This window comes from Algoriphagus winogradskyi, from assembly GCF_900182815.1.
GTDB lineage: Bacteria > Bacteroidota > Bacteroidia > Cytophagales > Cyclobacteriaceae > Algoriphagus > Algoriphagus winogradskyi.
The window spans coordinates 1-57,671 of the sequence record NZ_FXUA01000012.1; the positions used below are offsets into that span (position 1 = coordinate 1).

Annotated in this window: 36 protein-coding genes and 1 other RNA gene; 22 read left to right on the forward strand and 15 right to left on the reverse strand. The window is 40.0% G+C overall.

The genetic code is table 11. The annotated features are described in order from the left end of the window. From QOL76_RS20660 to QOL76_RS20670, 3 genes are all read right to left on the reverse strand, one after another. Positions 1 to 7,595: Ig-like domain-containing protein (locus tag QOL76_RS20660; protein WP_430383841.1), on the reverse strand; the 7,595-nt coding region annotated here is incomplete at its 3' end. A 502-nt stretch (positions 7,596 to 8,097) separates the two neighbouring features. Next, entirely contained in the window at positions 8,098 to 10,209 is a 2,112-nt protein-coding gene (locus tag QOL76_RS20665; RefSeq protein ID WP_283414863.1) for a T9SS type A sorting domain-containing protein, read from the reverse strand. A 480-nt stretch (positions 10,210 to 10,689) separates the two neighbouring features. Continuing rightward, positions 10,690 to 13,029: a sensor histidine kinase gene (locus QOL76_RS20670; protein ID WP_283414864.1), complete on the reverse strand. Its 2,340-nt coding sequence runs from the start codon at positions 13,027 to 13,029 to the stop codon at positions 10,690 to 10,692. Positions 13,030 to 13,116: 87 nt separating this feature from the next. On the opposite strand from QOL76_RS20670, the gene QOL76_RS20675 reads away from it, so the two are divergent. Both QOL76_RS20675 and QOL76_RS20680 read left to right on the forward strand, forming a co-directional pair. Then, positions 13,117 to 13,857, forward strand: coding sequence for a LytR/AlgR family response regulator transcription factor (locus QOL76_RS20675; protein WP_283414865.1), 741 nt, complete (start codon positions 13,117 to 13,119; stop codon positions 13,855 to 13,857). Between the two features lie 466 nt (positions 13,858 to 14,323). Next, on the forward strand, positions 14,324 to 14,668 hold the full coding sequence (locus tag QOL76_RS20680) for a LytR/AlgR family response regulator transcription factor (protein WP_283414866.1): 345 nt from the start codon (positions 14,324 to 14,326) through the stop codon (positions 14,666 to 14,668). 102 nt (positions 14,669 to 14,770) lie between these two features. Here QOL76_RS20680 and QOL76_RS20685 read toward each other — a convergent pair whose 3' ends face one another. Continuing rightward, positions 14,771 to 15,541, reverse strand: coding sequence for a cupin domain-containing protein (locus tag QOL76_RS20685; RefSeq protein WP_283414867.1), 771 nt, complete (start codon positions 15,539 to 15,541; stop codon positions 14,771 to 14,773). A gap of 207 nt (positions 15,542 to 15,748) precedes the next feature. On the opposite strand from QOL76_RS20685, the gene QOL76_RS20690 reads away from it, so the two are divergent. Beyond that, positions 15,749 to 16,327: a YceI family protein gene (locus QOL76_RS20690; RefSeq protein WP_283414868.1), complete on the forward strand. Its 579-nt coding sequence runs from the start codon at positions 15,749 to 15,751 to the stop codon at positions 16,325 to 16,327. A gap of 222 nt (positions 16,328 to 16,549) precedes the next feature. Here QOL76_RS20690 and QOL76_RS20695 read toward each other — a convergent pair whose 3' ends face one another. Both QOL76_RS20695 and QOL76_RS20700 read right to left on the reverse strand, forming a co-directional pair. After that, positions 16,550 to 19,231, reverse strand: a complete 2,682-nt coding sequence (locus tag QOL76_RS20695) for a TonB-dependent receptor (protein ID WP_283414869.1) — start codon at positions 19,229 to 19,231, stop codon at positions 16,550 to 16,552. A 20-nt stretch (positions 19,232 to 19,251) separates the two neighbouring features. Next, positions 19,252 to 20,082 (reverse strand): GLPGLI family protein, encoded by an 831-nt coding sequence (locus QOL76_RS20700; protein WP_283414870.1) that lies wholly within the window; start codon positions 20,080 to 20,082, stop codon positions 19,252 to 19,254. Positions 20,083 to 20,196: 114 nt separating this feature from the next. Here QOL76_RS20700 and QOL76_RS20705 point away from each other — a divergent pair, with 114 nt between their 5' ends. The 6 genes from QOL76_RS20705 (at position 20,197) to QOL76_RS20730 (ending at position 28,609) form a co-directional block, all read left to right on the forward strand. Further along, positions 20,197 to 21,717, forward strand: a complete 1,521-nt coding sequence (locus QOL76_RS20705; RefSeq protein WP_283414871.1) for a sensor histidine kinase — start codon at positions 20,197 to 20,199, stop codon at positions 21,715 to 21,717. Beyond that, complete coding sequence (locus tag QOL76_RS20710) at positions 21,687 to 22,394, forward strand: response regulator transcription factor (protein WP_283414872.1); 708 nt, start codon at positions 21,687 to 21,689, stop codon at positions 22,392 to 22,394. Before QOL76_RS20705 ends, QOL76_RS20710 begins: the two co-directional genes overlap by 31 nt. Positions 22,395 to 22,771: 377 nt before the next feature. Further along, complete coding sequence (locus QOL76_RS20715) at positions 22,772 to 24,562, forward strand: serine hydrolase (protein WP_283414873.1); 1,791 nt, start codon at positions 22,772 to 22,774, stop codon at positions 24,560 to 24,562. A gap of 7 nt (positions 24,563 to 24,569) precedes the next feature. Further along, entirely contained in the window at positions 24,570 to 25,496 is a 927-nt protein-coding gene (locus QOL76_RS20720) for an FAD-dependent oxidoreductase (RefSeq protein WP_283414874.1), read from the forward strand. Positions 25,497 to 25,640: 144 nt separating this feature from the next. Next, positions 25,641 to 27,170: a CocE/NonD family hydrolase gene (locus tag QOL76_RS20725; protein ID WP_283414875.1), complete on the forward strand. Its 1,530-nt coding sequence runs from the start codon at positions 25,641 to 25,643 to the stop codon at positions 27,168 to 27,170. Between the two features lie 140 nt (positions 27,171 to 27,310). Next, positions 27,311 to 28,609 carry a M28 family peptidase gene (locus QOL76_RS20730; protein ID WP_283414876.1) on the forward strand — a complete coding sequence of 433 codons (1,299 nt, stop codon included), beginning with the start codon at positions 27,311 to 27,313 and terminating at the stop codon, positions 28,607 to 28,609. 113 nt (positions 28,610 to 28,722) lie between these two features. Here the strand turns inward: QOL76_RS20730 and QOL76_RS20735 are convergent, their stop codons facing one another. Beyond that, a complete protein-coding gene (locus tag QOL76_RS20735; RefSeq protein ID WP_283414877.1) occupies positions 28,723 to 30,066 on the reverse strand; it encodes a Gfo/Idh/MocA family protein in 1,344 nt (447 codons plus the stop codon). A gap of 476 nt (positions 30,067 to 30,542) precedes the next feature. Between QOL76_RS20735 and QOL76_RS20740 the strand changes: the two genes are divergently transcribed. From QOL76_RS20740 to QOL76_RS20755, 4 genes are all read left to right on the forward strand, one after another. Next, positions 30,543 to 31,715: a PQQ-dependent sugar dehydrogenase gene (locus tag QOL76_RS20740; protein WP_283414878.1), complete on the forward strand. Its 1,173-nt coding sequence runs from the start codon at positions 30,543 to 30,545 to the stop codon at positions 31,713 to 31,715. A 167-nt stretch (positions 31,716 to 31,882) separates the two neighbouring features. Beyond that, positions 31,883 to 32,677, forward strand: a complete 795-nt coding sequence (locus QOL76_RS20745) for a transglutaminase-like domain-containing protein (RefSeq protein WP_283414879.1) — start codon at positions 31,883 to 31,885, stop codon at positions 32,675 to 32,677. 313 nt (positions 32,678 to 32,990) lie between these two features. Then, positions 32,991 to 34,523 carry a TlpA family protein disulfide reductase gene (locus QOL76_RS20750; RefSeq protein WP_283414880.1) on the forward strand — a complete coding sequence of 511 codons (1,533 nt, stop codon included), beginning with the start codon at positions 32,991 to 32,993 and terminating at the stop codon, positions 34,521 to 34,523. A gap of 347 nt (positions 34,524 to 34,870) precedes the next feature. Beyond that, positions 34,871 to 36,409 carry a TlpA family protein disulfide reductase gene (locus QOL76_RS20755; RefSeq protein ID WP_283414881.1) on the forward strand — a complete coding sequence of 513 codons (1,539 nt, stop codon included), beginning with the start codon at positions 34,871 to 34,873 and terminating at the stop codon, positions 36,407 to 36,409. Between the two features lie 328 nt (positions 36,410 to 36,737). Here QOL76_RS20755 and QOL76_RS20760 read toward each other — a convergent pair whose 3' ends face one another. Next, on the reverse strand, positions 36,738 to 37,301 hold the full coding sequence (locus QOL76_RS20760) for a DUF3109 family protein (protein ID WP_283414882.1): 564 nt from the start codon (positions 37,299 to 37,301) through the stop codon (positions 36,738 to 36,740). A gap of 39 nt (positions 37,302 to 37,340) precedes the next feature. After that, on the reverse strand, positions 37,341 to 37,820 hold the full coding sequence (locus tag QOL76_RS20765) for a DUF4442 domain-containing protein (RefSeq protein ID WP_283414883.1): 480 nt from the start codon (positions 37,818 to 37,820) through the stop codon (positions 37,341 to 37,343). A gap of 156 nt (positions 37,821 to 37,976) precedes the next feature. On the opposite strand from QOL76_RS20765, the gene rnpB reads away from it, so the two are divergent. Together rnpB and QOL76_RS20775 are read left to right on the forward strand one after the other, a co-directional pair. Continuing rightward, positions 37,977 to 38,383: RNase P RNA component class A (gene rnpB, locus QOL76_RS20770), an RNA gene on the forward strand. A gap of 189 nt (positions 38,384 to 38,572) precedes the next feature. Further along, complete coding sequence (locus QOL76_RS20775; RefSeq protein WP_283414884.1) at positions 38,573 to 39,730, forward strand: sigma-54-dependent transcriptional regulator; 1,158 nt, start codon at positions 38,573 to 38,575, stop codon at positions 39,728 to 39,730. A 187-nt stretch (positions 39,731 to 39,917) separates the two neighbouring features. On the opposite strand, the gene QOL76_RS20780 is transcribed toward QOL76_RS20775, so the two are convergent. Next, complete coding sequence (locus QOL76_RS20780; protein ID WP_283414885.1) at positions 39,918 to 40,913, reverse strand: acyl-CoA synthetase family protein; 996 nt, start codon at positions 40,911 to 40,913, stop codon at positions 39,918 to 39,920. Between the two features lie 67 nt (positions 40,914 to 40,980). Between QOL76_RS20780 and QOL76_RS20785 the strand changes: the two genes are divergently transcribed. Then, entirely contained in the window at positions 40,981 to 41,652 is a 672-nt protein-coding gene (locus QOL76_RS20785; protein ID WP_283414886.1) for a hypothetical protein, read from the forward strand. A gap of 47 nt (positions 41,653 to 41,699) precedes the next feature. On the opposite strand, the gene QOL76_RS20790 is transcribed toward QOL76_RS20785, so the two are convergent. After that, positions 41,700 to 44,114 (reverse strand): alpha-ketoacid dehydrogenase subunit alpha/beta, encoded by a 2,415-nt coding sequence (locus tag QOL76_RS20790; RefSeq protein ID WP_283414887.1) that lies wholly within the window; start codon positions 44,112 to 44,114, stop codon positions 41,700 to 41,702. A gap of 434 nt (positions 44,115 to 44,548) precedes the next feature. On the opposite strand from QOL76_RS20790, the gene ald reads away from it, so the two are divergent. Beyond that, on the forward strand, positions 44,549 to 45,667 hold the full coding sequence (gene ald, locus QOL76_RS20795; RefSeq protein ID WP_283414888.1) for an alanine dehydrogenase: 1,119 nt from the start codon (positions 44,549 to 44,551) through the stop codon (positions 45,665 to 45,667). Between the two features lie 855 nt (positions 45,668 to 46,522). On the opposite strand, the gene QOL76_RS20800 is transcribed toward ald, so the two are convergent. From QOL76_RS20800 to QOL76_RS20810, 3 genes are all read right to left on the reverse strand, one after another. Further along, the gene (locus tag QOL76_RS20800; RefSeq protein WP_283414889.1) at positions 46,523 to 47,146 is read right to left on the reverse strand and encodes a DUF6992 family protein; all 624 of its coding nucleotides are present in this window, start codon (positions 47,144 to 47,146) and stop codon (positions 46,523 to 46,525) included. Positions 47,147 to 47,368: 222 nt separating this feature from the next. Beyond that, positions 47,369 to 47,995, reverse strand: coding sequence for a LysE family translocator (locus tag QOL76_RS20805; RefSeq protein WP_283414890.1), 627 nt, complete (start codon positions 47,993 to 47,995; stop codon positions 47,369 to 47,371). Beyond that, a complete protein-coding gene (locus QOL76_RS20810; RefSeq protein ID WP_283414891.1) occupies positions 47,992 to 49,542 on the reverse strand; it encodes a GH3 family acyl-acid amido synthetase in 1,551 nt (516 codons plus the stop codon). Before QOL76_RS20810 ends, QOL76_RS20805 begins: the two co-directional genes overlap by 4 nt. A 49-nt stretch (positions 49,543 to 49,591) precedes the next feature. On the opposite strand from QOL76_RS20810, the gene QOL76_RS20815 reads away from it, so the two are divergent. From QOL76_RS20815 to QOL76_RS20835, 5 genes are all read left to right on the forward strand, one after another. Continuing rightward, positions 49,592 to 50,260 carry a YggS family pyridoxal phosphate-dependent enzyme gene (locus tag QOL76_RS20815; RefSeq protein WP_283414892.1) on the forward strand — a complete coding sequence of 223 codons (669 nt, stop codon included), beginning with the start codon at positions 49,592 to 49,594 and terminating at the stop codon, positions 50,258 to 50,260. A 414-nt stretch (positions 50,261 to 50,674) separates the two neighbouring features. Then, entirely contained in the window at positions 50,675 to 50,821 is a 147-nt protein-coding gene (locus QOL76_RS20820; RefSeq protein WP_283414893.1) for a lmo0937 family membrane protein, read from the forward strand. 446 nt (positions 50,822 to 51,267) lie between these two features. Further along, the gene (locus QOL76_RS20825; RefSeq protein WP_283414894.1) at positions 51,268 to 51,684 is read left to right on the forward strand and encodes a hypothetical protein; all 417 of its coding nucleotides are present in this window, start codon (positions 51,268 to 51,270) and stop codon (positions 51,682 to 51,684) included. Between the two features lie 71 nt (positions 51,685 to 51,755). Continuing rightward, positions 51,756 to 52,019 (forward strand): hypothetical protein, encoded by a 264-nt coding sequence (locus tag QOL76_RS20830; protein WP_283414895.1) that lies wholly within the window; start codon positions 51,756 to 51,758, stop codon positions 52,017 to 52,019. 2 nt (positions 52,020 to 52,021) lie between these two features. Next, complete coding sequence (locus QOL76_RS20835) at positions 52,022 to 52,732, forward strand: LytR/AlgR family response regulator transcription factor (protein ID WP_283414896.1); 711 nt, start codon at positions 52,022 to 52,024, stop codon at positions 52,730 to 52,732. An 18-nt stretch (positions 52,733 to 52,750) separates the two neighbouring features. Here the strand turns inward: QOL76_RS20835 and QOL76_RS20840 are convergent, their stop codons facing one another. Continuing rightward, positions 52,751 to 57,082, reverse strand: coding sequence for a PAS domain-containing hybrid sensor histidine kinase/response regulator (locus QOL76_RS20840; protein WP_283414897.1), 4,332 nt, complete (start codon positions 57,080 to 57,082; stop codon positions 52,751 to 52,753). Positions 57,083 to 57,671: the final 589 nt, after the last annotated feature.

Below are 57,671 nucleotides of genomic sequence, written 5' to 3' on the forward strand. Positions count from 1 at the left end.
ACAGTCAGATCCGTGATCTCAGTGGTCAGATCCTGACTGGTGTAGAATCTGAATACAGGATTGGTCACCGTGCTGCTGGTAGCAGATAGCGTGAAGCTATCTCCTTCGCAGATCGTGTCGCCCATTGCCTGAATATCCGTGGCTGTTGCACTTGGATTAACAGTCACCGTAACTTCCGCTGCATCGCCTGGAGCGTTTTCACAGACTCCATCACCTGAAACGGTTACATAATAAGTCGTCGTAGTCGCAGGGCTGACAGTCAGGTCCGTGATCTCAGTGGTCAGATCCTGACTGGTGTAGAATCTGAATACAGGATTGGTAACCGTGCTACTGCTAGCAGATAGCGTGAAGCTATCTCCTTCACAGATCGTGTCGCCCATTGCCTGAATATCCGTGGCTGTTGCACTTGGATTGACAGTCACCGTAACTTCCGCTGCATCGCCTGGAGCGTTTTCACAAACCCCATCACCTGAAACAGTCACATAATAAGTCGTCGTGGTCGCAGGGCTAACAGTCAGATCCGTGATCTCAGTGGTCAGATCCTGACTGGTGTAGAATCTGAATATTGGATTGGTCACCGTGCTGCTGGTAGCAGAAAGCGTGAAGCTATTTCCTTCACAGATCGTGTCGCCCATTGCCTGAATATCCGTGGCTGTTGCGCCTGGATTGACCTTTACTTCTACAGGAATTCTTATAGGATCCTCACATCCACCGCGTACAACAGCAATGAAGTAAGTCTTGTATCCTGCCGGGGTCAATGCCGGAGTGGTATAACTATTTCCGGAAGCCAACAGGGTTCCTGCTGTCTCTGCATCATACCATCTTAAGGTAGTACCTGCTGCAGGTGTTGCTGAAAGTGTGGCAGTTTCTCCAACACATACTTCCTCATTTTCTGTAACAGCAGTTGGACCAGGATAATTGATTTCTGCCTGATAAATCCTCCATCCACTTTCTAAGGCTCCAAGCAATGGTCTATAGTCAATTCTAACCCGATCAAATGATCCACTTGCTACAAATCTCACTTCTCCTTTGCTATTACCTCCAAGCAGAGATAAACTAACCAAATTATTATCAACTACTCCACCATCCCCATTTGCAGCAGCACCATTATAGGATTCAAAAGAAAGTCCACTTAATACACCAAGGTCAAGCAAAGACCCACCTGTTCCCAAAGTAATCACAATTGTATCCCCAGCTGCGCCGGTCTGGTTGAAAATCAGTTCCTGCCAAACTCCTCCCGTAACTGCAACCGGTGCTACAAATCTTGAATATGTATTAATGTCACCATCAACCGCATTACCAGGATTTTCTACGCTACATAGTACACAAATGGCATATGTACCGTTATTCTGCGCATTCGCTACCGTACACTCTCCATCTGTCGTCACTGGATCAACAGTAACTGTTACAGCCGTAGTGTCAATTGACAAACAACCTGTAACTGTATTCCTGGTTCCGGCATAATAAGTATAGACTCCAGCTGAAAGTATTCCAGTATTGTACGAATCTCCTGTTGCTAATTCTGCTCCACCTTCTGCATACCAAACAATTTCCACATCTGCTGGCATAGGATCAATGGAAGCGGTAAGCACAGTTCCAAATCCTTCTGAAATCGTAATATCAGAACTTGTAGATGGCACATCTGGAAGCTCGTTTACGGTGATTGAGGTAGTTGCAGCAGGTGTGCTGAAACAATAACCTTCTGCTACCACCATCACATAATAAGTGGTCGAGGCTGTAGGACTCACTTCATAATCAGCTCCTGCGAAATACGCTCCTGTCAAACTTGCATCCAGATACCATCTGAATTCAGGATTTGGAATACTGATTCCGTTTAGGCTCGCATGCAAAATGGTGGATTCTCCAACACAGATTGCACTTTGATCAGCTGTCAGGGTAATATCACCGGCATCTATCACCATACAATCAGTTGGCATGGAATGCTGAGCTGTCTCTGATGCATTTCCGCCAACTTCATCTGTATAAAATGCCTCTGCATTATTTACGATTGGATCTGAACCTGTTACAGCATCTACTTGAACGGTAAAAGTAAACTCCTGCATGGCGCCAACCGCCAAGGAAGCAATATCAAAAGTCAGAGTTCCAGTACCTGCAGTTCCCCCACCGTTATCAACTACTGTTGTATTTGCCGGGATCTGATCTACAACTGAGATATCAGTAAGTAACTTATTGCCAGTGTTTGTGACTGTCAAAGTATAAGTAATGATATCCCCTACAATAGCCTTCCCATCAGAATCAGCATTATTACTCAAACCAATTTTATCAAAATCAACCGCATGAACAGGCGTAACATCCAACACTGTCCCAGGATCAGCTGCCGTATCCGGTTCGGTAGGACTGCTGTTGTCTAGCGGAGGATAGGATTCAATTGGAGCTGGTAAATCTGCGGAATTGGCAACTGCAATATTGATGATTTCATCTATTCCAGTAAGGTCAGCATCTACTGTTGCAGTGAATGAACCTACAGTGGAAGTAGCTCCTACTGCCAATCCAGGCAATGAGAAGTTAACCTCATTTCCCACTAAAGCACCTCCGGAAACGTACGTAATTCCAGTTGGTAGTGCATCTGAAATTGACAAATCTGTCAAGTCTTGATTTCCGGTATTTCTAATAAATATGGTATAGTTCAAGGTCTCGCTACCGCTTACGGCTGTGACATTGGCATCGCCATCTACTGTAACTGCTTTCCAGAGTTCTGCTGAGAAAATAGCGTCAACCGGAATATCTGTTCCAGTATCTCCACTCTCATCCGGATCGGTTGGGTTTTCATTGTCCAATGCCGGATATGTTTCAACTCCAGGATCTTCCGGAAGGGATTTAACCAGGGCTACATTGGAAACAAATTCTACATCGGTCAGATTTTCATCCACCAATACAGTGAAACTTACTGTGACTGTTTCTCCTGGAGCGATGTCAATCGCATCGAATGAAACAACGCCCCCATTTTCAACACCACCACTTACATAAGTAGTATTAGCAGGAATAGCATCAGTAATCAGGTAATCTGTCATAGGAACAGTCCCTGTATTTCTCACATGGATAGTATACACTATTGTTTCACCACCTGAAACTGAAGTCAATGAAGGATCTCCATCTATGACATAGCTTTCCCAAGCCTGGAAATCAGGAGTTTCACAATCCTGAAGAATATAATACAAGCGAACGTTCGGTACAGCAGTGACTGAAACCAATGATCTTAAGCGAATTGCTACTTCATCAACAGCCACACCTGGGGAAATACGGATTTCTTCATTGGCTCCGTTGTTGAATAAATCAACCAGATTCACATTCCCTAGAACTGCATTTTCCAGAGTCTCATCATAAACCTCTACCCCATCTAAGTATCCAACTACATCGATTCTTCCAAAGACATCTGCATCCAATACACCAGCCCCAACTCCAAGTTTGATTTTAAATGCCCCTCCTGCAGGAATCGTCTGTCTAAACTGTATGTTCTGCTGGATAGAACCGGCTACTCCTAGGGTGCCTAAGCTGATTTCGGAATAATCGTCATTGTTATTATTATCAAGAGCGCGTTCCGCATTGGTAACTCCATAGCTACCAATCGAGCCTGCATCAACCGTAATCCCAGAACCATCAAAAGATGTAGTAAATCCTGTTGCACAAGCTTCCGCACCTGTATCGTAGCAAAGACCATAGATATTGATACTGTTGTCTTCACCGAACAATCCTCCGGCAGTATGATCTTCCACAGTTATGCTATTGTAAGCTGCATTTGGCGTAATAGCCAAATAGTATCTTCCAAGTGCATCCTGAACGATTTTCACCTGATCATTAAATCCGGCAAAACTATTATCACTGCTTGCAGTGAAAAGTGGCGTCCCGCCCGTGTCATTTGCAGAAACTGTGAAGTAATGATCTCCAAGGACAACTGTATTCAACAAATCGCTCAATATTCCGCCTACACTACCACCAAGTAGCGCATCCAGTAAGCTTGCATCAGTATCTATTCTCATGTATGATGTAGTACCTGCCGGTACTACTACACCGTCTCCGTATCCAAGAGTTACATGCCCGGAGTATGCTCCAATTCCGGTTAATAATGCGCCTCCGCTGGAATTGATGGTAGCGAAACTGTTAAAGTTTCCGTCAAAAAGATTGGCAAGATTATCTGCAAAAGACGCATCAATCAATTCCTCTGCACAGACTGGGCTTAAATATGGAGGATCAGCCACATCAGGATCTGGACATCCGTCGGAAATCCGGCTGATTCCATACAATCTGATCGGTGCACTGGTATTTATTGCGGCAATGGACTGAAGCCCAAAACTCACCCGATCATACACCACTCCCGGTTCGATCAAAAGCTCCTGAATTCCGCCTGAATTAAGAAGCCCCAATAGATCCAGGTTATTTATCAAGGCATCCTGAAGTGATTCATTGTAAACTTCATCGTTGCCATTGTAAAGAATCAAACGGTATGAACCTGCAAGATCCAAATTCAAAATTCCCGGTTCGTCAAGTTGCACTCTGATTCGTAGCGCGTCCGTGTTCTGAGATTTTGTTTTGAAATAAATGTTTTGATAGACAGTTGCCCCTATTCCAGCAATTCCAAGATTGATTGTGGAATAATTTGAACTGTTTCCGTCAATGGCATTTTGAGGGTTAAACACGCCTCCTTTTGTGATATCCAATAGATCAACAGCAATACCAGAACCGTCAAAATCAGTAAAAGTAGCTTGTTCACATAGATCAAATTCCGTCTCTCTACACATGCTGAAGACGTGCATGGTAGCCGTGTTATCCAATCCAATTAGTGCAGCTAAGTAGTGGTCAATTCTTACTGATTGATAGGCTTGATCTGCAGTAAAGGCGATGTAGAATCTGCCTGATTCATCCTGAACTACGCGAACATCCTGATTACCAAAACCTGTGGCGCTACTAGCTGTATAAATATCCGTTCCTCCGGCAGTTTTTGGTGTGACGGTGAAGTAGTGATCACCAAGTGCCACTGACCCCAATAGATCCGCCAAATCTGAACCTAAACTTCCACCTAACAAGGCATTCAACTCGTCATTTTCAAATTCTATCCGAACATAGGATGTTTCGCCCGCGGCTACTGGAGCAGCATACCTCAACTCGATATGGCTACTATAGGCCCCTAGTCCCAATGCCGTACCTGTACTTGCAGATAATACCGCATAGGAATCATTGTTCCCATCCACTGCATTGAGTGGGAAATTGGTATTTGCCCAGTCCACTACTTCGGCAGCACAATCTGAAGTGTTAAATGGTGGAATAGTCTCAGGTGGCGCAGTCAGCTCTGGATCTGGACATGCTGCACTGAATCTTTCTATGCTGAAAATTTTCACTGGATTCTGAATCACATTGGCACTCACCACAGATTCGATCCCTACAGCCACTCTATCAAAAGACAACCCTGGGCCAAAAGGAAGATTAATTGTTCCTCCGCTTTGGAGTAATCCCAATAAATCCAATCCTGATATCAAGCCATCCCGAAGACCCTGAGAGTACACTTCTGTATCTCCATCAAAAGCTTTGATAACTATGCTTCCTAAAATTTCTGCGGTCAACAGATTTCCACCTTCCATCGCCAGTTTCACTCTGAAGTGATCTTCAGGAGCTGATGAAGAATGGAAATTCACAAACTGGTAAACGCTGGATCCAAGTCCTGCTGCTCCAATACTTACCTCTGAAGCAGTTGCCGGATCACCGTCAATAGCAAATCCTGCATCAACTACCCCTGCTGCTCCTAATCCAAGAAGATCCAGGCTGATACCTTCCGATTCCGAATACGTAGCAAATGCCTGCTCACATGGCTCAAAACCTGTTGAAGTACACACATGATAAACATTCATGCTCCGCACTTCACCCAGCCCTGCAATTGCACCCAGTGATTCTGTAATTCTTATACTGGTATAAGCACTCTCAGGAGTTACTTCTACATAGTAATGGTTGTTCTTATCCTGAACTATTTTGACTGGTTGATTGAAAAAACCATTGTTACTTGAGCTTTCAAAAACCTGCGATCCGTTATTCTTAACCTCTACCGTGAAGTAGTGACTGCCAAAAAGAACATTGTCTACTACTCCGCCCAGAAGCTCTCCGGCAGTTCCATCAAGTAAGCCTAACAATACTTCCTCGTCAAAATCTATTCTCACATACGAAGAGGTACCTGCAGCCCGGGAATCAAATCCCAACTCTACAAATCCCTCATAATCTCCCACTCCCAATGCAATACCGGAACTGGCGCTGAGGGTAGTATAGGTATCGTTATTTCCATCAACAGTATTGAGTGGGAAATTGGCATTTTCAAAAGCCAATACCGTAGCATCACAGCTGCTATTGCTGAGCATTGGCTCTGTTGCGGTAGGCAAAGGAATCGGATCAGGATCTGGACAGGCAGCCCCGAAACGCTGCACATCATATAATCTGATTGGAGAATTGGAAAGGGCATTTAAGGAAACAACGGAGGTGTATCCTACCGTAACTCTGTCAAAAGCTACTCCTGGACCAAAAGGAAGGGTAACTGTACTTCCACTTTGAAGCAGACCAAGCACATCCAATCCATTGATCAATCCTCCGGATAGCTTTTGGATAAAGACTAAATTAGATCCGTTATAAGCACGTACTTCTATTCCACCAATTAAATCGGCTGTCAAAACACCTGCATTGGCAACACCCAATTTCACCTTAAAATAGTCTTCCGGCGCAGATGGAGTTTTGTAATAAACTGACTGGAACATGGATGCTCCCACACCTAAGGTGCCTATGCTGATTTCGGAATACGAGTTCAGGTCTGAATCAATCGCATTTTCTGCATTATCGACTCCAGCACCCAACAAATCAAGAGAGATTCCTTCTCCATCGAAAGAAGTAAATCTGAACTCGCCACAGGCATCTGCTCCATCCAGATAAAATGCATTATAAACGTCAAGGGTGTATTCAGAGCCTAGACCTGCCAGAGCCGTTGACCTATTGGTCAATCTAATTCTATCATATGCTGCACCTGGCTTAATCGCCAAAAAATAATCACCGGTCTCATCTTGAACTAGCCTTACTCTGTCTGTATTAAAGCCCTGCGTGCTGGTTCTGGATAACACGGCTCCACCTGATGTCCTTGCTTGGATTTCTATTTCTTGATTACCCAATAATACCGACCCCAGGACATCACTTAGCAATTCGCCCAGACTACCTCCCAGAAGCGCCTGTAACAAACTTTCATCTGCTCCTATTCTCACGTAAGACCAAGTTTCGGCTGGGAGAGTGGAAGGGAATTGTAACTCCAAACTTCCTTCATATGCACCTAAACCCGCTAAGAACCCTGGGCTGCCATACAATCTAGCGAACTGATTATCATCACTTAACGCATTATTTTTATCTTGAACTGTAGACTCAAGACAAAACAAACCACAGCTCCGATCATCATCACTGATTTCAGTGGCTATGGTGGGAAATTGCTTTGTTTGAGCGTAGGCCTCTGCCAAAAAACATACAGCAATTAATGAGTATATAAAAAAAGCAACACCATACCTAAGTATGGCGCTTATACCTCTCAATTTCAGACTATTATATTTAAAGAGAGTTTTCATATGTTGTAGTTTTAAAATTTTTCGATTGAAATAATAGATTGGGTTGATTATAAAGGACATTATTGAGCACAATACCCGAAATTGAAAAAGCTGGTTGAAAAAAATTATCAACTGCACTAAAAGAGCATAATAAACGATCCAAACAATTAAAAAATGAACAGCATAAAAACTGTATGTAACTCTTTATTAACCCCTTAATATTAGATGTCATTACATCTAACATCAGGGATAAAGCACTTTTAAAAACTAGGATAATAAAATAACAGTAGCTGTACTTCATAGAGAATATTTAAGCAGTAATAATTTCAACTTTACAAAAATTAGAAATTATATATCGACTCTAAAAGGCATACTGCCATTCTGTTATTTAATTGCAATTTTCTGTTATCAAAAAGACAATAACTCCAAGAAAAAGGAAAAACAACATGGTTCAATAGCTAAACATATAGCATATATTTTCCTTCTATAAGGCACAGCTATCAAATCAGGATTAGATCCGACATTAATTTTTAATTAAATGAATTGCGTGTTTATTACTCGAGTCGATAATGATCAAAAAATATTCACCAGGCGGGTGAGATTCCAAATTACTGATCCGTAGAGTATTTTGCCTACTTACTCTTGCTTTTCCAGCTCTAAGAATTGATCCTTTTCCGGAATACAATTGATAGGAAATCTCTTTACTCTCGCTGTAGCTAGTTCCTATAGTGAATTGATTTTCAAACTGATTAGGATACACCTGATAGGCATTTGAAAGGCCATGGGCATTGTAAACACGGCGCAAGTCAGAAGTGAATTCTATCTCACTATTTTCATTTATCAAAACCAGTCTATAATAGCTTTCTCCTTTTAAAGGGGTTTCATCCAAATACCTATTGGAAACTTCCTCACTCAAGTTTTTCGCCCAGATTTCTCTGAAATCTAGATTTGAACCGGCTCTTTGAATGATTACCTTTTTATTTTCAGGTTGTTTTGAGAATTCCCAAGACAAATCAACCTCACCTATTGATGTTAAATTGGCATCGAAACGCTCAAGAGAAACATTCAAAATTCTTGCGATTGAACTCAGATCCAGTTCCATAGGCTCATCTGAGATGCATCCTTCATTAGGAATCCAATTCAAATAAAATTTGTATGGATCAGTTTCATCTCTAAACTTAAGCCCTGTCATGGTTAGATCTGCACCATCCAATTCGAACAGTACATCATCTATCACAAAGCCATCTGTAATCTGTATAGCCATATCTTCATCCACGTACCATTCGAAAAAACCATCAGTTGGCAGATCTTTAATCGAGGGTTTTAGAGTCATTGGATTTACCCCTTCCAAATAGGTATACTTTCCATCTTCATCAATTCCTAGCTCACCTGAAGGCTCAATACTGTAGTTTGCTGGGGTTGGAACAGGTTTTACCTTGATTTTGAATCGAGATGGCTCACTCTCGCCAGCACAGGATAGTCCATTTGACTTTACTAAAAATTCGTGGTCTCCTGGAGCAAGGTCAATAGGAGTTGTATATGCATCTGCTATTCCTATTGCGGTCTCATCATTATTAGATTCTAATCTATACCAATTCAAATCCCCTCCTGCAGCATTATCGGGGGTCACAGTTACTGTTTGTCCATAGCAGATTTCATAGAATCCTTCCTCAGGAAGTGTATCAATTACCGGTCGAATAGGTTTGACAGTTGCCCCACTGATCTGTAGGCTACCGGTAAGAGCACCCAAATCCACCAATGATGCCATTCGGATACCGACTGCATCTATTGTGCTCGTACCAGCACTAATGGGGAATTGAAAAAATTCATCTGATGCCAATAAACCTAATACATCCAATTCCAAGAGACTAGCCGCAGAGACGGTAGATACCTCTACCCCATTGGAATAAGCGACTAATTCAACGTAATTCAAAAGCCCTAAATCAAGTAAAGACTGACCGGTAGCCATACTTATCAAAACTTCATTGCCAGGTTGTACAGGGGAATTGAAGTAGATTTTCTGCTCCATAGTACCCGCCAAACCCACAACACCCAATGATATCTCTGAAAAGGTAGTTTCCAAATCATCATCAATTGCGAGGCTTAAGGATTCTACCAAAGGATTTAACCCAGCTGCGTCTAGGGTTATTCCACTACCGTCGAAGCTTGTAAAAGTGGGTTGGGGATCACATAAATCTGAATCAAAATAAAATGCATGGTAGACGTCTAATGTGTATTCTGTATTGCCTCCTAGAAGTGAACTGGACTGATTTGTGATCAAAATTCTATCGTAGGCTGTATCAGGCCTAATTGCCAAATAGCTATTTCCAAATTCATCATTTACAAGCCACACAAGGTCGTTATTAAACCCAAGCAAACTTGAATTCTCAGCCATTACTGAGCCTGAAGACGATCTCGCTTCAATTATTATCTCTTGTTCCCCTAATAAAACCACACTTAATACTCCTGAAAGCAAATCTCCAAGACTACCCCCTAGGAGAGACTGTAGTAAGCTTTGATCTGCATCAATTCGGATATAGGTAATAGTATTTGCCGGAACGGTAGAATCAAATTTTAATTGAATTTTTGACTTATAAGATCCCACTCCCAATAATGCTCCTGGACTCGATAACATACGTGCATATAAACCATTATCACTTTGCGCGTTAGTTCGATTTAATATAGTGGGTACGCAACTCGGAAATATTCCACCACATGGAGTAGTTTTATTTCCGATTATAGAAGTTGCCGTGGTTGCATATTCTGTCCTTGCATAAGTTGATCGGCAGACAAGTACCGCAGAGATAATAAGAGCAATAAATACTTTTAAACAGATATTTAACTGACGACCTTCCATTTAGAATAAAATCTTCAAGAAGGAATCTATATACTTTATGCAATTTTTAAAAAAGGCAACTTATTACCTCGACATTCTGGTTAAATAAAAAAATCAGGAGACAAAAAAATATATTTAAAATTCGTTTATCCATGAACTTATTACAAATAAAAATTAAAATAAATAATTTAATAACATATTAAGCATTTTAGATTTCAATAATCCACCGTTTGATAACAACAAAAACCAAAATCTTCTAAAAAGGGATATTCAAATATTCTAAATACCAAAAAGCAGTCTTACAGTAGTACCCTTTCCAGGTTTTGAGTAGATTTTAATCTCACCTTTATGCATCTCTACGAAATTCTTAACTGCGACTAATCCGAAGCCTGTTCCCTCTACTCCATTTACATTTGACCCTCTAAAAAAGGGAGTGAATACATAGGGTAGCTCTTCCTCCAGGATTCCTATCCCAAAATCCTTCACTTCTATTCCATTCATCCTATCCTGTTGAAACAAGCGCACAATCGGTTTCTTTGACACTCCGCCATATTTCAATGCATTATTTACCAAATTGATAAGGCTGGTATGCATCAAAAAATTATCCCATTCCATTCTCACTCCATTTTCAACCTCAGAGATAAAATCTACTTTCCCCAGGTAATCGTGCTTTGCCAAGGCCTCTTGGACAAAAGAAACGAATTCCACCTCTTCCTTTTTCAATGCGGGACTATTATTTACAAATCGCTCATAATCAAGAGAATTAGAGATCAATTTATGAAGATTATCAAGTTCAACCTCTATTTTCCTATGATGAGTTTGAAGCTTAGCAGCACCCGGAATATCAGCCAAATTCTCCAAGTAAATTTTTGATAGCTCCATACTTGAAATTATGGTAGCTAACGGTGTTTTAAATTCATGAGAAACAATATTCATGAAATCAGACACAAAGGAATTGAATTGCCTCTCTTTCCGCAGCGATTCGATTAGCCTCTGTTCAAAATTCATTTGAGAAGAAACATCTCTAATCACTGCGATAATCTTTTGATTATTGTTCTCATTAAGAATATTCAAATTTGATTCTACCCAATATTCACCCTCGTCCTTGAAGTACAACTTCAATCTTGATCTATATCTTCCATCCGAAATTTTAAATTCTGGAGTTAGAGTCTTTTTCAAAAGAACCCTGATTTTCCTGTGCATCTCCTCCTCCCTGGTCCCTTTATCAAAAAATTGTGACACAGAAGGCGAAATAAATTCAAACTCAGATAAATTGTTCAATACAACAATCACATCAGGACTGTGATCTGCTACGGTGGCCAAGATTTGAGCTCCCACCTGAGAATTCTTCTCAAATTTGATTTTATCCTGCTCCGTTTTAAATGCGTCAATTATAACCGAATACGTAGAAATAAATGGCTTCAAATCAGTTATATCCTGATCTGTAAAACCTCCCTTTTTATTCCCAAGTCCAATTAATCCAATTACTTCCTTCCCTTTAAATATTGGAACTCCTAAAAAATTCTCCATGGTTGGGTGACCTGGAATTTTTTTCCCCTTAGTATGAGGATTGGCGGGCGGATTATTTTCCAAAATAATTTTGGATTCAACTATGCAAGCTCCAAAAAGGTTATCAAAATGTCTGAATAAGAAATCGTCTTTTACATATTTATGGTAGAGTTGATAAGCTTCTGGTCCATTTCCTGAAATATCTGTTGCTGCATGGATTTTTAACACCTGTGCTCCCTTCGTGTCTAGGTCTACTTTACCTACAAACCCAAGCTTTGCATCAATTACGCTCAGAATATTACTTAACAACAGGTCATAAGGATTGGCTCCTACCGGCTTTGATAAAAAATGACTCTGTACCTCAACAACTCTAGAAAGGAGTTCATTCGTCCTTTGAAGTTGTTTCTCTGTGGCTTTCTGGACTGAAATACTTTTGAGAGAACAGAATATATAAACTTCATCATCAGGAGAAGTCTTGTATAAAGTCATTTCATACCAAGTTCCTTCCTTTTTTTCCAAGTAGAGATGTGACTCAAAGACAGAAGAAGAAGTCGTCCCATTTTTAATCCAATCAATTATGCATTCATACTGCTCTTTATTCACAAAAAAATCACTGATCACAAATCCCGATGCTAATTCTGAAAAAGGTTGGAGCAATAGAAGTTTTAAGGTGGAATTTACCGCGATGACACGTTTCAAACCAATATCAAATACTATCGCAGGCTTCTCCGTTTTTTCTAAAGACTCCATGATAGTGTCATAGGACAATTCAAAAATATTCTGTCTGTTATGAAAATTAATAACCAAGTGTAAGCTCTGCTTTTCATGATCGACCCAGAACAATTCATTCACATAAAATTTTTCACCGTTCTGCTTGATTGTATAATTAAATATCTGGTCTCCGGCTAATTCTAGGTTTCTTTTCTGTATTTCATTTTCATCAGATTTGGTTATCCGTTCATAATCTTTAAAGTTAAGAACCTGACATACAAACTCTTCCCCAAAATGCAATTTTAAGCGATCACTTATTTTGAGAATACTCCCTGTCTTTAAATCAAAAAGTAAATCTTCATTTTCGAAGACAGTGAGTTGAGATTTGTCTGAAGCCATATTTTTAATTTTTATATATTAGATAAAAAGTATTGAAATACTCCTACTTTTTATTTTTTTAGTAATGAAACAACAAAGGGAGCACAAATGGACCAATTCTATACAAAACCTAAAGTATTGCTAGTTGAGGATAATTTCAACCTTTCTGAAAATATCAAGGAGATATTATCCCTAAGAGGATATGATATTGTGAAAATATTAGATCAGGCAGAAACGGCTCTTTCGATCATTGAGGAGAACTCACCAGATTTAGTATTGGTAGATATAAAACTAAAAGGCAATAAAACGGGCATAGAACTAGCTGAAGAATTAAGACAAACGATAGACCTTCCCATAGTTTTTCTAACCAGCGCTTCAGGTAAAGAAATAGTAAAAAGAGTAAATCATATTCAACCAGATGGTTTTATCACTAAACCATTCACATCCAATTCCCTTGTAACCAGCATTGAATTGGCAATGGAGAGACATAAAGTCAACCTAAAAAAATCTGCCGATCAGCAGAAAAACACCAATACCGACCTATTTATCAGAGAAAATGGCTGGTTAAAAAAAATTCTGATTTCGGATATAAGCTATATCAAAGCGGAAGGAACCTACACTCATATTTTTGTAAAGGAGAAACAATATACTTTGAGAAACACGGTCAAAGACTTAATGAAGAAACTTCCTGAAAATCAGTTTTCTAGGGTTCACAAGTCATATATAGCGAATATGGAAAAAATAGAAGCACTCAGCTCCAATGCTGTCAAAATTGACAATATAGAAATCCCTATTGGTCGCAACTACTACCATACCTTGCTTCAAAATATAAATAAACTTTCCAACTAATTTCGCCTTAGCCTAATCCGATTAATCCACTTAGATCGTAAATCTTCCAAAGAAGAGTTCTTACAATTTTAATGGATCGGCCATGGTTAATAGCTACTTGTATCCTACGGGCAATAATTCTATTGAAAACTCAATTTCATTATTGAAGAATTACTGCAATTCCACTTTTAATACCCCTCTAGGTTTTTTGGGAGAAGAAAGAGCGCATCTCTACAAGGTGTCTCCTTTTCTCAACGGAAAGACAAGCAGGCATTCTTCATTTTTTAAAAGTGAAGATTCACTCTTAGATAACGGATCCCATAGGATCTCAATTCTGGTTTTTACGGCGATAAATGAAGATATTCTTGAGTGTGAACTAGAGAGACTTACCAAAAATCATAAAAAACTAGAACGTTTAAAATTTGAGCCAAAGTCCTATTCCTTGGAGGATATTCATCTAATAAATCAATCTAAACCCAATTCAACTATGGAATCTGATAGCGATGAGTTGTATGAAAAAGAGGTTTTTATCAGAGAGAGCGGATGGCTTAAGCGACTTTTTATCAAGGATATACAATGGATCAAAGTAGAAGGAGTATATACTCATGTCTATAGCAACAGTAAACTCCACACGCTTAGATGTACTTCCAGAGACATTTTCAATAAGCTCCCGAAAAGTCTATTTTTCCAGGTCCACAAAAGTTATTTTGTAAATATTTTCAAAATAGATGCCCTGAAAAGGTATTCCCTGAAAATCGGAAATGATGTGCTTCCTATCGGAAAAACTTTCTACAATAAATTATTAGATAAGCTCCCACATCTAGGAGGTTGACGATTTAACTATTTTGGTTAAGATTCTATGAATTAGATGAAAAGGAAATAAAGCTGCAATATAAATGAAGCTTAACCCTCAAGTTTACTCCACAAAGCAAAATTACTTCCACTTAAACGCAAAGTAAGTCGTCGGCTCATCACTGATGTTTCGAATACCATGAAAAGATTGGGATTCCATGAAATAAAAATCTCCAGCTTTGGCAGTGTATTCTTTTCCATCGATCATTTGGGCTGTTTCACCGGAAATCATAAGGATAATCTCAGTTTCTACATGAGCATGAGGTTCATGACTCGCTACTTTTCTATCCAAGGTAGTGACATGCATTTCAAGTCTTTCGCACATAGCAGTTTCCCTATCAAAATAAGAACGAACACCTCCTACACTTGTAGATTTGTAAGGTAGGGAATCAGCGTTGATCATCAGCGAATTCCCTGAAGCTACTCCCCTATCTACATCCATTTTCTTCTTGGATCTATAACGAATTATGTAATAGGTAAGTGGGGTAGTTCCTACATTTTGAAGGGAATGCATCTGTTTTGGCATCAGCGAGACCACTCCATTAGCTCCAAGAATAGTGCTCTTTCCTTCTATGGTAACCTTCATCGTGCCTTCCTTGACTAGTATTATCTCTTCTATATCCTCGTTTGCGTGAGCTGTACTAGGTTTGGCTCCTACATTTTGGGTGGTTGCATGCATCTCCAGGTAATCTAAATGTGTGGAAACTCCTTCCAATATGGGCCTACCCACTCGGTCACCATTCGGTACAACTTTAAAATCATCCCATTTAAATACTCCAGATTTTATAGGCTGAAGTTGTGCAAAAGCTGATAATGTCATAAGGCAGAGAAGAATAGAGAGTACATATTTCATAAGTATAATTTTAGAAGTCGTCTAGTTAAATATAAGTAATACACTCAAGAAAATGAGACAACCTATTTCCCTAGCCCGCAGATAGTTTGGTTAAGACTACCGGAAAACAGCAAATTCTGCCTTTTGAATAAATTAGTCTTAAACAAGCCGATCACAGAACCTTGCGTGCAGGTGCTACGTGTTATCCCATTCAAACCAAATCCATATATGAAAATCTTTACTTTACTATTCACATTAGCATTTACAGCACTTTCAATAGTCCCGGAAGTAGCGACTGTTGACACTTCAGAAAGCACAATCACTTGGACTGCCAAAAAAGTTACAGGACAGCACCACGGTAAAGTGCCTATTTCTTCTGCCACGCTTGATTACCAAAATGGTAAAATTCTCGGTGGAACTTTCGAAATGGATATGACCAACTTGACAGTTGAAGATATTACTGATGCTGGGTCCAACAAAAGGTTAACTGACCACCTAAAATCTGAAGATTTTTTCTCAGTGGAAAAGCATAATAAATCCAAGTTTGTAATCACAAAAGCAACCACTACTAATGGAAAAGACTACCAGCTCACTGGTGATTTGACAATCAAAAACATGACTAAACCTGTCACTTTTCCTGCTACCGTAGTGGTAAATGGTGGTAAAATCATAGCTACTGGCAAATTGACTTTTGACCGAACGCATTACGACATTAAATATCGTTCAGGATCTTACTTCGAAAACCTAGCCGATAAAATGATCTACGACGATGTAGAGCTAGATGTGAAATTGGTTGCAAGCGAGTAATCACAAAACTACCACAATTCAAAAGGCCGGGAAATCCCGTCCTTTTCTATTTTAGAATAGTGTACGTGTATTAAATCCCCCTAACCGTCTTTGAAAAAAGGGGGAATTAACGAATTGGTACTTCAGCCATTACTCAAAGAAGTCACTTGCTTCATAATTAAACCCTTATAAACCATCTCAAAACCAACATCGGTCATCCAACAACAAACACCCAACAACTGTCTAAATATCCCACTTCACAGTAAACAAGCCATATCTCGGCTGAACTAAATAAGAATAGGTACTGATCAAATTCTCGGTGAAACTATCTCTACGAATGGATCGGGTATCCAGTATATTCCAAACAGTCAGCCTGAACTCCCAAGGACTTGACTTACCCTGATAGCTGAGGAAAGCATTGAAGAAATCAAAGTCACTGGTGGTACCAGAAGCTTTATTCATGTAAGCATTGTAAGTGTAATCCGCATTCAATTTCAGACCATTCCAGATGTCCCAGTCCACTTCAATTTTTGGTGAGTGTGTATTAAAGGTATTCTTGGCATTGGTAGAATTGTAAAAGTTCTGATTCCAAGTATATCCCAAATCCACCTCCACAGTTTTCATAAATGTACTGGTGTACTTGATAAAATATGAGTGTGCAAATTGACTATTTTGGATATAGTTTTGATCAACCAAACTATTGGTAGCATAATTATTCCAGTTTCCTCCCCCAGAGATTTTGAAGGTCTGAAAACGCTTATCAGCCTGAAGACTAGCCGTCAGGGACTCATTCACTGGATCAATATTTTGAATACTCATGATCCTGTTAATCCCTGCAAAATCGGTGGTATTCACCAAATCTTGATGTTTCCTTGTCCAACTCAGGTTTCCGAATAAATTAAGTGAAGAGAAGAAATCAAAGTGGTTATAATTCAAGGATTGGGTGTAAAACAAGCCATTATCCAACTGTCTGTTTCCTTGGAAAATCGAATTGTAATCTGATACCACCAACCCTTGTGCGAGCTTCTCTATATCCATGAAATTCGCTTGGCTACTGAATCGGTAAGTTAGCGAACGATTAGATTTGATGCTCCATTTGGCATACATCCCTGGAAGCAGCAGGAGTTTGTCATTCCGTAACTCATCTTCCATTTGCACATCATTCCATGCGTATCTGTGGAGATAAAGTGAAGGACTTATGACAACTGACTTCCATTTAGTCTTGTAGGTCATTCCTAAATACAAATCCTGAAAATCAAAGCGGGAATCATTCTCAAACTCTCCCAAATCCAATTCATCATCTGTATCTGCCTGCTCCAAACTGCCAACTAGCTCTTGTCTAATAGATGAATACCCTAAACTCCAATTGATATGATTGGTGGGATTTAGGATATGGTAATAATTGAAAGCTCCTTCCAGGGTGCGGGTTTTAATATCCTGTCTTTGTAAAAAGCGGTAAGTTTCTCGATCCATCACTGGCAACATTCCATTGAAAGGCTTTTGATTCGTAGTCAAATCATACAAAGGATTGGTATATTTTTTCTCCCAATTGCCCTCCATAGAGAAAACTCTCTTATCCGAAGGTGAATGAAACCACTCCCCTTTCTGCTGAACTGTGTAAGGCTGACGACTTTGGTAGCTATTGATTTGCTGGCGAATCTGCCCAAAGTCTGAATCCTGAAAACTCTGATTGGCTATGTCCGCTAACTTTCCAAAAACGCTGTATTTGACATACGTTTCCTCTTTTGGAGTAAATGTCACTGCATATTTCATCAGGCCTGACTTATTCTCAACCGTGTTAGCGGAAGTGAGTGTTTCCTCATTATTTCCATCTGTTCGCAAATACGTTCGCTGAGACGAGGACCCCAGTTTATTCTTGGAAGCCGAACCGATCACAAAACCCGAATGCCGCCATCTCTTATTTGGAGTGTAATTCAAATTCACAGCAGCCAAGTCAGTTTTTAATTCCAAAGCATTATTTCGCTGTGCCATTGGTATTCCCAGATCGTCCGAACTCATACTAAGTGATGAACCTGACTTCCCCGCCAATCCAGCCAATCCTCCACTGAACCTAAAGTAATCCTGAAGGGTGAAAGCCAATTCTCCCACGTTATTTGCATCAGCAATCAGATTGAGATTCACTTTTGGAGAATAGTAAAAAGCATTCGCATGGCCCAAATAGCGCTCCTCAGGCCCGAGCCCAGCTGTCAGGTCCCCAAAAACCAAGTTCTTTTTCCCATCCTTTAATTGAATATTTAGCGCCAAAGTCTCGTCATTATCCAACCCACGAACTGGGCCTACTTCATTGAAATTCTTCAGCACTTGAACACGATCAACAGCATTTGCCGGAAGGTTTTTGGTGGCAAGCTTGGTATCTCCATCAAAGAAATTCTTCCCATCCACCATTACTTTATCTACCTTTTTCCCTTGGACCTTCACTTCTCCATTATCATCTACCTCAAATCCCGGAAGCTTTTCCAATACATCCTTCAGTTTCCGCTCCGTCCCCGTAGTAAATGCATCAGTTTTATAAGTCAACGTGTCTCCTTTCATCGTGATGGGCAGTTCAGTCACTACCTCCACTTGATCCAGCATAGTTTCATCCTGACTGAGAATAACCTTTATCTGCTCCTGATCAGACCATTCATTGATCTTCAGTTCAAATTGTTTATACCCTACAAAGGAAACTCGAAGTAAATATTCCGAACCAGGCGGCAGCCCTATCTTAAATCGACCCTCGCCATTAGTAATCGCAAACCCGCCGATCTTCTGCGTACTCTGATTGATAGCTACCACATTTGCGTAGGCAATAGGCTGATTTATACTGTCCAAGACTTGCCCGATCAGGTTTTTATTTTGAGAAAAAGAAGGTAAGGCAATCAGGAGAAAAAATCCTATTGCGAAAAAGCGCTTTGCAAATAACATGGATAGACTTTTGTAAGCGATTAATTCCCGATTTTGATTACCATTTCATTGCCGTTTCCAGGCTTGCCGGAATAGCGTTTCATCATCTCCTGCATCTTTTCTTCAGAAAGCGCCTGATATTCTTTACTACTGATCAGTTGTCCTTTTTTAGGGATTTCTAGTTGCACTTTTTCAGTTGGATTCAAGACTATTCGCTCAGCGATATAAGTCACCCCTCTATTTTGCAATTCAAGAATCAACCCAGGCAAACCCCAAAAATCATCTGGACCATGACTCACGGGAATTTGCATGGTAAACCAGGCAGTCACATTTACTGTGTCTTTTGTTAGCTCCATCTCATCCTGCCCCATGGAAAAAGTCTTACTTTCTACAATCCTCGAGTAAGTAGCTTTTTGGCAGGTATAATCACCAATCTGCTTGCTTTCACCGGTCAATTCCCAATCATAGGTATTCAAGCTGTCTTTAACCAAGAAACCCTTTCCCATCAAATCCTCTTCCTTAATGTAGGTTTGCTCTGCCACATTTTTATAGAGAAGTCTATCCTGATTTCCCGTATTGATCACGATGCTGGCTCCTCCCGAAGATGCGGTGGCTGGGCCTGCACCTAGACTCTCCACCTGCTTCCAGTTGGATTCAGTTTGAGAAAAAGTAAGGATGTATTCACGTTCCATCTGCTTTTTTAATTGCTTCTGAAGATCCGCAATGACATCGGGAGCCATTTTGGTACTATCCATGGAAATATTAAATCTGGAGGAAGTTTTATAATATGCTCTTCCTGTCAAACCTTGGGCATTGGCGGTAAAGATCGAGCCCATCAGGGCAAATGCGAGAAATAGAATTCGTATGTTCATAGCTGTAAATTTGTTGTTACAAACCAATACAAACTGCCTCTGCAACTTAGTTAAGCACTGTTAACGTGTGTTAACATTCGATTTTCTAAATTTCCTAGCCTCTACTTTAGCACTGTGAAAAAGCTACAATTCAAGCGAATAGGTATTTTGATTGCCCTTACTCTAGTAGTGAGCATAGGGGTGCAGATCTATAGAAATGTCACTCAGTTCAGGTTAAACGAAACTCAACTAACTACTGAAATACAACTGAGCTTGGACAATGCACTTGAGGTGTATTTTGCAGATTTGGCTAAAACAGATGTGATTACGCTCACCGAGAACAAGAGCACTACGATCAAACTTCGCAACACCGAAAATGCTGAGTTCGACAGTACAGGGAATGACTTTTTTAAGAAAATTGGGGAAAGCAAAATCCTCATTAAGGCGCTGGAAAAAATAGAAGCTGGAGACACTTCTGCTGTAAGTTGGTTCGGGGAATTTGATACTACCAAAAATCTAACCTTTAAAACACACTTCGACACACTCAATAGCATCGACCCTACTAAAATCCAAAACATAAATATATTCCGAGGTCTGGATGCAGCCGACAGTATCCGAAACCTCAAAATGCTCACAAATCAGATCATTATCTCCATTACTCGGGATTCTCTTGATTTTGAGAAAATAAGTGCACTGGTGAAGGATGAATTAGACCGCAGGGATATCAACATAAATTACGGGTTACTTCAGTACGAAAAAGACACCATAGCAGGTTCTTTCAACTATCCTGCCCTGACCGAAATGCCGTTTTCTACCGTTTCCAAATCCACCTTCTTACCTCGTGGTCAAAAGTTGGAGATGTATTTTGAAAACACCGCTCTAACTGTCCTTAAGCGAGGGATGGTTGATATTATGATGTCAATTATCTTCTTGTTGATTATCTCAGCAGCATTTTACTACCTCTACCAAACCATCAAAAACCAAAAGGAAATCGCTGAAATCAAGGAAGACCTGATAGGAAATATCACGCATGAATTCAAAACCCCTATTGCGACTACACTTTCAGCAATCGAAGGAATCGAGCAGTTCAACCCAGAAAACAATCCTGAAAAGACCAAAAAGTATCTGGGTATATCTAAATCCCAAATGCTCAAATTGAACTTAATGGTGGAGAAACTACTGGAAACTGCCACCTTGGATTCCGATCAATTTATACTTCAAAAAGAGCAGATCGATCCACTTGCAGTGCTAAGGTCCTTGGTTCAGAAATTTCAGACCTTGGAACCAGAAAAAGAGATAGAGTTAGTATTGCCTTCGCATGTCACACCTATTCTCGTTGATCCTTTTCACTTCGAAAATGTACTTTCAAACCTGTTGGATAATGCGCTCAAATACGGGGGAGATGAAGTGAGAATCACATTGGATCAAGGAGCTAGCACTAGAATTAGGATCTGGGATAATGGAGGAAATATAAGTTCAGATCAAAGAGACAAAGTTTTTGAACAATTCTACAGAATCCCTAAAGGAAATCTTCATGACGTGAAAGGATTTGGGATTGGCCTGTATTATGTGAAGAAAATCATTGAAAAACATGAGGGAAAAATCGAATTGGAATCCTCTGAAAGATGCACCTCATTTATTACGATTTGGCCATGAGTAAAGTCAGAATTCTATTAGCTGAAGACGAGATGGCGCTAGGAATGATCATCCAAGAAAGTCTGGAAAGCCGGGATTTCAAAGTCACGCTGTGTGCCGATGGACAGCAAGCTTGGGACAGTTACCAAAACTCCAAACCAGACGTATTGGTACTCGACGTGATGATGCCAAAAAAAGATGGCTTTACCCTTGCCGAGCAAATCAGGAAAACTGATCCTTATACACCAATTATCTTTTTGACTTCAAAATCACAAACCGAAGACGTGTTGAAAGGATTTGGATTAGGTGCAAATGATTATGTGCGCAAACCCTTCAGTATGGAAGAACTGATTGTGAGGATCAAAGCTCAGCTTGACCGCCAGCAATTACGAAAAAATCAATCGGATTGGCTAAGTCTTGGGAAATATGAATTTCATCCAACAAAACAACTTTTAAAGCTAAATGAGGAAGAATGCCACCTCACAGCAAGAGAATCTCAGCTCCTAAAAATTCTTCTGGAAAACGCCAATCAGATCACAGACAGAAGTTTGATTCTTACTCAGATCTGGGGGTCGGACGACTTTTTCAACGCCCGAAGCATGGATGTTTTTATCACTAAGCTTCGGAAAAAACTTCAGCATGACGATCAAATCCAGATCCTAAATGTGCGAGGATTTGGGTATAAATTGGTTTGCTAGCATCCATAACCGTGGTCTGTGTCACATAGACCATTTAAGCTGAATTATATAGGTCTGTGAGACACAAACCTAGGTGAAGTATAGGCGCTTCAAGCTTAACATCTTTTAAAGCTAATTAGTACAATCCACGAGAATTTACCCTCACCATTCTTCGTTATTAACCCGAAGAGAATCTTAACCCTACTAAGATTTTGTGTGGAGGAAAGTCGGAGGCTAAGGCTGCTTGGGATCTTAGGAAAAGGCCCCAAGTAGTCGCCTCTGCACCACGCGAGTAAGAATTGGTTAAGCCCAGTTCTAAAAAAACTCTATTAATACTTAGATTTTAAGGGAAAAAATCTTGAGTTTAAGGTTGTAAAACCACCTTTATTCAAGTAATCATGCGAAGCACACTAATTGCGATACTTTTTTTTATCACGGGTTCACTGACTTATGCGCAGACAAAGCTAAACACCACAACAATTGACACCAAGCTAAAAGCACTTCAGGAAGCTACTCAAACAGTTGGCTTTTCCGTAGCTGTGGTCCAAGGTGATCAGGTGATTTATTCTAAAGGTTTTGGATATCGGGATCTGGAAAACAAGATCGAAGCGGATGAAAACACGCTTTATGCTATTGGCTCCTCATCCAAAGCATTTACCGTTGCGCTTTTAGGAATAATGGAGGAAGAAAAAGGATTGAAATTCACCGACAGTCCTAAGAAATATTTGCCAGAACTGGAATTCTACAACGAAGAATTAAATAACCAAGTCACTATTTTGGACATGATCAGCCACCGAACTGGTCTACCTCGGCATGATCTTTCATGGTATTTATTTCCAACCGCAGACAAAGACAGTCTTTTGGCTAGAGTAAAATATCAGGAACCATTCACTGGAATTCGCAAGCAATGGTACTATAACAACTTCATGTATTTGGCACAAGGCCTAATCACGGAAAAGCTAACTGGCAAAAGCTGGGAAGACAATATCAGAGAGCGATTTTTCAAGCCACTTAACATGACTAGATCCAATGTGAGCATAAGCGAAATGGTGGCTCAACCTAATATCTCCAAAGGCTACAGTTTGGAAGACTTCACTACAAACAAAGCCATGCCTTACTACGATATAGCAGCCATCAGCCCAGCCGGAAGTATCAATAGTAGTGTTAAAGAGATGTCGAATTGGTTGAAGATTTGGCTAAACAAAGGCAAACTAGGTGACACTCAAGTGCTCCCAGAGGCCTATGTAGCGAAAGCCGTTAATCCCCTGATGCTAGTCGGTGGTGGGATTGCCGATAAGAAATTCCCAGATCAGCACCTGAACAGTTACGGCTATGCCTGGTTCAATTCTTCTTACAAAGGTCACTATAGGCTTGAACACGGAGGAAACATCGATGGCTTTTCTGCCAATGTGGCATTTTTCCCAACTGACAGCTTAGGCATCGTAGTCCTGACTAATCAAAATGGATCTGCTTTGCCAGGGCTAGTACGAGATGCTCTTGCTGATGAAATTTTAGGATTGGAAAAAACTGACTGGGTAAGCTATTACTCGGAAAAAATAAATAAGATCAAAGAACAACAGGAGAAAGCAAAAGCAGAGAAAAAGTCCAGCACTGTACCCAATACCGCTCCATCTCATACCCTGGTTGAATACACAGGAAAATACAATCATCCAGGGTATGGCACTTTTACTATTGAATACAAAAATGATTCACTTTGGGCTCAGTTTGTTCGAGAAAGAGTTTATCTAAATCATCTTCACTACGATATTTTCGAGGCATTGACGGTCAAAGACAATAAGGTAGATACGACTTCAGGTGGAGGCCTCAATTTCAATTTTCGAACCAGCGATCTGGGAGATATTGAAGCTGCCAGTTTGAAATTAGAGCCGACACTGGATCCCCTGACTTTCAAGCGTACACCAGCAGAAGCAAATGTATCCACTGAAACGCTGGAGTCTTATGTGGGAACCTATGCGTTGGGAGGAACTGACTTGAAAGTTTTTATGAAGAAGGATAAGTTGACCTTATTCGTGCCTGGGCAACCAGAATATACACTCACTCCCACCGGAGAAAATGAATTTATGGTAAAGGGCTTGACAGGATATAAAGTTAGGTTTGAAAAAAAGGATAACACATCACAAATGCTGCTAATCCAACCCAACGGAACTTTCCCTGCCATCAAAAAATAAGCTATTAATGAAATCAGTCACTGTGGTTGGCTCTGGAATAGTGGGTTTAACCTCTGCTATTTCACTTCAGGAAGCAGGTTTTCAGGTTCGGCTTGTCGCCAAAGAGCGATTTGATATAACTCTTTCCAGCAAAGTCGGTGCAATCTGGTTTCCTTTTGAAATCCATCCCAAAGAAAAGACAAACCATTGGGCGACTTTAGCCTATGAGCGCTATAAAAGTGAAATCCAGGAAGGAAATGGAGTAGCTTTTATTCCTTTTCTCACAGCTTACACACCAGAAAGTAATATTGACTGGACAAGGCAACTTCCAGCCGGGAAAGTCCGAAAAGCAAGACCTGAGGAATTACCAAAAGGAATGCAGATGGCATTTATTTCTGAAGTCCCTTTGGCAGAACCCCAACTTTATTTGCCACATCTTTTCGAGCGTTTCATTGCCAATGGAGGTTCTTTTGAAAATCGGGAAGTTACTTCGTTGGAGGAAATGGCTGATCTGGATGCCTTGGTGATCAACTGCACGGGTTTGGGAGCAAAATCACTCTGCAATGATACAGATCTGCATCCCATGCGAGGACAAATCCTTCGATGTAAGAAGATGAATGTTCCTTCCTTTGCCAATCCCACCAAAAGAGGCGCACTCAGCTATATCATTAATAGATCTGAGGATTCTGTAATTGGCGGAACAGATTATGAGAATGATTGGAATGAGTCAATCGATCCTGCAGATACCGATTTGATCTTACATAGACTAACAGAATCAGGTATTTCCCAGAGTCCGGAGATATTAGAAGTTATTGTAGGCTTACGCCCAAGAAGAAGTGCTGTTCGCTTTGAGTTTGACACCAACTACCCTAATGTATTTCACAATTATGGTCATGGTGGTGCTGGCTTTACTGTAGCTTGGGGATGTGCACTTGAGCTTGCCGGGATTCTTTAAGGGAGCAAATAATCTCACTTCTCTGGATTACTTTTCCTAGCTATTCTACATCGCTATACCTTCCCTTCACATAAGCCATAGAAATTCAAATTTGTATATTATAGCCAACTTTGAATCCTAAGATGTAATTCTAATAACTTCTCCATGAAATGGAACACAGTCATTCTTTTACTAATTTTTAAAGGCTCTCTCAGTTTCGGGCAAACTTCATTGGATGAAATTGATTTGGAAAATGGAGCCTTTAGGGTGGGATTCCGGCACTATATTACCGCTGACAGCACTCGAACTTACCAGAGAATTTACGATTGGAACAACAGAAGTATCCCTAGGCCGATCCCTGTAAGCATTTGGTATCCTTCCACAGATCATCCTACCGAAACCGAAGCGTTGACAGTTTTAGATTACATGCAAGTTCTAAAGGAAGAAGAGGAATGGGAATACCTCCCAGATGAGCAAATCCTAAACTGGTTTTACTACCCCAACACTCCTGAAAATCGAGCTCACCTCCAAGAAGTAACTACTGCCCATTCTGTCTTATCCTCAGCAAATGGAGCTTTCCCTGTGCTAATCTACGCGCCAAGCTATCAGGCATCTTCAATTGAGAACTTTGCGCTTTGCGAATATTTGGCAAGCCATGGTTATATCGTGATTTCTAGTCCAAGTCGGGGAGCAGAAAATAGATTTTTAGATGGTGGGACGGGGAAAGATATGGAAGCGCAAGCACGGGATATCGAGTTTCTACTTGCTGAAGTAGCAAAAGTTCCCGCTGCGAATCTCGACCAAATTGCCACTATAGGATTTAGCTATGGTGGCTTGTCCAATGTACTTGCTCAAATGAGAAATGAGCAAATCAAGGCTTTAGTAAGCCTAGATGGCAGCATCAAGTATCAATATGAAACCTTAAAGCAATCGCCATTTTTCAATCTTGAAAACGTGGATGTTCCCTTTATTCATTTTGCCCAGAAAAACATACCTGATGAAGTTTTACTGGCTGAAAAAATAGATTCAAGCTTAAATAACAAGTTTGAATTTTATGATGATCTGATTAAAAGCAATGCCTATAGCCTGAAATTCCACAACCTCTCGCATTCCTATTTTAGCACCTTAGGGGTCTTATTCCAACCTCGAGATAAGAGACAAGACAAAAGTGATCCCGAAATCATGGAATCCTACAAATGGGTTTCCCATTACACTTTACGGTTTTTAGACGCCTATTTAAAGGGTGATGATCAAGCTTTGATATTCATAAATAACACGCCTTCTGAAAATAATATACAAGAAGAGTTAGTAAGCTATAGATCCAAGCAAGCGGAGCGGCAAACTCTCTCTTTTCAGGATTTCAATGAATTAGCTTCAGCCAAGAATTATCAAAATCTGATTGACTTGTACCAATTAACCTTGAATGATTATACTGAATTGAAATTACCGGAAGGAAACTTAAACAATCTAGGATTACAACTTCTATTCAACCCTGAGACATCGAGAAAAGGAATAAACATTTTCCTATTAGCGACTTATTTGTATCCAGAATCTGCCAACCTTTTTGACAGTTTAGGTGAAGCCTATTTGTTTGTTGGGGAAAATGAAAAGGCAATTGAAAATTTTGAAAAATCCCTTGAATTATATCCTGAAAATCAAAATGCGAGAGACCGATTAAAACAACTTCGGAATTGAAGCTGCTACTATCACAAAACCCCTAATGTTGTGACCATTTAACAAAACGTAGGCTGCTCTTTTATAATAACCATGCCTATTATTGGCAAAAAGAGACAATCTTTACGCTATTCTATATTTCAGAATTAAGCTTTTACCCCATGAAAAAAACACTCTTTGCTGTCCTCATTATTTGCATAGGTCTTAATTCCTGTACGCCGAAAATCGGCTCCATCATTTCAGTATCAGAAGTAGCACGCGTAGAAAAAATTCTTTCTTCGGATGAGATGGAAGGAAGAGGAATTTATTCTCCAGGATTGGAAAAGGCTGCGAATTTCATAGCCTCCGAGTTTGAAGCAAGCGGCTTAGGGTATTTCGGTGATAACAAATCCTATTTACAGCGCTTTTCTATGATTCAAGCCACCCCAGCTGAGGTGAGTGGAACGCTAGACAAAGAAGCTTTGAGTCCTAGCAATTTGGTAGTCAATAGTACGTCTGCAACTATAGAAATCAATTCTCTGTCAGACATAGAAGTGGTTAAAGTACCAAAAGATGCCGATTTCAATCAGTTGGTATTTCCTGTTTTGAGAGGTGAAAAGAACGCCTTGGTCCTAATAGATCCTTCGCATTCCAGTAACTACGCTCGATTAGGAAGAATAGCAGGCAGGGCAAAATTCCCTAGTGCACATTCCCAGGTTTTCGTGATGACAGAAACACTTGACCCAAGGTCTGTATCACTTAAGATCACCAATAAAATTACTGAGCAGGAGCTTAAGAACGTCGTCGGTGTGATACCTGGCAAATCTTTAAAGGATGAATATGTTGTATTTGGAGCACATTACGATCACCTTGGAATAGGAAAACCAGACGCAAATCAGGACAGTATCTACAACGGGGCAAATGACGATGCGGCAGGAACTACAGCTGTTATGATGCTAGGGAAATACTTCAATAAAATTAAAGACAACGAGCGAACCTTAATTTTTGTAGCCTTCACCGCAGAAGAGTCTGGTGGATTTGGAAGTACTTACTTCAGCCAGCAGCTTGATCCAGATAAAGTGGTCGCTATGTTCAATATCGAGATGATAGGCACAGACAGTAAGTGGGGACCAAATTCTGCTTATATCACTGGTTTTGAAAAGAGTTCTATGGGCGAGATACTTCAGAAGAATCTGGAAGGTTCTAAATTCCATTTCGAACCAGATCCTTATCCTAAGCAAAACTTATTTTACAGATCTGATAACAGAACCTTAGCTGCTTTAGGTGTTCCAGCGCATACGATCTCCACCTCCAAAATGGAAGAAGCACCAAACAATGAGCCTAATTACCACAAAGCAAGTGATGAGTTCGAGACACTGGATATGGAAAATATGACCGAGGTAATTAAAGCCATTGCGCTGAGCAGTCAAAGCATTATCAGCGGAGAAGACACGCCTACGAGGGTAGAGAAGCTGGATTAAATTTACTCCTCAATACCGAAAGTCAAGTGAAATAGCAATTCAATACCTATTCAAAAAGAAACCCTGTCAGAATAATCTCTGACAGGGTTTTTTATTAGCTGATAATTAGAAATCTAGACTTTAGCAGGTACCTCAAAACCAGGTCTGTACTCACGGGTCAGCATCGCATCGGCTTCAGGATCGTTGACAAACTTCTCGGATTTAGGATCAAAGTCCAACACTCTTCCCAGTCTGTAAGAAATATTCCCTAAGTGTGCCAAGCCAGAAGATAAGTGAGCGGTTTCCACCGGACCATTTAGGATAGATTTATCATGCTTGCGAACAGCCTCAATGAAGTTGGAAAAGTGAACATCAGTTCCTCCTGCTCCTCTGTCCATTCCGGACGCAGCAGCTCCCCCATCATCTCCGGATTTGCCTGGCGTGCGATCATTGCCCAAGAAGGTTTTGTACTTATCATAGCCATCTACGACCAAATAGCCTTTGTCCCCGTAGAATATATTACCTACGGTGGCTCCGTCCTCAGCATTGGTGTACCAAGGGCGAACTTCAAACTGGATAATTTTATCCTCATCAGGATAGTTATAGATAGAAGTCAAAACTTCCGGAGTTTCCTTACTGTCCTTCCACAGGTATTTGCCTCCCATAGAGGTGATCTTCGTAGGAAAACCTACATCAAGCCCCCACATGCATAGGTCTGTTTCGTGGATACCCTGGTTGCCTACATCTCCATTTCCATAATCAAAATGCCAGTGCCAATTGTAATGCACCAGATCATGCGTAAAAGGAGCCTTTGGTGCCGGGCCAGTCCATAAGTCATAATCCAATCCAGCTGGTACAGGAGAAGGTCCTTTAATCCCTATATCTCCACGCATTCTAAACACTAGACCCCGAGCCATATACACTCGACCAATGTAGCCATCACGCATCAACTGAATGGCTTCCTGCACAGCCGGAGAGCTTCGTAGCTGAACTCCATGTTGCACGATTCGGTCATATTTTTCGGCCGCTTCTATCATTCTACGTCCTTCAGAAATATTATGCGAGCCTGGTTTCTCTACATAAACGTCTTTGCCTGCTTGACATGCCCAAATAGTAGCCAAAGCATGCCAGTGATTAGGTGTGGCCAAGCTGACTACATCGATATCCTTGTTGTCAAAAACCTTTCTCAGGTCTTGTTCAATTGCTACATCCTTACTGTATTTTTCCTTGAACGCTTTCTGAGCAGGAGTCAGAAGGTTCATATCTGGATCACACAGGGTGGTGACTTCCACATCTTTTTGAGCCATAAAGCCTTGAATGTGGCTTTTGCCTCTGCCATTGATTCCCAGTACTGCAGCATTTATTCTGTCATTCGCGCCAAAAGCTGATGCCGGGATAATGGTAGGTAATACCATTGCTGCTGTCCCCGCGATTGCAGATTTTTTGATGAAAGTTCTTCTAGATGATTCTTTACTCATTGTATTCGGTTTTTAAGGTTTATTATTTGACTCAATATATTGAAAAAATAAGTGAAGCAATCATAAACTTACACGCATGGACAATTCAATGCAAAAATCCATTCATGAATTTAGGTTTTACAAAAGTTTCTATTGTTTTTACCTCCGCTCATCTTTAAATCAGACTAGTAGTTGCCACTATTGCACGAGCTATTTATAAAATCGGAAAGTGGAAAGTACCCCTTTAGTATTTCAAGGAGCTAGCATTTATATACAAACCCTTCTCTGCCAAAATAAAAACACGATGAATTCCCGTAAAACAACTTTTAATAAGTTCACTGAAAATCCATATGGAATGGGGTCTCAGCATCTTAAGAGGAGAAAAAATGAGTTGCAAAAGTCTGGCAAATCTACATCCTAAAAAGACCAAGTCATTCAAAACCAATTATTTTGCGTAATAAGAACAAAGCAAGCTATAACCATAGACCTAACTTAGTATGAAAACCTATCTGAACACCTTTTTAATATTAGTCCTATCGTATACTACTGCCTGTTCTCAGGAAAGTCAATCAAGCGGCCCTAGCTCCGAAGCTAAGCTGACGGTACAAGAAGCCTTCCCTAATCTGACTTTCACCAGGCCGGTAGATTTCCAGCATGCGGGAGACAATTCGAATAGACTATTTGTGGTGGAACAGAGAGGAGTTATTTCTGTTTTCGAAAATGATGCAGCAGCTTCTAGTAAATCGGAATTTCTAAACATTGAGAGTCGTGTGGACGACTCTGGAAATGAGGAAGGCCTTCTAGGCTTGGCATTTCACCCAAATTTCAAAAGCAATGGCTATTTCTACGTAAATTATACTGCAGAAAACCCAAACCGCACAGTGATCTCCAGATTTACAGTTTCACCCTCAAACCCAAATCAGGCAGATGCTTCCAGTGAATTCGTATTGCTAGAATACGCTCAGCCCTACTCTAATCACAATGGAGGGCAAGTTTCCTTTGGCCCAGATGGTTTTCTTTACATAGCAGCAGGTGATGGAGGAAGTGGTGGAGATCCCCAAGGAAATGGACAGAATCTAACAACGCTGCTGGGTAGTATTCTGAGAATAGATGTGAATCAAACAAACGGATCTAGCAATTACTCTATCCCTGCTGACAATCCATTCGCAAATAATACTGAGGGATTCCGGCAAGAAATTTATGCTTATGGTCTTAGAAATCCTTGGAGATTTAGCTTTGACTCAGCTACTGGTCAGCTTTGGGTAGGTGATGTAGGGCAGAACAAATACGAGGAAATTGATATAGTCAAAAAAGGTGGGAATTACGGATGGAATACCATGGAAGGTGTGCATTGCTTCAAACCTTCAGATTGTGATAGGGCTGGACTCGAGTTGCCGGTTTGGGAATATGATCACAGCAAGGGAGATATTTCCATCACAGGTGGCTTTGTGTACCATGGTTCATCTATCAAGGAATTGGAAGGATTGTATGTATATGCTGATTATGTTTCTGGTAGAATTTGGAGTTTGGATGTCAGCGTCCCTTCCAGCCCAGTCAACACCGAGTTGCTCAATGCTGACTTCCCTATTTCCGCTTTTGGAGTAGACCAGAATGAGGAGTTGTATATCTGCGGATTTGATGATAAGATATATAAACTAGCTTACGAGTAAAAACTGCTTATATTAAGATAAGTTACAGCAATAACAGCCCAAGAAATAACCATCACTTGAGATAGGCTTCACTTTTCGCTAAATGAAAATCCAGCCTATTCATTTCACCTGTTCCTCTAAAAAAGGCACAGAAAGACAATTTATTCTGGTTATTAATAATTTGATTTATGCACTTACGCACTAGCTGTAGTCTAAAGTTTGAGATTGCTGAGCCTACCCCATTCATACTGATGCTCAGACCACGAAGCGGAAGTCAACAATGGGTAGAAAAGGAGGAATTTAAATTAACTCCAAGTATCCCTGTTTTTGAATTTACAGATGGGTATGGTAACCTTTGTCAACGTTTGATTGCGCCTCCAGGCATGTTCGCAATAGACACCTCCGCTGAGGTAATTACTTCTGATTACATAGACCAGGGATTTGATGCTCCTTTTGTAGAAATCCAAAGTTTACCTGACTCCGTTTTAAGCTATTTATTACCCAGTCGATACTGTGAGTCAGATTTTTTCAATGAGATGAGCATGGAAATCACCCAAGGTCAATTATTGGGTTACAATCAAGTAGCGGCAATTACCAACTGGCTTCGGGACAACATCAGCTATATTCCTGGAAGCAATAATCAGCCCCTATCTGCCATTCAGGTAAATAATAGAAAGTTTGGCGTATGCACAGACCTAGCACATTTGGGAATTGCGTTATGCAGAAGTTTGAGTATACCCGCACGAATAGTAGTAGGCTATCTACACGACTTGAAGCCAATGGATATGCATGCTTGGTTTGAAGCATTTATTGGTAACCGTTGGTACACTTTTGATGCGACGCAGGTAGGTAATACTGGAGGTTATGTAGTTCTTGGGTTAGGCCGTGATGCTGCCGATGTTGCCATTTTCAATCAATTTGGCACTCCCGTTTATCCGATTGAACAGCTAGTGAAAGTGGAATTACTTAAAAAGAGTTTTTAATTAGGGTCTTCTCTGGGGATAAAGTCGGTATACTTTTAAATCAAGAGATAACTATTCCCGCTCTGATAATAAAAGGGAATCTGGTCTACCCAAAGCAGGTATTACTTTTTTAATCTATTAGGTCCAGGCAACTTTTTTGGTGTTATGATTTTGCCGTTAATTTCTCTATAATCCAATGGGTTACCCTTGAACTAAGAATACTAAAAAATCATAAAATATTTTTATTAGTATAATAAAATTCTTAAAATGATTAAGAATTTATTTTAACTAATTTTTTACTAACCATACGTGTAACCACTTTAACCCAAAAAATATGCTACCTGATTTTTGTAAAACGCTTTCCATACTTGCAATCCTTTTTATTTTGTCTGTTTCATGTTATTCACAGAATATCGGAGAGCTTTCAGAAGGAAAGGAGCAAATCTATAACACCACAATTGTACTAAATTTCAAAAAGAATGCGGACAAGAAGTATTTTTCATCTCTTGGCTTGCGTAATCCATTATATTTTAGTCCGCTTTATCTCCCACCTCCTCCTTTTGCTCTAGATACTTCAACGAACCTAAAAACCATAATAAAAACCACTATAGATAAGCCGACTTATTTGACCTTGGGTTTTTCTATATTTCATATGGAGCCTGGAGACAGCTTAAACATGGACTTTGAAGTTCTACTGAATACAAAAACGGCACATAAGGATACCATCACAATTAACCATGGAAATGTCTTTTTTATATGGAAAGGAGGCTCTAGTCTTTTGTTTCATAAATATTTAACCAGTATTACCAATTCTCTCAAAGATTTGAAAACGGCGGACCAAATAGCTGAACTCACCTCTAGAGAAAGTCTCAGGAGCATGGCTGACAGTTGTACGGCGCTGATTTACAAAGAGCACCCCATTCTGAAACGTGACAGTTCTACTTTTGAAACGGTAAAAAAATATAGTATTCACGATCTTCTCGCACGATTAGCGTATAGGCTTGCCCTTCTTTATGCCAACACCAGAGACGAATCAATAAAAAGTGCCATTGAAACTAGTGAGAGAAATATGCTTGAATATGCCAGTTTACAAGAAGGGGATTATGATGATCCTAGGACTTTGGGTACCTACCGATCTATCTTTTACTTTTACAAAGAAATGGGGCTCGATGCGCAAGCTATTCTTGAAAGGTTCAATGACAGTAATGATACGCTTAAGCAGTATATACAGCTCAATCTTTTTTATGACGGATTGTTAAGTGAAGAACAAGAACTAGGGCTTATTAACAAACTAACCTATCCTGCTTTCAAGGAATATGCACTTCAGCTTTATCAGAACCCCAATCGTGGAATTATAAAATCGGGCTATATAAACAATGAAATTAGAGGCGCCCGTTTGTTTGATGTGAATGACAAAGAACTTGCATTTGACGAGCTGTTTAAGAAGACAGCCCAGCCCTATCTATTATTTGACTTTTCAGGATCCTGGTGCAAGCCCTGCCTGGAAGAAATGTCTGTCTATGCAAAAACAAGACATTTGGACAACTCTAAAAAAGTACGACCTATTTGGTTGTTTTTTGAAAATGATAAAACAAAATGGCTCAATATTATAGAGAGATACAATTTAAAAAAGGAAAACTGCTTTTTAGTGGTGGGTGAGGCAGGCCCCATATTACAGAAGCAGTTCGCTTTGTTGTTTGATTGGGAAGGGGAATTTCCCCACTATTTTCTTTTTGCAAAAGAAGGGGAAATAATAGAAAAGAGAGCGAGACCCCTATCCCTATTTGAAGAAAATGATGTGGATAATTTGCCTTCAAGGGTAAAGAACAAGAACTCTGGACCTCCTTTACCTCCACCAATAAAATAACTTAACTTATAATAAAGGATATTCCAATTCATGTCATCTTTAATCAATTTGGAGTACCGATCTATCCAACTGAATAAAATTCCCTCGACTTAGATCAGCCAACGGATTTGAGATGATACATAATAAAACTTGGCTCCTGGCAGAATTGTGTGAATTCATTATTTTTCTTGCCCACAGCAGGAATTTGTTACTGACCCTTCTATGCATCAACGGGTTATCTCTGAACTAAGAATACTAAAAAATCATAAAATATTTTTTCTAACCGAATAAAATCCTTAGAATGATTAAGAATTTATTTTAACTACATTTTTATTAACCATACGTGCAATCACTTTAACCCAAAAAATATGCTACCTGATTTTTGTAAAACGCTACCCATACTTGCAGTCCTTTTTATTTTGTCTGTTTCATGTTTTTCGCAGAATATCGGAGAGCTTTCAGAAGGAAAGGAGCAAATCTATAACACCACAATTGTACTGAATTTCAAAAAGAATGCGGATAAGAAGTACTTTTCGTCTCTTGGCTTGCGTAATCCCTTAGCGTTTAGTCCGCTTTATCTCCTACCACCTCCATTTATTTCAGATACTTCAACGAACCTAAAAACCGTAATAAAAACCAGTATCGAAAAGCCGACTTATTTGACCTTGGGGCAATCTATATTTCATATGGAGCCTGGAGACAGCCTAAACATGGACTTTGAAGTCTTGTTGTTCACAAAGGAGCGATATAAGGATAGCATCAACATTAATCATGGAAATGTTTTTTTTATATGGAAGGGACCATCTAGTCTTTTGTTCGATAAATATTTCTACAGTATTACCAATTCTCTCAAAGATCTGAAAACGGCGGACCAAATAGCTGAATTCACCTCTAGAGAAAGCCTCAGGAGCATGGCTGACAGTTGTACGGCACTGATTTACAAAGAGCACCCCATTCTGAAACGTGACAGTTCTACTTTTGAAACGGTAAAAAAATATAGTGTTAACGAAGTTTTAGCTCGATTAGCATACAGGCTTTCATTTCTTTATGCCAACAGCAGAGACGAATCAATAAGAAGAGCCATTGAAACTAGTGAGAGAAATATGCTTGAATATGCCAGTTTACAGGAAGGGCATTATGATGACCCCGTTACTTTGGGCTCCTATGGATCTGTCTATTACTTTTTCAAAGAAATGGGGCTCGATGCGCAAGCTATTCTTGAAAGATTCAATAGCAGTAATGATACCGTTAAGCAATATGTACAGCTCAGTCTTTTTAATGACGGAATGTTAAGTGAAGAACAAAAACTAGGACTTATTGACAAACTAACCTACCCTCCTTATAAGGAATATGCACTTCAGCTGTATCAGGATCCCAATCGTGGAATTATAAAATCGGGCTACATAAACAATGAAATTAGAGACGCCCGCTTGTTTGATGTGAATGACAAGGAGCTTGCTTTTGACGAGCTGTTTAATACTACAGCGCAGTCTTATTTATTACTTGATTTTTCAGGATCCTGGTGCAAGCCCTGCCTGGAAGAGATGTCTGTCTATGCAAAAACAGCACATTTAGACAATTCGAAAAAAGTACGACCTATTTGGTTGTTTTTTGAAAATGATAAAACAAAATGGCTCAATGTTGTAGAGAGATACAATTTAAAAAAGGAAAACTGCTTTTTGGTGGTGGGTGAGGCAGGCCCCATATTACAGAAGCAGTTCGCTTTGTTGTTTGACTGGGAAGGGGAATTCCCCCACTATTTCCTTTTTGCCAAAGAGGGGGAAATAATAGATAAGAGAGCAAGACCACTATCTATATTTGAGGAAAATGATGTGGATAAATTGCCTTCAAGGGTAAAGAACAAGAACTCCGGTCCTCCTTTACCTCCACCAATAAAAACACCCTAATTGTTCTTACTATCTAGGTGCCCGATATAGTATTTTGAGGATTCTGTGATCGAGTTTATCCAAGGGATCCATTTCAATTTGAATAGAATCACCAGGAAAAAGATACTCTTTTATCCATGACCTCTATTGTATCCAATTGCAAGGAATCGAAATATTGAAATTTATAGACAGTTCGAAACCCAATTCCTTTCGGCCCATTTACAGCTTTAACGTCAATTATTAAACCATCAACTTTCCTATATTCCTTGGCACATGATCCCAATAACATAGAAAATAGCAAAAGAATCAATAGCGGTTTTAAAAATCTCAACTCTTAAATCTTAAATCATTATCCCTCAATCTCCTCCACCAACTCCGCATACCAAGCCTCCCCGTATTTGCGGGTAAGCGCGTCTTTTAGGAATTTGTAAATCGGAACTTTCAAGGAGGATCCTAACTGACAAGCTGGATCGCAGATATGCCAACGATCGTAATTCAAGGCATCGAACTGATCGTATTTTGTAATACGAATTGGGTACATGTGACAGCTGATCGGTTTCTTCCAAGTGATTTTACCATCAAGGTATGCCTGCTCTATTCCGCATTTTAAAATACCTCTATCATCGTATAAGGCATAGGCACATTCCCTATTATCACCTATGGTAGGAGTTCCTTTGTCACCGTCCTTATCAATTACCCAAGTACCTTGCTTTGCAATCGCCTGACGACCTTCCTCAGTGATGTAATCTTTGACAATTGGGTAAATGTCCTCGATGATTTTGGTTTCCTCATCTTCCAAAGGAGCGCCTGCATCACCTTCTACGCAGCAAGCACCCTTGCATGCTTCTAGGTCACAGACAAAAAAATTCTCCTTAATATCGTCCGAAAGTACGGTGTCCCCTACTATAATCATGGTCTTATTTGTTAGCTCGCAAAGGTAAGCAATCGAATGCTAGGCTTTCGGCTTTACAAAGTCTTTTCTTCGCACATAAACCCCTTTCTGCAATTTGGCAATGAGATTACCTGCCTTATCCTTTACCTCACAGGGAAATTCGAACACTCCTTTTCCATCCCGATCCACAGCATCTTTTATCTCGGAAATCTGATCCGGCGAAAGCTTAAATTCAGCATAAACAGTTCCTTTTCCAGGTTTCACAAAATCAATATGTGCCGTCTTATCCCATACGATATATTCATCACTGAGCTGGGTGATAAGGATGAACATAAAAAATGGATCGCACATGGAATAAAGAGATCCTCCAAAGGCAGTTCCAATCAAATTTCTATTGTACCAAGTGAGTTTGAGTCGAGTACGGAAACTGGAAAAATCATCCGCGTAGTCAATCACTTTAATCCCTGAAAAGAAATACGGTGGATACCAATTGATCAATCGAATCAATCTTCTGAACTTTCTTTGGTTATTTTTATTCATTTGGAAATAGATTTATGGTTTAGATAAACCTAGAGGCTTAAATGTCCAGCAAACTATTCACAATTTAAGTTTCAGATAATTAACCTCCTTCCTCCTACTTCCTAACCTCCTACACATTTTCCAAAACCGATAGCTAGAAATTAACGTACTTTGCATCGTGCAAGTCGTCTTGTCGCTGTCTCATGGTAATAGTGAGGAGGAGGAAAGTCCGGGCAACATAGAGCGCCATACTTCCTAACGGGAAGGGGGCTGACTGGTGACGGTCAGTTTACAGCTAGTGCAACAGAGAATATACCGCCCTGAGCTTGTCGAAGGGTAAGGGTGAAAAGGTGGGGTAAGAGCCCACCGCTCTGGCAGTGATGTCAGGGGCACGGCAAACCTTATGGGTTGAAAGATCAAATAGGTTCCGCGTCGGATTCAGTTCCGAGAAAAGTTGCTCGCTTTTATGCGGAATGGGTAGATCGATGGACCCCGATTGTGAAGTCGGGGCTAGATAAATGACAAGAAACTGATTCTGGAAACAGATGAGGAAACAGAACCCGGCTTATAGACTTGCACTTTTTTATTTTATTTATATCCGCTTTACTTCCAGTAAGGTGGCAAAAGCAATGTAGGATATTCAACTTAAGAATTGAGGCCGCTTCAGCCTGTCCCGCCAGTACGGGAGTCTTCGGTCATCGGTCTTCCGACCAGATAAGCAAAGAATTTGAGGTGACTGGCATCATTGCGGATAATCATATTATATTTAAACTATGTCGAAAATACTGATCATTGATGACGAGAAAGTCATCCGCGCTACGCTCCGAGAAATTTTAGAGTACGAGAAATACACCGTTACAGAAGCCCAAAATGGAGAAGAGGGATTGATAAAATTGCAGGAAGATGATTACGATCTGGTTCTCTGTGATGTAAAAATGCCTAAAATGGACGGCATAGAGGTATTGGAAAAAGCCAAGGAACTGGAAAAATCTCCTCAGTTCATTATGATTTCTGCTCACGGTAGTATTGAGACTGCTGTGGAGGCTACCAAAAAAGGAGCTTTCGATTTTATCCCAAAACCTCCGGATCTGAATCGTCTTTTGCTGACTGTACGCAATGCACTGGATAAAAAGAATCTTGTAACTGAGACCAAGGTCCTCAAGAAAAAACTATCCAAGAAACTGGATATGGTTGGGGAATCAGCAGCTATTCATAAGGTGAAGGATACCATAGAGAAAGTGGCTCCTACTGATGCCCGAGTGCTCATCACAGGTCCAAACGGTACTGGTAAAGAACTTGTTGCGCATTGGGTACATGCCAAAAGCAATAGATCCTCTCAACCTTTTGTTGCGGTGAACTGCGCGGCAATACCGTCAGAACTAATTGAAAGTGAACTATTTGGTCACGAAAAAGGAGCTTTTACTTCAGCTCATAAGCAGCGTCAGGGAAAGTTTGAACAAGCTCAGGGAGGCACCTTATTTCTGGATGAAATCGGTGACATGTCTCTTTCTGCCCAGTCAAAAGTATTAAGGGCACTACAGGAAAACCTAATTAACCGAGTAGGGTCAGACAAAGACATTAAAGTGGATGTTCGGGTACTGGCAGCTACGAATAAGGACCTGAAGAAAGAGATTGAAGAGAATAGATTCCGAGAAGACTTGTACCACAGATTGAGTGTGATTCTAATTCAGGTTCCTGCTTTGAAAGACAGAAAAGAAGATATTCCTTTACTGGTAAATAAGTTTTTGGATGATATCTCACAGGAAAATGGCGATGCACCAAAAAGTATCAGTAAAGCCGCTCTGGCAAAACTGCAGGAGTATCCATGGACTGGAAATATCCGGGAACTGAGAAATGTAGTAGAGAGGCTGGTAATCCTAGGAGAGCCAGAAATTAGCCTTGAAGACATAAAAAAATACGCTGACTATTAAGTCAGCGTATTTTTTTTTAGCTATTGGCGTCCTGAGTAGTGGTCGCTTTTGCGTAAGCTGGACATGGCTTACTGGAGGCACATGCTCCCAAAGCTAAAATCCCAATTAATAATGCTGCTGTGGCTAATTTTTTCATATGTAAGTTATTATTCTTTTCAAATATGTTCAATTAATATTAAGATAGCAATTACTGAACCAAGAGATTACAGCCTCTGATTTCGCTATTGTCAAATCTCCCCAACACTTCCAGCATCCCATTTTCATCGATTCTCCCCAAATCCTGCGTTTCAATAAATGCACAGGAATGAAAATTTGCCAAATCGATTACATTGATTCCGCCTTGGCTTCTCTGAGTGATAGATAGCGGATCATTCACATCTCTTAGCATAACGCGCATAGAATCAGGTAGCGTATATTTTCCCTGGCCTTTTGAATATGCCTGAGACATCAATTCAGTCATCCCGTATTCAGAATAGATAGATTCCACCCCGAAATATGGTTTCAAAATATCATGAACCTCTTCCCGGATCATCTCCTTTCTCCGTCCCTTCATTCCTCCTGTTTCCATCACAATTAGATTCGAAGGGGCACTGATTCTTTTCCCTGATTCTGCTAAATCCAATAAGGCAAATGTAACTCCTAACAGCAGCACCTTTTTATTATCCTCGGCCAGCGATTCCATTTTTTCGATAAGCTCATCCTGATTATAGAGGTAAAAACCAGAATCCTCAGAATTGCTCACTTTAATAAAATGATCAGCCATACTGACTAGACTACTTCCCTTTCTCTCCAAATAAGCAGGCAAAAGCGCCAGGACATGAAAGCCCTTCAGTGATCCAAACTCATTTTCAAAAATACGCTGAGCATGTTCCAAATACCATTGCTCAGACCAAATGAAATGTTTGCTTGTAATCATTCCGGTAGTGCCGCTGCTGGAGAAAAACTCAGAAAAATCGCTTGTGTCTCCCGATATTACCTGATGATCCTTGAAAAAGCGGATAGGTAAAAAAGGAATTTGATCCAAGGATTTCACCTTTTCCGTATTTAGATTACGAGCAGCTAGATATTTCCTGTAAATTGGATTTGCCTGTGACTGGAAATGAAAAAGTTCCAGGGCAAGATTTTCGAATTCATCCGAACTCAAATTACTTACCCTGTTTGAAAAACTTTTAAAGTCCTGCATCGTTTTATATTTTGCATCAATCAACCAAAGTATTGGTTTAATTTGCTGGTAAATTTACTTTCGCCTTATGCGTTTAAAAAGCTATTTAGGAATATTCTTTTTGTTACTACTCGCAAGTGCCTGTATTAACCCCCCGGATAATTTCCCTTCTGTTCCCAAAATCACCTTTGAATCACTTGAATACGTCCCTACCAACGGTGCTGATTCACTTATAATTGGGATAGATTTTCAGGACGCAGAGGGAGATTTAGGCTTATCATCTACCGATGATGATCCGCCATTTCAAGATGTGGACTTCCAAAGGGATTCAAATGGTGAGTTGATTACTTATAGCAACAGACCTTCAGATGCTCCGTCTTATAACCCTATCGATTGGTTAGTAGATCCTATCGTCAATAATCAAGTGGTTAAAGACACGATTTGGGTAAAGCAGAATCCTAATCAGTATAATATATTTGTCAAGTTCTATATCAAAAGAAACGGGCAATTCACAGAGTTTAGATGGCAGGATCCTCCATACTACACTACATTTAATGGGCGTTTCCCTAGAATTTTAACTTCAGATGTGGGACAGGCTGTAGAAGGAAATATTAGTTACGGAATGCTATCCTCTGGTTGGGAACCTATCTTCAGAAGGGATACCATTCAAATTGCCGTAGAAATTCAGGACAGAGCACTTAATAGAAGCAATGAGGTTTTTAGCCCTGAAGTAACACTTTCACAAATCACAAGACAATAAAAAAAAGCCCTTCAGAAGGGCTTTTTTTATGATATATAATCAACTTTTCAGATTGCTGGATATTTCTTAGGATTTACTTCACTCATCATAGCATACACCTTCTCTACTACATCTTCCACGCTAGGCTTGGAGAAATAATCACCATCCGAAGAATAAGCTGGCCTATGGGCTTTAGCAGTGAGAGTTTGAGGTTCGGAATCCAGGAATTTAAAAACTTCCTGACCTTCAATTACTTGCTGTAGCATAAAAGCAGAACCGCCTCCTGGCACATCTTCATCAGCAAAAATCACTCTGTTAGTTTTTTTGATTGATTCACCGATGATTCCGTGCACGTCAAATGGCAAAAGCGTCTGAACATCAAGCACTTCTATCTCAATGCCCATTTCTGCCAAATCATTAGCGGCTTCCATCACTATTCTACACATGGAACCATATGTAACAATGGTTACTTCTGTTCCTTCTCTTAGAACTTCAGGCTTACCTAAAGCTACTGTGTATTCGCCCAAATTAACCGGCATTCTTTCTTTCAGTCGATAACCATTCAAGCATTCTATGACAATTGCAGGTTCATCAGACTTAAGTAATGCATTATACATGCCGGCAGCTTGAGTCATATCTCTAGGAACACAAACTACCATTCCACGCAAGGAGGAAAGTATCATTCCCATAGGTGAGCCTGAATGCCAGACACCTTCTAATCTATGTCCACGCGTACGCACGATCATTGGAACTTTCTGCCCTCCTTTAGTACGGTAGTTTAAACAGGCAACATCGTCCGAAAGCATTTGAAGTCCATAGAGTAGGTAATCCAAGTATTGGATTTCCGCTAATGGTCTCAAACCGCGCAATGCTGTCCCTATCCCCTGCCCTATAATCGTACATTCCCTGATTCCTGTATCGGCAACACGTAGCTCCCCATGCTTTGCTTGTAAGCCTGCAAAGGCTTGGTTAACATCTCCTATCTTACCCACATCCTCACCGAAGGTAAAGAAACGCGGGTCTTTTTCGAGGGTAAGGTCAAAATAAGACTGTAGTACTTCTCTCCCATCTACGAATGAAGACGTATCATTGAATTGGGCAGGTACTTCCTCCACATTCAATACACTCCATTTTGATTGGCTATACAGATGTGAATTGTATCTATCGAAATTTAAATCTGCCTGTTTTGAAAACCAGTTTTTCAAATCAGCTTTAACAGCCGGGCTATCCAATCTCAAGGTCAAAAGTGCCTTACGGACTGCCATTACTACATCCTTTCTTATTGGATTAATAGTCTTGGAGAGTTCCTCAGCGATTTGATTGATTATAACTTTTCTCGTGCTATGCTGTGCTGCCTCCCTTAAAAGCGTGACAACTTCATTTAATTCCTTTTTGATTTCACTGGAAAAATTAGACCAAGCAGCCTCTTTTTCCTGCTTCACCTGAGCTTTGGCCCCAGCCTCTATTTTGTCTAGAGTATCTGCATTGGCAATTTGATTGCTTAGGATATATTCTCTGAATTTGGAAATACAATCCCAGTCTTTCTCCCACTGAAGACGCTTTTTGTCTTTGTATCGTTCATGAGATCCCGAAGTAGAATGGCCTTGCGGCTGGGTCATTTCAAGCACATGTATCAATACTGGCACATGAGAGGTTCTAGCCAGCTCTCCTGCTTCCACATAAGCATTCAGTAATGCCTCGTAATCCCAGCCATTCACTCTGATGATTTCAATTCCTTTTTCGGAATCCGTTCTTCCAAAACCTTCCAAAACCTCCGAAATACTTCCTTTGGTTGTATGAAACTCATTTGGAACAGATATTCCATAGCCATCATCCCAAATGGATATTACCATTGGTACCTGCATTACCCCTGCAGCATTGATAGTTTCGAAAAACATTCCTTCCGATGTGGATGCATTTCCTATGGTCCCCCAGGCAACTTCATTACCGTTTACTGAGAACTTAGTCATATCCTTCAGCCCTTTATTTTCTCTGTAAAGCTTGGAAGCATACGCTAAGCCAAGAAGCTTAGGCATTTGAGCAGCTGTGGGTGAAATATCAGCAGCAGAATTATACATTTTGGTCAGATCCTTCCAAGTTCCATCCTCATTAATGGATCTTGTAGCGAAGTGCCCATTCATCAGGCGCCCTGCACTGGCAGGCTCTTCCTCTACATTGGTATGGGCGTATAACTGAGAAAAATATTGTTGAACTGTCAATTCACCGATAGCCAGCATAAAAGTCTGGTCTCTGTAGTACCCTGAGCGAAAATCTCCAATCTGAAAGGCTCTGGCCATAGCGATCTGCGCTAGTTCCTTACCATCTCCAAAAATTCCAAACTTCGCTTTTCCCATAAAAACCTCTTTCCTACCCACCAACGAAGCATGCCTACTGATCATGGCAATTCGAAAATCTTCAAGTATAGCTTCTTTGGAAAGATTCGGAGAATTCAGGTTTTTTGGAACTGATTGAACTTCTGACATAGAGGTTAATTTACTAAAGTTATTTGGGTTTTACTTAGCTGATTTTTTGAATCATTCAAAAATAGCCAAATCCCCCTTCTATGCAAATTTCAACAATATAAATTTTCAATCAAAAATTTTGACCGAGGTCATTAATAAGATTCAAAACAGAATTTAATTTTGAAAAACAAATATTCTCCATTAATAGTAGCAGGGAATTCAAAAACCCTGTAGACTATAAACCAAGCATTTAGCTAAAAAACCACTTCAAAATTTTAAATGCTTAATTTTCCTTTTTTAAAATTTGCTAAATGTTTTTGGGTATTATCGGAATATAATTTCGAAATCAATTTATTTTCGAAAGCATACCAAATACTATTCTTTACTGTGTAAATCGGTAGCTTTTCACTTACTATATTTGTGGGCAAGTTTATTTAAATCCAAAATTTGAAGTCATGATTATAGGTGTTCCTAAGGAAATCAAAAACAACGAAAACCGGGTAGCTCTTACTCCTGCCGGTGCACAAGAATTGGTAAAAAGAGGTCATTCTGTTTACGTTCAGCACACCGCTGGTGAAGGAAGTGGCTTCCCAGATGAGATGTATGTAGAAGCTGGTGCTACTATTCTTCCTACTATTGAAGCGACATACGAGATCGCTGAGATGATTATGAAGGTAAAAGAGCCAATAGAAGCTGAATACCCACTGATCAAAGAAGATCAATTGTTGTTTACTTATTTTCACTTTGCTTCCTATGAGCCATTGACTAAGGCGATGGTAGCTAGTAAGTCTGTTTGTCTTGCTTACGAAACTGTAGAAAAGCCGGATAAAAGCCTTCCACTTTTGGTTCCTATGTCTGAGGTAGCCGGTAGAATGGCCGTTCAAAAAGGAGCGAATTATCTGGAGAAGCCTCTTGGTGGAAGAGGAATTCTTCTAGGTGGAGTACCGGGTGTACTTCCTGCTAAAGTATTGATCCTCGGCGGTGGTATTGTAGGTACACAGGCTGCATGGATGGCAGCGGGACTTGGTGCAGATGTTACTATTATGGACCTTAACTTGCAGCGTTTGCGCTACTTAGCTGATGTAATGCCTGCCAACGTGAATACCATGATGTCTAATGAATTCAACATTAGAAAATTGATCCAGAATCATGACTTGATTATTGGTGCTGTATTGATTCCAGGTGCAAAAGCTCCTCACTTGATCACCCGTGATATGTTGAAGGATATGCTTCCTGGCACTGTGTTAGTGGATGTGGCAGTAGATCAAGGAGGATGTATCGAGACTTGTAAGCCGACTACGCACCAGGACCCAACTTTCGTGATCGACGATGTGGTTCACTATTGCGTGGCAAACATGCCAGGTGCTGTACCATACACTTCTACTTTGGCATTGACAAATGCAACTCTTCCTTACGCTATGCAATTGGCTGATAAGGGCTGGAAAAAAGCTGCTCAGGATAATCCTGATTTGGTTCCAGGTTTGAATATTATCAATGGTGATATTGTATATCAGGCAGTAGCAGAAGCGTTTGACATGGATTACACTCCAGTGATAAAGTATTTGGCTGACTGATAAGAGCTGATTTTAATATATATGAATCCCTTTGGTGAAAGCTGGAGGGATTTTTTTGTAAAAATTTAACCACTGAGGTCGCAGAGGTTTCGCAGAGAGCGCAGTTAAAAGGTGTATGAGCTTTTCAGAAGAAGTGGCAGTAATATCAAAGACCAAGGTGCCTTAAAGAATGAACCTTTTTTACCACAAAGTGCGCAGAGAAAAACGCCTTTTACCGCAAAGCGCGCAGAGGAAAACGCGGAGGTCGCTGCTCAGACTTGGCATCAATTCTTGACCATTAAAATTTGCCTATTGAGCATTGAACCTTTTTTTCCAGAGAGGTCACGGGGGATAACCCAGACAGCGCAGGTTAAAGATGATATCCTCGATAAAAAACCTCGATAAATTTACTGTCCCGTTAGGGACCTACTATGGGTAGCAAGTTGAATTAAAATCGATACCAAAGTGTCTTTAGGTACGATGCTCTTTCGGGTTGAACCTTTTTTACCGCAAAGTGCGCAGAGAAAAACGCCTTTTACCGCAAAGCGCGCAGAGGAAAACGCGGAGGTCGCTGCTCAGACTTGGTATCAATTCTTGGCTATTAAACTATAGAATTCCTCGCCCCTGTTAGGAAAAATTATGGATAGTTCTTTGATGTGAGTTATGGAATAACTACCGATCGTGCCGTTGGCACTCAAAACTGTAATTAAACCTTAAATCTACCCAGAATTCCATTCTGGGCTCTTACAAGTCTTGCCGTTGGCAAGAGACTTACAGAAGAATCGACCAGCTTTAAGGAAAATTCAAACGGATCGTGACGTAGGCACTCAAAGACTTACCCATCATTATTTCAACCCAGAATTTTATTCTTGGCTATTAGTGATCAGATCCTAATGGGATGCGGATATTGAAACCAGTTGGGCCTAAACTGATCTGATTTACAATTTGAGGAAGTTCTTTGGCGTGTGTGTGATGGAATGTGTACATGACTGCATCGAAAGTCAATAGGAATGCTCCCTGTAAAATGATAGACTTTCCAAAACCAACAAATTTATCCTTATCGATCCGAAGTCCACGTTCTTTCAGATACAAACCTCCGGCAATATAGGCGATATCTAGAGCTGCATTGAAAAGTAATATTTTCTCCATATTCTGCTGAGCATCCATGGTTGACCAGAAGTCAGTGCCTGCATTTTCCTTGGTTGCCTGCCAATAACCAAATCCCGCAATCACCAAATTAACTGTGTTCCAATACAAATTCATCTGATGAAAGGCTTTCGTCTGCCCAGTGGTTTGACCCGCTGCTATTCCACCCCAAATCATATTTCCAACAGCCCATCCACCCAAAATCATCATTCCTTTTTCATTGTACGAAATCCTGGTTTGGTTGAATTCCTGAAGTTCTGGAATAGTTTGAGCAAAAGTCTCCATAGGTATAAAGACGGCAGTCAGCAGTACCAATAAAAGTATAAGAGAATAGGACGATGATTTATTGAACATAGAGGAGGGTTTGAGAGGGAGGAGTGATGACCGATGACCGATGTCCGATGTTAGATGTTAGATGACTGATGACTTATGTCCGGTGTCCGGTGTCCGACCGATAACCGACAACCAACAACCAACAACCGACAACCGACAAACGACAACCGACAAACGACAAACGACAAACGACAACCGACAAACGACAACCGACAACTTCAACGCTTTTGTTCTTATGATTGTTTAAACATTCCCTATTGCAAACCAGATCAATCGAATCCCAAAACCTATCATGGCAACCCCAACGGCTTTATTAAGCCAGAACATAAATTTTGGCGTTACGAAATGAGCTAATTTCTTTGCTATGTATGCTTTGATGAGATCAATGACAAAGACGGTAAGAAGAATTCCCAAGTAATAAGACCAAATAGCTGTTTTGTCAAAATCGGATTTTAAGTGAACCAAACTGGCGATGGAAATCCAGAAAAGAAGTACAAATGGATTGATGCCATTGATACTAAAACCCTTTAGAAATGCACTTCGCTTTTTGGCTCTACGAACTTCTTCAACTTTAGCATCAGGCTTCGTCGCTTGTCTTTTCACCAAATAGCTTATGCCAAAACCTATCAAAATTGCTCCACCCACATAGCCTAGGATGGATTCGAAATAAGTGGCTTCTGCTAAGAATTTTATACCGAAAAAAGTAAGAAGCACATAAAGTGCATCGCTGGTTTGAATTCCTAATGCTACCATAGCAGCATAGCGAAAACCCTTTTCCAGGCTACTTTGAATTAAGGTGAAAAACACGGGGCCTATCATTGCAGAAAGCAACAGACCCATACTTATTCCTTCAAGCAGCGCTTGACTCATAGCTTGATATCTCTACTAGATAGAAATGCCTGCCAATTTGCGGCTTTCTCTCCCTTGAGCACCCTTGGGAATTTGTAAGACCCTCCCTCCTTTCCTTGCTCCTTTAGCCACTCATAAAATACAGCGGATGGTATAACCGAAACTATCACCTCTCTCAACGCATGATTTCTTTCCACTGCATAATCATCGTTGAGCACTTTTAAATACCTATCTATGGTGTCACTTAGGACTTGGGAGTCCATAGCAGCATCCAGTCCTATAAACCAATGGTGGGCAAACAAAGTACCATGTGGAACTCCAATCACAGTGAATTCACGGATATTCAAATCATGCTCCTCAGCAGTGAGTTCTATGGCTTTATTCATATTATCAACCGAAAGGTGCTCCCCGCATAGACTTAAGAAATGCTTGGTACGACCAGAAATAATTATCTCTGATTCCTCTTTGGACACAAAGCGCACCACATCGCCAATCAGGTAACGCCAAGCTCCAGCACAGGTGCTAATCAGAAGCGCATAATCTTTCCCCTCCTCTACCTCATCAATTTTTAAAGTTTTAGCATCTGCCTTGATATTTCCTTCCTCATCAAAATTATCCTCAGTAAAAGGCACAAACTCATGGAAAATACCATTATTCAGAACCAAGCGCATGGATTTGCGATTTGGCAAGGCCTGAAAAGCCAAAAAACCTTCAGAGGCCAAGTAGGTTTCCAAGTAGAGCAACGGCCTGCCCAAGAGCTTCTCAAATCCCTTTTTATAAGGTTCGAAGGAAACGCCCCCATGGACGAAAATCTGCAGGTTTGGCCAGATTTCATGAATGTTCTTTACCTTATATCGTTCAATTATTTTTTCAATCAGGATTTGAAGCCAGGCTGGTACCCCAACGATAATTCCTATGTCCCAGGACTTCGCTTTTTCTACAATTTGATCAAGCTTATCTCCCCAGTTTTTGCTCCTTGAGATCTTTTTCCCAGGCTTGTAAAAACGCTGAAACCAAATCGGCAACCTTCCTGTGGTGATACCACTTAAATCGCCTGAGAAATACGTACCGTTAAACTCTAAGTCCGTACTTCCGCCCAACATCAAAATACCTTTTGTCAGCAAAGAAGCTGGCAAGTCATACTTGGAGAGTGAAAGAATTTGGCGCACTCCAGTTCTACGAATGGCTTTCACCATATCTCTGGTGATGGGAATGAATTTGGAGGTGGCGCCGGATGTACCACTGCTCAAAGCGAAATGCCTAACCGGACCCGGCCAAGTAACATTGGGTTTACCTTCTAGGAGTTTGTACCACCATTCTTCGTGTATGCGGTTATAATCATAAATAGGAAGCTGAGCTTTATACATCTCATAAAAATCACCTTCTCCCTTTCGGAAGCTCTTTAGAATTTTAGCAAAATCATACTTCCTTCCTATCTCCGTATCAGCTGCCTGAATCAGTAATTTCTTCAATTCCTGACGCTGTAGTTCCAAAGGATGAGAGTATTCTTGCTCTAGACTCTCCCTCAGACGGATGCCTTTTTTTAGTAAAGTACTAATGATCGCCATATCTTTGTTTTAGGCCTTCTTTAAAAATAGTAAAGCATAAAAATAGAAAATGGACATCAAAGCCAACCTCGAAAAAGTAAAAAAAACATTCATAAATCAGGATTGTCTCCTGGTTGCCGTGAGTAAGACCAAACCCTTGGAAGACCTAAAAGTGGCTTACTCGGCTGGAATCAGGGACTTTGGAGAAAATAAAGTGCAGGAGCTTCAGGCAAAACAACCTGAAATGCCTCAGGACGTCAAGTGGCACATGATTGGTCATCTACAAAGTAACAAGGTCAAGTATATCGCTCCTTTCATTCACCTGATTCATGGCGTGGATTCCTTCAAACTGCTCAAAGAAATCAATAAGCAGGGAAAAAAGATTGATAGGGTAATAAATGTGCTTCTTCAAATGCACATTGCCGAGGAGGAAAGCAAGTTCGGTTTTGACACCAAAGAATTAAATGAAATGCTTTCAGATCCTGATTTTTCAAACCTTAGTCATGTGTCTATTCAAGGTCTGATGGGAATGGCTACCTTCACAGAAAATCAAGATCAGGTCAGAAAGGAGTTTCGGGGGCTCAAATCACTTTTTGACGAATTAAAAGAAAGACAACTTCCTGCCTTTGTACAACTGGTAGAACTGTCAATGGGAATGAGTGGTGATTACCTGATTGCTCAGGAAGAAGGAAGTACCATGGTGAGGATAGGCTCTGCGATTTTTGGGGGAAGAGGGTAAGAAGGAAAAATTTTGATCTGGAGATTTGGGACTATTTATTATGGTAATATGAAATTCTGCCGGAGGCCTAATTGAATCACCAGATACCTCACATACTTCGAGAGCTTTCAGTAAGCAAACTCGGTATCCAAGGATATTTCTGCCAGCTTCCCAGCACACTATATCTTCAAAATTAAGCCTGTGGAGGATAAACGGGGAAATTTGCAGCGCTTGCAGAGAAGTGTCATTCTATTGTTTTTCCTCCTTAAAATTATTCCCACTATGGGATTTATAATTCCCAGAAAAATCATAAAACCGTATAAAAGTAACAGAAAAACGCCCTAATTCGCTGAATTAGGGCGTTTTTCTGTTAATGGCATTAGGATTGAATTTATAGGTAAGCAAAAGTTCAATCATAAATTAAACAAACATATCATGAGTTCTATATTATATATCATTGCAGTAATTCTATTAATCGGCTGGATAATTGGCGTATTTATTTACAGCGTAACTGGATTGATACATATTCTTTTAGTACTAGCACTAGTAGCTGTCATTTTTAAATTAATTGGAGGGAGGTAGTGAGCTAACCTTTGTATCACAGCCCCAACTATTGTCTTTACTCTGTACTACATTTCGAAGAACATAGGATGAAATTTCATCCTAGTGTCTAAAAGAGAAATCACTGCATTTCATTTAAATAGGCGCAAGGCAGACTAAAACATAGATTTATTGGGCTGAACACATTTCCATTCACCGACAAATCTGTGCAATTCGACTATAGATTATTCCAACTGAGCCATAATCCCAATTTTTAGTTTTTTCAATTTATGACATTTGTTAACACAAAGCGGAAAAAGCGCGGCACAAGCCGTGAGGTCTTTTACCCAATCAATTTTGTTAACATCATAAATTAAGAGAATCAATAGAAGGCAGTAGTTGGAGTAGAAAAAGAGCGCAGAATAAGTTGTCGATCACCCCCACCCCTGGCTTGCCCCGAATAAATCCCAACGCGAAAAGTCAATACAATGGTAAATCTCACTGATCTAATAATCACCCACTATGGGACCAATCAACCGGATCAAATAGTAGATAGCTATGAAATGATTAAAGCAATACTTGTGGATTTTGAGGGGCAGGCCAATTTTACTTTCAAACTCGATAATACACTCCCCTTAATAAACGGGGACCCAGAGCAACTAACACTACTATTTAAAGACTTCATTAGTAAAGGATTCGAATTATTCAAAGGCTTAACCGAAGAAATTAATATCAGCCACATCAAAGATTCCAAATCCTGGATTTTTACATTTTCCGCTGTAGCTGTTCCTAATGAAGACCTGATAAAGAGCAAGTTTAACTTTCTAGACCTAGTCAATGAATTCACCTTGGCGATTTCAAAGAAGACTCCTTCCAGAAAAGTAGATGTTATTTTAAGCTTTTGAATTAAAACACGATGGAAACCCCCTCCTTAACGTATCTGAAGGATTTGTCAAAAGGCAACAAAAATTTCGAAATGAAAATTTTCAAAATATTGCTTGATGAACTTCCTGCTGAATATGAAACTTACCAACATGCCATCAAAACCCAAAATTACTATTGGGCTGCTGATATAGTACATAAAATCAAACACAAAGTGGCTTTCTTTCAAATGAAAGAGGCTCTATCCATCACTGAGAAGCATGAAACAGCTTTAATAGCAGGAAATACAAATTATCAACTAGAATTTCAGGAAGTTTTAAGTAATATTCTTACATTTCTTCCCGAACAATATGAGTAGTTATGAACTGCATAATCATTGACGACGAAAGTGTGTCAAGAGAAATACTAACTTTTTTATGTGAAAAAGAGCCTGATTTAGAGGTGGTAGGAAGTTTTTCAAATGCCTTGGATGCATTTAGATTCCTCAACAAGGAACAGGTAGATCTGATATTTCTGGATATCCATATGCCGGGATTCAGTGGCTTTGATTTTATCCAAACTTTAAAAAAGCCAACGCATATCATCCTGACTACTTCAGACCAAAGTATTGCCATACATGCTTTTGATTATGATACTATAATTGATTTCTTAACGAAGCCTATAGATCCCAACCGATTAAAGAAAGCAATCGGGAAAGCCTTCAAGATCCACAAACAGGAGGACACAACTGCTTCTGAATTGAAATCAGATAAAGGTGATAAGAGTCAATTTTACATCAATATTGACAAGAGATTGATAAAACTCAATGCAAATGAGGTAAATCTGATTGAAGCACAGGGAGATTATGCCCTTATCAAATTGGATAACCAGGAGTATAGAGTTCACAGTACACTCACAAAGATTTTCGAAAAATTATCTCCTGATTCATTTTTTCAAGTTCATAGATCCTACATTATCAACCTTCATAAAATAATTGATATACAGGACAATACCGTGCTGATTAAGAAATCAGTAATCCCTATCAGCAGATCCAGAAGAGCTGAATTAATGAGCAGACTTAATCTGATTTAAATTCATCAGGATTGCCATTTAATTTCCTAATTCCTGCTTTTGCAATTCCACCTGACTTAGTACCAATTCAATTTCATTTCGCAACAGATCTAACTTCTCCAGGAGATAGTTCTTTTCAAATACAGAAGCTTTTTCAAACCCCGTAGCCATTTTTGCGAGAATAGGCATCCCGGAAGATACAGCAGTACCATATAGTTTATGACCTGCCTCATTCAACCCATGCAAATCCTCCTCCTCTATTCTCTTACTTAAATCTTGGAGTGATCCTATTAATTCTGCTTTAACCGTATCTAAAATCCTAGCTAACACCTGTTTGTTATTGCCGGTATAATTTAACAGCGTGTTTTTAGAGTAATGGTCTTCTGAAACAGCTTGGGATTCAGCTGTAGTTTCGACTACAAGCCACTTTTTAAAGACCTCCCGCAGCGTAGCTTCTACCACTGGTTTAACTACAAAATCATCCATACCCGCTTCCATACATTTCTCACGTTCTCCTTTTACATTTCCAGCTGTAAGGGCAATAATGGGCACTTGCACCTGCCTGTCTTTAGTAATTGCCCGGATATTCCTAGTGGCTTCATACCCATTCATTTCAGGCATTTGCAAATCCATTAGAATCAGATCAGGCGTTTCCATTTTACAATATTCTAAGGCCTCCGACCCATTAGTTGCTTTGATCAAAATGGCGTTGGGAAAGGTGCGCTCAATAATAGTTTCTGCAAGCAGCATATTCACCGTATTGTCTTCTGCAATTAAAATTTTGTATTGAGTCTGCTGCAGCTCTATACTTTCCTTTTTTGCACTGTTTGCATTTTCCTCATGGGTATGTAGGCGAGAAAGGGTATAATAAAAATCCTGAAGTTTGATGGGCTTCACCAAGCGGTGCTTCACGCCAAGCTCCTTACACACCTTCAGTATTTTTTGATCGTCAGAAGAGCTTTGAAGCAAAATCACAGGCATTTCACTTAAATCAGCTATGAAGCTCTCTTTGATCTTCTTTATAGTCTCCAGGCCATCCATAAACGGCATATGGTAATCCATTAGGATCACATCAAAATGTTCTCCTGTGGCTAAAATCTGAAGTGCTTCCAGACCATTCTTAGCTTCGGTGGATTGTATATTCTTCAGTAATAGCATCTGGCTAACTATCAGCCTGTTGTTATCATTGTCATCCACTACCAAGACTTTCTTGATGTCTTCAATTTCAAACCATTCTATAGGTTCTCCCATTTCAGTCTCCAAGATCACCTCAAAAAAGAAGGTACTTCCCTGGCCAATAGTTGAAACCACTTGCAAGGTGCTATCCATCAACCCAAGGAGACGATTGGAAATAGTTAAACCCAAGCCGGTACCACCATATTTTTTGGTAGTAGAACTGTCTTCCTGGGAGAAAGCTTCGAAAATCTTTTTCTGTTTCTCCGGATGAATTCCGATGCCAGTGTCTCTAACTGAAAATCTCAATTTAGAATACTGTCCCTTAGACCCTAGGTTTTCCACCTTCAATTCTATTTCACCTTTTTCAGTGAATTTTGAGGCATTACCCAATAGATTGACCAAAACTTGCTTCAGTCTATCCGAATCAGCATAGATAAATCTAGGAAGATCACTTTCGATATTGAGAAGCATTTCAAGGCCCTTATTCTGGATCTGATAGGCAATAATATCCGTAGCCTGAGCACACATTTCGTAGAGATCAGCCTTATCAATATCCAGTTCAAGTTTACCAGCTTCTATTTTAGAAAAATCCAAAATATCATTGATAATACTCAGTAAGGCATTCCCGGATTGATTTACGATAGACAAGTATTGATGCTGTGTCTCATTTAATTTAGTTTTGAGCAACAAGTCAGTAAATCCTATTACTCCATTCAGGGGAGTTCTGATTTCATGACTCATATTAGCCAAAAATTCAGATTTTGTTTTACTAGCTTCCTCTGCCTGGCCTTTGGCCAATTTTAATTCCTCCCGCTGACTAATGAGTGAGGTGATGTTTTGTGTGAAAATCATCATTCCTCCAATTTCCCCATCGTGGAGATACCAAGGGCGCATCTCCCAAGTCACATGTTGCGGCTTATCAAATCCTCGAAGCGTATATACCTCTTCTTCTCTCTTTTCTATAGCTCCATTTAATACCCGCTTATGTCTTTCCACCGCTGAAGGTGTAATGCTTTCAGCAAATACATCGTAGTGCGATTCACCGATCAAGGCTCTACCACTCAATTTATACTCATCTATCCATCGATTAGAGACGGCTAGGTAGCGCATTTCTTTATCGAGCATGGCTACAGCTGCTGGAGTATGTTCTACAAAGGCAGAAAGTCTGCTCTTTTCATTGATGAGGTCAAGTTCTACTTTTCTATTCTCCGTAATATCAATGGCTACACCTAAGTATCCTACGCTTGTAAAATCAGGATCTTTTATTGGAGTAATAATCAATGAAACCAAGCGCTTTTCTCCATCTTTTCTCAGGTATGTCCAGATTCTTTGCTCAGAACCATCTCGCTCAGGACGAGTAATGAACACCTCAAATCCTGAAACTTTTCTTCCTAATTCCTCCGAAAGTTCTGACCCAAGCTCTTCTATTTCTTCTTCTAAATGAATCAATGCCGGGGTTTGCTTACCAACCATTTCTTCAGAGGAGTAGCCAAGCAATTTTTCAGCTCCCCGATTAAAAACAGTGATCACTCCGTTTAGATCTGTAGCAATAAAGCTTACTTCGGAAGAAGCATTAAATACATCATCCAGTGTTTTTTTGGCCCTTGTCGCTACCAGCTCAATCTTCTTTCTTTGATCTATATCCTGAAATGTCCCAAACAACCGAGTACAAACCCCATCAGTAAACTCCGGGTGCCCAATAGTTCGCACCCATAATACATTCTCCTTTTGGGTGACTAGTTCCAATTCTAAATCCCAGGGCTCACCAGTAGCTATAGCATTCTCCACAGCTTCTGTAATTCTATTTCTACTTTCCCCTTTTTTATAAAAATTGATTCCGGTTTCTATGTTCGGTTCAAAATCATCTTCAGCTTCATGAATTAATCTGGTGACGGGTGTCCAAAGCACATTTTTACTGATAAGGTCAAGACTCCAGCCTCCTACTCTCGCTACCTTACCCGTTTCCTCCAGCAATTGCTTTGTCTTATTTAGGTCTTCCTGAAGCTCTGAGCGAGAGGTAATATCAATGGCATTACCGATTATATAGGTGGAATCATCCACCTTACTTTTCTCCAGTACATTATTAAATAGCCAAATGCGCTGAGAACCATTTTTGTGCTTGGTAATCATCTGCCCATTGGCTCTGCCCTTCGTTAAAATTACTTTTAGGTAATTTTCCAGTTCATCATGCTTGTCGGTGGGCATGATATCATAAAGGCTCATAGCTTTAATTTCATTCACCGTATACCCTAAAATATTCGCTCCTGAATCATTGACAGTCAAAAAGTTACCTTTTACATCATGTGTACACATGAGTCCTTGTGAGTTTTCAAAAAATGACCTTAGCTTCTCTTCACTTTCTACAAGTTCCAATTCCTTCTTTCTTTCCTTCGAAATATCTCTTCCAATAGCGAAAATACTTCCTGTTTCAGGTTCAGGAGAAGCCATCCATTGAAGCACCTTGTAAGACCCATCAATGGTTCTGAATCTATCTATAAAGTTTACGGTGGGAATCCCAGAGGATAGTTTCTGTACTTCCAAAGCTGTTTTGTCCACATCATCCGGATGAATCAATTCGAAGAAGGATTTATTCAACAAAGTGTGCTCATCCCAACCTAGAATCTGATGAAAGGAGGGGCTTACCTTTTTGAAAAAACCATCTGTACCAGCTACACAAACTAGATCTGAGGAGAATTGAAATAGTTTTTCATAATGGTAAAGCTCTATGTTAATTTTCCTGTCACGGAGCATACTCATCAGCCCTCCTGCAAGAATCTTTAATCCTGTGATCTGCTCCTCATTTAGTGTTTTGGATTCCAGGTCCAGCACTGCCAATGCTCCCAAGAGGTTGCCATGAATATCCTTAATCGGAAGCGCTGAGAAAAAATTAACTCCTTTTTCCCTTAAGGGATTATCGAAATCCTGCTTCTCTTCTGACAATAAAATAATCTCGGATTGCTGAAGTGCTAAAAAAGTAGTGTCTAGATCTGAAGCTATCAAATCCTGAATCTTTCCCTGTTGGGATTTAATCCAAACCTTATCAGTTCCAAAAAAGTAGATTAATCCCTTAGAGGATGCCGAAATCATCATGGATAGCTTGGCTATTCCGTCTAACTCCAAATCCTTATCGGCATTTAGGATTTGTAGTCCTTCTAGAGATTTCAATCTAGAACTGTCTCCATATGAGTAATTCATATTTTGCATTGATCAAAGTAATCTTGGTAATTGAAACTGAGTAAAATATAGCGAAAAGACAATTTAAAGTTCGTTCTATCCTGAATTTAATGGAAAGGTAAGTTGTCCGCTAAACTAATATCTACAGAAGAAAGTATAGCTTCTGTTTATTATTGGATAATTTTTCTTGAGAGAATTAACATCACCTACTCCTTCCTCCATTTTATATAGGTTTTATCTTTGTCACTTTTTGGCGGCCAAAAAGTAACCAAAAAGCCCTGAGCCTCGGTCTTTTCTTTCCGCTGATACCGTTTTTTATTCATTTTAAACAGCAATGCAGCGGAATTTTGTAATGGATTTCACATCTGAAAATGACTGGATCTTATCTGCCCTACAGACTGTCCCAAGCCTAAAATCTTCCACTGGAAGATTTTTAAACGGCTTGAACTCTCAGGAGCTAAGTCATTTTCTTAACGGTGTTCAACCCATTACAAAACCGAAAATCCCGCAAGGCTCACCCATCCGGATGACAGCCTCCAGAAACCATCATAAGAAACAAATAAATTGTTAACTCCATTAAAATCGTGGTAGTACCTAAAAATTAATATGA

Coding starts and splice junctions, on each gene's coding strand:
- QOL76_RS20685 (WP_283414867.1), bottom strand. CDS start 15,541: ATGAAATATGTACTCTCTATTCTTCTCTGCCTTATGACATTATCAGCT.
- QOL76_RS20745 (WP_283414879.1), top strand. CDS start 31,883: ATGCACTTACGCACTAGCTGTAGTCTAAAGTTTGAGATTGCTGAGCCT.
- QOL76_RS20690 (WP_283414868.1), top strand. CDS start 15,749: ATGAAAATCTTTACTTTACTATTCACATTAGCATTTACAGCACTTTCA.
- QOL76_RS20835 (WP_283414896.1), top strand. CDS start 52,022: ATGAACTGCATAATCATTGACGACGAAAGTGTGTCAAGAGAAATACTA.
- QOL76_RS20805 (WP_283414890.1), bottom strand. CDS start 47,995: ATGAGTCAAGCGCTGCTTGAAGGAATAAGTATGGGTCTGTTGCTTTCT.
- QOL76_RS20675 (WP_283414865.1), top strand. CDS start 13,117: ATGGACCAATTCTATACAAAACCTAAAGTATTGCTAGTTGAGGATAAT.
- QOL76_RS20750 (WP_283414880.1), top strand. CDS start 32,991: ATGCTACCTGATTTTTGTAAAACGCTTTCCATACTTGCAATCCTTTTT.
- QOL76_RS20755 (WP_283414881.1), top strand. CDS start 34,871: ATGCTACCTGATTTTTGTAAAACGCTACCCATACTTGCAGTCCTTTTT.
- QOL76_RS20800 (WP_283414889.1), bottom strand. CDS start 47,146: ATGTTCAATAAATCATCGTCCTATTCTCTTATACTTTTATTGGTACTG.
- QOL76_RS20820 (WP_283414893.1), top strand. CDS start 50,675: ATGAGTTCTATATTATATATCATTGCAGTAATTCTATTAATCGGCTGG.
- QOL76_RS20700 (WP_283414870.1), bottom strand. CDS start 20,082: ATGAACATACGAATTCTATTTCTCGCATTTGCCCTGATGGGCTCGATC.
- QOL76_RS20815 (WP_283414892.1), top strand. CDS start 49,592: ATGGACATCAAAGCCAACCTCGAAAAAGTAAAAAAAACATTCATAAAT.
- ald (WP_283414888.1), top strand. CDS start 44,549: ATGATTATAGGTGTTCCTAAGGAAATCAAAAACAACGAAAACCGGGTA.
- QOL76_RS20735 (WP_283414877.1), bottom strand. CDS start 30,066: ATGAGTAAAGAATCATCTAGAAGAACTTTCATCAAAAAATCTGCAATC.
- QOL76_RS20765 (WP_283414883.1), bottom strand. CDS start 37,820: ATGAATAAAAATAACCAAAGAAAGTTCAGAAGATTGATTCGATTGATC.
- QOL76_RS20670 (WP_283414864.1), bottom strand. CDS start 13,029: ATGGCTTCAGACAAATCTCAACTCACTGTCTTCGAAAATGAAGATTTA.
- QOL76_RS20790 (WP_283414887.1), bottom strand. CDS start 44,114: ATGTCAGAAGTTCAATCAGTTCCAAAAAACCTGAATTCTCCGAATCTT.
- QOL76_RS20840 (WP_283414897.1), bottom strand. CDS start 57,082: ATGAATTACTCATATGGAGACAGTTCTAGATTGAAATCTCTAGAAGGA.
- QOL76_RS20730 (WP_283414876.1), top strand. CDS start 27,311: ATGAAAAAAACACTCTTTGCTGTCCTCATTATTTGCATAGGTCTTAAT.
- QOL76_RS20760 (WP_283414882.1), bottom strand. CDS start 37,301: ATGATTATAGTAGGGGACACCGTACTTTCGGACGATATTAAGGAGAAT.
- QOL76_RS20665 (WP_283414863.1), bottom strand. CDS start 10,209: ATGTTATCGAGTCCAGGAGCATTATTGGGAGTGGGATCTTATAAGTCA.
- QOL76_RS20810 (WP_283414891.1), bottom strand. CDS start 49,542: ATGGCGATCATTAGTACTTTACTAAAAAAAGGCATCCGTCTGAGGGAG.
- QOL76_RS20680 (WP_283414866.1), top strand. CDS start 14,324: ATGGAATCTGATAGCGATGAGTTGTATGAAAAAGAGGTTTTTATCAGA.
- QOL76_RS20725 (WP_283414875.1), top strand. CDS start 25,641: ATGAAATGGAACACAGTCATTCTTTTACTAATTTTTAAAGGCTCTCTC.
- QOL76_RS20715 (WP_283414873.1), top strand. CDS start 22,772: ATGCGAAGCACACTAATTGCGATACTTTTTTTTATCACGGGTTCACTG.
- QOL76_RS20695 (WP_283414869.1), bottom strand. CDS start 19,231: ATGTTATTTGCAAAGCGCTTTTTCGCAATAGGATTTTTTCTCCTGATT.
- QOL76_RS20775 (WP_283414884.1), top strand. CDS start 38,573: ATGTCGAAAATACTGATCATTGATGACGAGAAAGTCATCCGCGCTACG.
- QOL76_RS20825 (WP_283414894.1), top strand. CDS start 51,268: ATGGTAAATCTCACTGATCTAATAATCACCCACTATGGGACCAATCAA.
- QOL76_RS20710 (WP_283414872.1), top strand. CDS start 21,687: ATGCACCTCATTTATTACGATTTGGCCATGAGTAAAGTCAGAATTCTA.
- QOL76_RS20785 (WP_283414886.1), top strand. CDS start 40,981: ATGCGTTTAAAAAGCTATTTAGGAATATTCTTTTTGTTACTACTCGCA.
- QOL76_RS20830 (WP_283414895.1), top strand. CDS start 51,756: ATGAAAATTTTCAAAATATTGCTTGATGAACTTCCTGCTGAATATGAA.
- QOL76_RS20740 (WP_283414878.1), top strand. CDS start 30,543: ATGAAAACCTATCTGAACACCTTTTTAATATTAGTCCTATCGTATACT.
- QOL76_RS20720 (WP_283414874.1), top strand. CDS start 24,570: ATGAAATCAGTCACTGTGGTTGGCTCTGGAATAGTGGGTTTAACCTCT.
- QOL76_RS20780 (WP_283414885.1), bottom strand. CDS start 40,913: ATGCAGGACTTTAAAAGTTTTTCAAACAGGGTAAGTAATTTGAGTTCG.